This window comes from Alteraurantiacibacter buctensis (genome assembly GCF_009827655.1).
GTDB classification, from domain to species: Bacteria; Pseudomonadota; Alphaproteobacteria; order Sphingomonadales; family Sphingomonadaceae; genus Alteraurantiacibacter; species Alteraurantiacibacter buctensis.
Map to the genome: position 1 here is coordinate 398,486 of NZ_WTYV01000002.1, position 53,057 is coordinate 451,542.

Annotated in this window: 61 protein-coding genes (2 of these 61 running past the window's edge); 40 read left to right on the forward strand and 21 right to left on the reverse strand. The window is 67.6% G+C overall.

Features of this window, described 5'->3' with window-relative positions; all coding sequences use genetic code 11:
• The 7 genes from argH to GRI99_RS06405 all read left to right on the forward strand — a co-directional run.
• Window positions 1-429: the 3' end of an argininosuccinate lyase gene (gene argH / locus GRI99_RS06375; protein WP_160771663.1), read on the forward strand. The gene continues 948 nt to the left of window position 1, outside the view; the window shows 429 of its 1,377 coding nt (coding positions 949-1,377); its start codon lies off the left edge, out of view; it ends in the stop codon at window positions 427-429.
• Window positions 426-665 carry a hypothetical protein gene (locus GRI99_RS06380; RefSeq protein ID WP_160771198.1) on the forward strand — a complete coding sequence of 80 codons (240 nt, stop codon included), beginning with the start codon at window positions 426-428 and terminating at the stop codon, window positions 663-665. The genes argH and GRI99_RS06380 overlap by 4 nt, the downstream gene beginning before the upstream one ends.
• A gap of 3 nt (window positions 666-668) precedes the next feature.
• Entirely contained in the window at window positions 669-1,934 is a 1,266-nt protein-coding gene (gene lysA, locus GRI99_RS06385) for a diaminopimelate decarboxylase (RefSeq protein WP_160771199.1), read from the forward strand.
• A 2-nt stretch (window positions 1,935-1,936) separates the two neighbouring features.
• Window positions 1,937-2,722 (forward strand): precorrin-2 dehydrogenase/sirohydrochlorin ferrochelatase family protein, encoded by a 786-nt coding sequence (locus tag GRI99_RS06390; RefSeq protein WP_202392967.1) that lies wholly within the window; start codon window positions 1,937-1,939, stop codon window positions 2,720-2,722.
• Window positions 2,723-2,826: 104 nt separating this feature from the next.
• A complete protein-coding gene (locus GRI99_RS06395; protein ID WP_160771200.1) occupies window positions 2,827-2,988 on the forward strand; it encodes a hypothetical protein in 162 nt (53 codons plus the stop codon).
• Window positions 2,989-3,027: 39 nt separating this feature from the next.
• Window positions 3,028-3,969 carry a hypothetical protein gene (locus GRI99_RS06400; RefSeq protein ID WP_160771201.1) on the forward strand — a complete coding sequence of 314 codons (942 nt, stop codon included), beginning with the start codon at window positions 3,028-3,030 and terminating at the stop codon, window positions 3,967-3,969.
• Entirely contained in the window at window positions 3,957-4,853 is an 897-nt protein-coding gene (locus GRI99_RS06405) for a transposase (protein ID WP_202392968.1), read from the forward strand. The genes GRI99_RS06400 and GRI99_RS06405 overlap by 13 nt, the downstream gene beginning before the upstream one ends.
• A 150-nt stretch (window positions 4,854-5,003) precedes the next feature.
• On the opposite strand, the gene ruvX is transcribed toward GRI99_RS06405, so the two are convergent.
• From ruvX to pyrE, 7 genes are read right to left on the reverse strand one after another with little or no spacing between them, the layout of a single operon-like run.
• Complete coding sequence (gene ruvX, locus GRI99_RS06410; RefSeq protein ID WP_160771202.1) at window positions 5,004-5,471, reverse strand: Holliday junction resolvase RuvX; 468 nt, start codon at window positions 5,469-5,471, stop codon at window positions 5,004-5,006.
• Window positions 5,468-6,604 carry a DUF3089 domain-containing protein gene (locus GRI99_RS06415; protein ID WP_160771203.1) on the reverse strand — a complete coding sequence of 379 codons (1,137 nt, stop codon included), beginning with the start codon at window positions 6,602-6,604 and terminating at the stop codon, window positions 5,468-5,470. The genes ruvX and GRI99_RS06415 overlap by 4 nt, the downstream gene beginning before the upstream one ends.
• Window positions 6,597-7,736 (reverse strand): AI-2E family transporter, encoded by a 1,140-nt coding sequence (locus tag GRI99_RS06420; protein WP_160771204.1) that lies wholly within the window; start codon window positions 7,734-7,736, stop codon window positions 6,597-6,599. The genes GRI99_RS06415 and GRI99_RS06420 overlap by 8 nt, the downstream gene beginning before the upstream one ends.
• Window positions 7,729-8,670, reverse strand: a complete 942-nt coding sequence (lepB, locus tag GRI99_RS06425; RefSeq protein WP_160771205.1) for a signal peptidase I — start codon at window positions 8,668-8,670, stop codon at window positions 7,729-7,731. The genes GRI99_RS06420 and lepB overlap by 8 nt, the downstream gene beginning before the upstream one ends.
• On the reverse strand, window positions 8,667-9,083 hold the full coding sequence (gene acpS / locus GRI99_RS06430) for a holo-ACP synthase (RefSeq protein WP_160771206.1): 417 nt from the start codon (window positions 9,081-9,083) through the stop codon (window positions 8,667-8,669). The genes lepB and acpS overlap by 4 nt, the downstream gene beginning before the upstream one ends.
• A 10-nt stretch (window positions 9,084-9,093) precedes the next feature.
• Complete coding sequence (locus tag GRI99_RS06435; RefSeq protein WP_160771207.1) at window positions 9,094-9,849, reverse strand: pyridoxine 5'-phosphate synthase; 756 nt, start codon at window positions 9,847-9,849, stop codon at window positions 9,094-9,096.
• A 1-nt stretch (window position 9,850) separates the two neighbouring features.
• Window positions 9,851-10,438, reverse strand: a complete 588-nt coding sequence (gene pyrE, locus GRI99_RS06440; protein ID WP_160771208.1) for an orotate phosphoribosyltransferase — start codon at window positions 10,436-10,438, stop codon at window positions 9,851-9,853.
• A gap of 190 nt (window positions 10,439-10,628) precedes the next feature.
• On the opposite strand from pyrE, the gene coxB reads away from it, so the two are divergent.
• The 11 genes from coxB to GRI99_RS06490 all read left to right on the forward strand — a co-directional run bounded on the left by coxB (window position 10,629) and on the right by GRI99_RS06490 (window position 20,769).
• Window positions 10,629-11,693 carry a cytochrome c oxidase subunit II gene (coxB, locus tag GRI99_RS06445; protein ID WP_160771209.1) on the forward strand — a complete coding sequence of 355 codons (1,065 nt, stop codon included), beginning with the start codon at window positions 10,629-10,631 and terminating at the stop codon, window positions 11,691-11,693.
• Window positions 11,694-11,730: 37 nt separating this feature from the next.
• The gene (gene ctaD, locus GRI99_RS06450) at window positions 11,731-13,419 is read left to right on the forward strand and encodes a cytochrome c oxidase subunit I (protein ID WP_160771210.1); all 1,689 of its coding nucleotides are present in this window, start codon (window positions 11,731-11,733) and stop codon (window positions 13,417-13,419) included.
• Between the two features lie 99 nt (window positions 13,420-13,518).
• Window positions 13,519-14,427, forward strand: coding sequence for a heme o synthase (locus tag GRI99_RS06455; RefSeq protein ID WP_160771211.1), 909 nt, complete (start codon window positions 13,519-13,521; stop codon window positions 14,425-14,427).
• The gene (locus tag GRI99_RS18850; protein WP_272917388.1) at window positions 14,424-14,546 is read left to right on the forward strand and encodes a cytochrome c oxidase system small membrane protein; all 123 of its coding nucleotides are present in this window, start codon (window positions 14,424-14,426) and stop codon (window positions 14,544-14,546) included. The genes GRI99_RS06455 and GRI99_RS18850 overlap by 4 nt, the downstream gene beginning before the upstream one ends.
• Entirely contained in the window at window positions 14,546-15,115 is a 570-nt protein-coding gene (locus tag GRI99_RS06460; RefSeq protein ID WP_160771212.1) for a cytochrome c oxidase assembly protein, read from the forward strand. The genes GRI99_RS18850 and GRI99_RS06460 overlap by 1 nt, the downstream gene beginning before the upstream one ends.
• 65 nt (window positions 15,116-15,180) lie before the next feature.
• The gene (locus tag GRI99_RS06465) at window positions 15,181-16,047 is read left to right on the forward strand and encodes a cytochrome c oxidase subunit 3 (protein WP_160771213.1); all 867 of its coding nucleotides are present in this window, start codon (window positions 15,181-15,183) and stop codon (window positions 16,045-16,047) included.
• A 9-nt stretch (window positions 16,048-16,056) separates the two neighbouring features.
• Window positions 16,057-16,452 carry a DUF983 domain-containing protein gene (locus tag GRI99_RS06470; protein WP_160771214.1) on the forward strand — a complete coding sequence of 132 codons (396 nt, stop codon included), beginning with the start codon at window positions 16,057-16,059 and terminating at the stop codon, window positions 16,450-16,452.
• The gene (locus tag GRI99_RS06475) at window positions 16,452-17,057 is read left to right on the forward strand and encodes an SURF1 family cytochrome oxidase biogenesis protein (RefSeq protein WP_160771215.1); all 606 of its coding nucleotides are present in this window, start codon (window positions 16,452-16,454) and stop codon (window positions 17,055-17,057) included. Before GRI99_RS06470 ends, GRI99_RS06475 begins: the two co-directional genes overlap by 1 nt.
• A 47-nt stretch (window positions 17,058-17,104) precedes the next feature.
• Entirely contained in the window at window positions 17,105-18,505 is a 1,401-nt protein-coding gene (gene thrC / locus GRI99_RS06480) for a threonine synthase (RefSeq protein ID WP_160771216.1), read from the forward strand.
• Window positions 18,505-19,407 (forward strand): class I SAM-dependent methyltransferase, encoded by a 903-nt coding sequence (locus GRI99_RS06485; protein WP_160771217.1) that lies wholly within the window; start codon window positions 18,505-18,507, stop codon window positions 19,405-19,407. The genes thrC and GRI99_RS06485 overlap by 1 nt, the downstream gene beginning before the upstream one ends.
• A gap of 126 nt (window positions 19,408-19,533) precedes the next feature.
• A complete protein-coding gene (locus GRI99_RS06490) occupies window positions 19,534-20,769 on the forward strand; it encodes a hypothetical protein (protein ID WP_160771218.1) in 1,236 nt (411 codons plus the stop codon).
• Window positions 20,770-20,882: 113 nt separating this feature from the next.
• Here the strand turns inward: GRI99_RS06490 and GRI99_RS06495 are convergent, their stop codons facing one another.
• Window positions 20,883-21,692, reverse strand: coding sequence for a DUF1499 domain-containing protein (locus GRI99_RS06495; RefSeq protein WP_160771219.1), 810 nt, complete (start codon window positions 21,690-21,692; stop codon window positions 20,883-20,885).
• A 117-nt stretch (window positions 21,693-21,809) separates the two neighbouring features.
• On the opposite strand from GRI99_RS06495, the gene GRI99_RS06500 reads away from it, so the two are divergent.
• From GRI99_RS06500 to GRI99_RS06525, 6 genes are all read left to right on the forward strand, one after another.
• Complete coding sequence (locus GRI99_RS06500) at window positions 21,810-22,178, forward strand: dihydroneopterin aldolase (protein ID WP_160771220.1); 369 nt, start codon at window positions 21,810-21,812, stop codon at window positions 22,176-22,178.
• Window positions 22,179-22,198: 20 nt separating this feature from the next.
• On the forward strand, window positions 22,199-22,504 hold the full coding sequence (locus GRI99_RS06505; RefSeq protein WP_337192884.1) for a Rossmann fold domain-containing protein: 306 nt from the start codon (window positions 22,199-22,201) through the stop codon (window positions 22,502-22,504).
• A 4-nt stretch (window positions 22,505-22,508) separates the two neighbouring features.
• A complete protein-coding gene (gene moaA, locus GRI99_RS06510) occupies window positions 22,509-23,510 on the forward strand; it encodes a GTP 3',8-cyclase MoaA (RefSeq protein ID WP_160771222.1) in 1,002 nt (333 codons plus the stop codon).
• Between the two features lies 1 nt (window position 23,511).
• Complete coding sequence (locus GRI99_RS06515) at window positions 23,512-23,754, forward strand: MoaD/ThiS family protein (RefSeq protein ID WP_160771223.1); 243 nt, start codon at window positions 23,512-23,514, stop codon at window positions 23,752-23,754.
• Between the two features lies 1 nt (window position 23,755).
• Entirely contained in the window at window positions 23,756-24,202 is a 447-nt protein-coding gene (locus GRI99_RS06520) for a molybdenum cofactor biosynthesis protein MoaE (RefSeq protein ID WP_160771224.1), read from the forward strand.
• Between the two features lie 92 nt (window positions 24,203-24,294).
• Entirely contained in the window at window positions 24,295-24,729 is a 435-nt protein-coding gene (locus GRI99_RS06525; RefSeq protein WP_160771225.1) for a hypothetical protein, read from the forward strand.
• 98 nt (window positions 24,730-24,827) lie between these two features.
• Here GRI99_RS06525 and GRI99_RS06530 read toward each other — a convergent pair whose 3' ends face one another.
• Window positions 24,828-25,334, reverse strand: a complete 507-nt coding sequence (locus GRI99_RS06530; protein WP_160771226.1) for a hypothetical protein — start codon at window positions 25,332-25,334, stop codon at window positions 24,828-24,830.
• A gap of 247 nt (window positions 25,335-25,581) precedes the next feature.
• On the opposite strand from GRI99_RS06530, the gene rplU reads away from it, so the two are divergent.
• The 3 genes from rplU to GRI99_RS06545 all read left to right on the forward strand — a co-directional run bounded on the left by rplU (window position 25,582) and on the right by GRI99_RS06545 (window position 27,075).
• Window positions 25,582-26,001 (forward strand): 50S ribosomal protein L21, encoded by a 420-nt coding sequence (gene rplU, locus GRI99_RS06535; protein WP_160771227.1) that lies wholly within the window; start codon window positions 25,582-25,584, stop codon window positions 25,999-26,001.
• Window positions 26,002-26,057: 56 nt separating this feature from the next.
• Window positions 26,058-26,327 (forward strand): 50S ribosomal protein L27, encoded by a 270-nt coding sequence (gene rpmA / locus GRI99_RS06540; protein WP_160771228.1) that lies wholly within the window; start codon window positions 26,058-26,060, stop codon window positions 26,325-26,327.
• 178 nt (window positions 26,328-26,505) lie between these two features.
• The gene (locus GRI99_RS06545) at window positions 26,506-27,075 is read left to right on the forward strand and encodes a GNAT family N-acetyltransferase (protein ID WP_160771229.1); all 570 of its coding nucleotides are present in this window, start codon (window positions 26,506-26,508) and stop codon (window positions 27,073-27,075) included.
• A gap of 6 nt (window positions 27,076-27,081) precedes the next feature.
• Here GRI99_RS06545 and GRI99_RS06550 read toward each other — a convergent pair whose 3' ends face one another.
• Window positions 27,082-27,921 carry a metal-dependent hydrolase gene (locus tag GRI99_RS06550; RefSeq protein WP_160771230.1) on the reverse strand — a complete coding sequence of 280 codons (840 nt, stop codon included), beginning with the start codon at window positions 27,919-27,921 and terminating at the stop codon, window positions 27,082-27,084.
• 28 nt (window positions 27,922-27,949) lie between these two features.
• Here GRI99_RS06550 and GRI99_RS06555 point away from each other — a divergent pair, with 28 nt between their 5' ends.
• Window positions 27,950-28,546 carry a TetR/AcrR family transcriptional regulator gene (locus GRI99_RS06555; RefSeq protein ID WP_160771231.1) on the forward strand — a complete coding sequence of 199 codons (597 nt, stop codon included), beginning with the start codon at window positions 27,950-27,952 and terminating at the stop codon, window positions 28,544-28,546.
• Here GRI99_RS06555 and ygfZ read toward each other — a convergent pair.
• Window positions 28,543-29,310 carry a CAF17-like 4Fe-4S cluster assembly/insertion protein YgfZ gene (gene ygfZ, locus GRI99_RS06560; RefSeq protein WP_160771232.1) on the reverse strand — a complete coding sequence of 256 codons (768 nt, stop codon included), beginning with the start codon at window positions 29,308-29,310 and terminating at the stop codon, window positions 28,543-28,545. The genes GRI99_RS06555 and ygfZ overlap by 4 nt on opposite strands.
• A gap of 97 nt (window positions 29,311-29,407) precedes the next feature.
• Here ygfZ and pyrC point away from each other — a divergent pair, with 97 nt between their 5' ends.
• Window positions 29,408-30,442, forward strand: coding sequence for a dihydroorotase (gene pyrC / locus GRI99_RS06565; RefSeq protein WP_160771233.1), 1,035 nt, complete (start codon window positions 29,408-29,410; stop codon window positions 30,440-30,442).
• Between the two features lie 282 nt (window positions 30,443-30,724).
• Here the strand turns inward: pyrC and rarD are convergent, their stop codons facing one another.
• A complete protein-coding gene (rarD, locus tag GRI99_RS06570) occupies window positions 30,725-31,660 on the reverse strand; it encodes an EamA family transporter RarD (protein ID WP_160771234.1) in 936 nt (311 codons plus the stop codon).
• Window positions 31,661-31,752: 92 nt separating this feature from the next.
• On the opposite strand from rarD, the gene GRI99_RS06575 reads away from it, so the two are divergent.
• Window positions 31,753-32,409, forward strand: coding sequence for a hypothetical protein (locus GRI99_RS06575; protein ID WP_160771235.1), 657 nt, complete (start codon window positions 31,753-31,755; stop codon window positions 32,407-32,409).
• Between the two features lie 3 nt (window positions 32,410-32,412).
• On the opposite strand, the gene astD is transcribed toward GRI99_RS06575, so the two are convergent.
• Both astD and GRI99_RS06585 read right to left on the reverse strand, forming a co-directional pair.
• Window positions 32,413-33,825, reverse strand: a complete 1,413-nt coding sequence (astD, locus tag GRI99_RS06580) for a succinylglutamate-semialdehyde dehydrogenase (protein ID WP_237438174.1) — start codon at window positions 33,823-33,825, stop codon at window positions 32,413-32,415.
• 104 nt (window positions 33,826-33,929) lie between these two features.
• Window positions 33,930-35,279 carry a protein adenylyltransferase SelO family protein gene (locus tag GRI99_RS06585; protein WP_160771237.1) on the reverse strand — a complete coding sequence of 450 codons (1,350 nt, stop codon included), beginning with the start codon at window positions 35,277-35,279 and terminating at the stop codon, window positions 33,930-33,932.
• Between the two features lie 69 nt (window positions 35,280-35,348).
• Here GRI99_RS06585 and GRI99_RS06590 point away from each other — a divergent pair, with 69 nt between their 5' ends.
• The 5 genes from GRI99_RS06590 to GRI99_RS06610 all read left to right on the forward strand — a co-directional run bounded on the left by GRI99_RS06590 (window position 35,349) and on the right by GRI99_RS06610 (window position 41,095).
• Complete coding sequence (locus GRI99_RS06590; protein ID WP_160771238.1) at window positions 35,349-36,221, forward strand: alpha/beta fold hydrolase; 873 nt, start codon at window positions 35,349-35,351, stop codon at window positions 36,219-36,221.
• Window positions 36,218-37,369: a glycosyltransferase gene (locus GRI99_RS06595; RefSeq protein ID WP_160771239.1), complete on the forward strand. Its 1,152-nt coding sequence runs from the start codon at window positions 36,218-36,220 to the stop codon at window positions 37,367-37,369. The genes GRI99_RS06590 and GRI99_RS06595 overlap by 4 nt, the downstream gene beginning before the upstream one ends.
• 115 nt (window positions 37,370-37,484) lie before the next feature.
• Window positions 37,485-38,303, forward strand: coding sequence for a tetratricopeptide repeat protein (locus GRI99_RS06600; RefSeq protein ID WP_160771240.1), 819 nt, complete (start codon window positions 37,485-37,487; stop codon window positions 38,301-38,303).
• A 15-nt stretch (window positions 38,304-38,318) separates the two neighbouring features.
• Window positions 38,319-39,677 (forward strand): PQQ-binding-like beta-propeller repeat protein, encoded by a 1,359-nt coding sequence (locus GRI99_RS06605; protein WP_439098426.1) that lies wholly within the window; start codon window positions 38,319-38,321, stop codon window positions 39,675-39,677.
• A 56-nt stretch (window positions 39,678-39,733) separates the two neighbouring features.
• Window positions 39,734-41,095, forward strand: a complete 1,362-nt coding sequence (locus GRI99_RS06610) for a methyltransferase family protein (protein ID WP_160771241.1) — start codon at window positions 39,734-39,736, stop codon at window positions 41,093-41,095.
• A 3-nt stretch (window positions 41,096-41,098) separates the two neighbouring features.
• Here GRI99_RS06610 and ubiA read toward each other — a convergent pair whose 3' ends face one another.
• Complete coding sequence (gene ubiA, locus GRI99_RS06615; protein WP_160771242.1) at window positions 41,099-42,004, reverse strand: 4-hydroxybenzoate octaprenyltransferase; 906 nt, start codon at window positions 42,002-42,004, stop codon at window positions 41,099-41,101.
• Window positions 42,005-42,122: 118 nt separating this feature from the next.
• Here ubiA and GRI99_RS06620 point away from each other — a divergent pair, with 118 nt between their 5' ends.
• Together GRI99_RS06620 and GRI99_RS06625 are read left to right on the forward strand one after the other, a co-directional pair.
• Window positions 42,123-42,869, forward strand: coding sequence for a 16S rRNA (uracil(1498)-N(3))-methyltransferase (locus GRI99_RS06620; RefSeq protein ID WP_160771243.1), 747 nt, complete (start codon window positions 42,123-42,125; stop codon window positions 42,867-42,869).
• A gap of 99 nt (window positions 42,870-42,968) precedes the next feature.
• The gene (locus GRI99_RS06625) at window positions 42,969-44,339 is read left to right on the forward strand and encodes a glutamate--cysteine ligase (protein ID WP_160771244.1); all 1,371 of its coding nucleotides are present in this window, start codon (window positions 42,969-42,971) and stop codon (window positions 44,337-44,339) included.
• Here GRI99_RS06625 and GRI99_RS06630 read toward each other — a convergent pair.
• Window positions 44,321-44,713 (reverse strand): VOC family protein, encoded by a 393-nt coding sequence (locus tag GRI99_RS06630; RefSeq protein ID WP_160771245.1) that lies wholly within the window; start codon window positions 44,711-44,713, stop codon window positions 44,321-44,323. The genes GRI99_RS06625 and GRI99_RS06630 overlap by 19 nt on opposite strands.
• 132 nt (window positions 44,714-44,845) lie before the next feature.
• Between GRI99_RS06630 and soxR the strand changes: the two genes are divergently transcribed.
• Window positions 44,846-45,286: a redox-sensitive transcriptional activator SoxR gene (gene soxR / locus GRI99_RS06635; protein ID WP_160771246.1), complete on the forward strand. Its 441-nt coding sequence runs from the start codon at window positions 44,846-44,848 to the stop codon at window positions 45,284-45,286.
• Window positions 45,287-45,318: 32 nt separating this feature from the next.
• Entirely contained in the window at window positions 45,319-45,987 is a 669-nt protein-coding gene (locus GRI99_RS06640) for a spermidine synthase (RefSeq protein ID WP_160771247.1), read from the forward strand.
• Here the strand turns inward: GRI99_RS06640 and GRI99_RS06645 are convergent.
• The 5 genes from GRI99_RS06645 to GRI99_RS06665 all read right to left on the reverse strand — a co-directional run bounded on the left by GRI99_RS06645 (window position 45,984) and on the right by GRI99_RS06665 (window position 52,025).
• Complete coding sequence (locus GRI99_RS06645) at window positions 45,984-46,334, reverse strand: DUF3592 domain-containing protein (protein ID WP_160771248.1); 351 nt, start codon at window positions 46,332-46,334, stop codon at window positions 45,984-45,986. The genes GRI99_RS06640 and GRI99_RS06645 overlap by 4 nt on opposite strands.
• Before the next feature lie 99 nt (window positions 46,335-46,433).
• Window positions 46,434-49,856 carry a chromosome segregation protein SMC gene (gene smc / locus GRI99_RS06650; RefSeq protein WP_160771249.1) on the reverse strand — a complete coding sequence of 1,141 codons (3,423 nt, stop codon included), beginning with the start codon at window positions 49,854-49,856 and terminating at the stop codon, window positions 46,434-46,436.
• Between the two features lie 27 nt (window positions 49,857-49,883).
• Window positions 49,884-50,654 (reverse strand): thioredoxin domain-containing protein, encoded by a 771-nt coding sequence (locus GRI99_RS06655; protein ID WP_160771250.1) that lies wholly within the window; start codon window positions 50,652-50,654, stop codon window positions 49,884-49,886.
• A gap of 115 nt (window positions 50,655-50,769) precedes the next feature.
• Entirely contained in the window at window positions 50,770-51,483 is a 714-nt protein-coding gene (locus GRI99_RS06660; RefSeq protein ID WP_160771251.1) for a thioredoxin domain-containing protein, read from the reverse strand.
• A complete protein-coding gene (locus GRI99_RS06665; protein ID WP_160771252.1) occupies window positions 51,480-52,025 on the reverse strand; it encodes a DUF721 domain-containing protein in 546 nt (181 codons plus the stop codon). Before GRI99_RS06665 ends, GRI99_RS06660 begins: the two co-directional genes overlap by 4 nt.
• 29 nt (window positions 52,026-52,054) lie before the next feature.
• Here GRI99_RS06665 and GRI99_RS06670 point away from each other — a divergent pair, with 29 nt between their 5' ends.
• Window positions 52,055-53,057, forward strand: the 5' portion of a protein-coding gene (locus tag GRI99_RS06670) for an A/G-specific adenine glycosylase (protein WP_160771253.1). The gene runs 35 nt beyond the window's last position; only the first 1,003 of its 1,038 coding nucleotides appear in the window; the start codon lies at window positions 52,055-52,057; its stop codon lies beyond the right edge, outside the window.

Sequence of the window (53,057 nt, forward strand, 5' to 3'; positions counted from 1 at the left end):
GACATGCAGGACGACAAGCCGCCGGTGTTCGAGGCGGCCAACCTGCTCGGCTTGTCCATCGCCGCGATGACCGGGATGGTGGCTGACAGCACCTTTCGGACCGACCGGATGCGGCAAGCGGCCGAACTGGGCTATGCCACGGCCACCGACCTGGCCGACTGGCTGGTGCGGCAGGCCAATATCCCCTTCCGCGAGGCGCACCATATCACCGGCGCGGCCGTGAAGCTGGCTGAGAGCCGGGGCATTGCGCTGGATGAACTGTCGCTTGAGGACCTCCAGGCCTTCGACACGCGGATCGACCAGCGTGTCTATGCGGCCCTTTCGGTGGAGGCATCGGTGGCCGCGCGGGCCAGCTATGGCGGCACCGCGCCCGATCAGGTGCGGGCCCGGGTTGCGGAAGCCATGCAGGAACTGGAGCAGGGCCGATGAAACGACTGCTGGTCATCGGCCTGTTGCTGAGCCTTGCTGCCTGCGCGCGCACGGCAGACCTTGAGCCTGCTCCCGGCCGCACCCTGCCGCCCGCGCCTTATGGTGCCAGCGAGCCTCCCAGTGCCGAAACCCTGCTGGAAAGCGAACCGCAGGCCGTGCCCGAACGCAGCGTGGAACTGCGCTCAGGATCCGAAGAACGCGAGGACGATCCCTTCGATCTCCCGCCCGAAGGCTGACCAATGGACTATTTCCAGATCAAGAACGGCGAACTCCACGCCGAAGACGTGCCCCTGTCGCGCATTGCCGAGGAATTCGGCACGCCGGTCTACATCTACTCGCGCGCCACGCTGGAACGCCACACACGCGTGTTCCGCGAAGGGCTGGCGGGCCTGGAGAAGAAACCGCACCTGGCCTTTGCGGTCAAATCCAATCCCAACCTGGCCGTGTTGCGGGTGATGGCGCGCGAAGGCTTCGGTGCCGACGTGGTCTCGGGCGGCGAGCTGGCGCGGGCCCTGGCTGCGGGCATGAAGCCGGAGGACATCGTCTTTTCCGGCGTCGGCAAGACCTGGGCAGAGCTGGAGCTGGGCCTGGAAAAGGGCATCGGCCAGTTCAACATCGAGAGCGAGGAAGAAGGCCTCGAACTGGCCGAACTGGCGGCAGAACGCGGCCAGACGGCTCGCTGCGCGCTGCGGGTGAACCCCGACATCGACGCCGGGACGCACGAGAAGATCAGCACCGGCAAGGCCGACAACAAGTTCGGCGTACCGATCGACATGGCCGTGGCCATGTACCTGCGGCTGGCCAAGCTGCCCGGGCTGGAGATGCGCGGCCTAGCCGTTCATATCGGCAGCCAGCTTTCCGACCTGCGCCCGCTGGAGCTGGCCTTCGAGAAGATCGGCGCGCTGGTGCAGCAGATTCGCGGCGCTGGCGGTTCGGTCACCCACGTCGACCTCGGCGGCGGCCTGGGCGTGCCCTACCGCGCGGGCGAGGTAATGCCCAGCCCGGCGGACTATGGTTCCATGGTCGCCCGCGTCACCCGCGGCTGGGACGTGACCCTGATGTTCGAGCCGGGCCGCGTGATCGCGGGCAATGCCGGCGTCCTGCTGACCCGCGTGGTGCGGGTGAAGCGTAACGGCAACCGCGTGCCATTCGTGATCGTCGATGCGGCGATGAATGACCTGGCGCGTCCGGCGCTCTACGGTTCGTGGCACGATTTCGATGCCGTGCGGCCCAGTGGCCAGCGCATGGTGGCCAACATCGTCGGGCCGATCTGCGAAACGGGTGATACCTTCGCCATGGACCGGGCCACCGATGCCCTGGAACGGGGTGACCTGGCGGTCTTCCGTACCGCCGGGGCCTATGGCGCGACCATGGCCAGCAGCTACAACTCGCGCGGTTTTGTGGCCGAGGTGATGGTGGACGGGGACAAGGTGGCCAGCGTGGCCGACCGCATCCTGCCGGCCGAGATCACCGCTGCCGAGCGGGTCCCTGACTGGCTGGACTGACCATGCGCAGCCTCCCCCTGTTTCACCGCATTGCCGGCCAGCCGGTGGTGGTGCTGGGCGAAGGGGACATGGCCGAGCCCAAGCGGCGGCTGGTCGAGCGGGCTGGCGGCGAGGTCATCGCAGACCTGGCCGAAGGCATTGATCGCGGTGCACGGCTGGCCTTCATCGCCCACAACGACCCCGCAATGTGCGAGGCGGATGCGATCCGCGCACGCTGCGCCGGGTTGCTGGTCAACGTCGTCGATCAGCCCGCGCTGTGCGATTTCACTACGCCCAGCATCCTGGATCGCGATCCGGTGCTGTTGGCAATCGGCACTTCGGGTGCCTCGGCAGGCCTCGCCAAGCAGCTGCGCCTTCGCCTGGAGGCGCTGCTGCCTGCGGACCTGGGGCTGCTGGCCAGCAAGCTGGAGGCGCTGCGGGTGCGGCTGCGGCAAGTCTACCCGACCGGCGCAGAGCGACGGCAGGCGCTTGATGCGGCGCTCACCGCCGGCGGCCCGCTCGATCCGCTGGCCAGCGGCGCGCATGAGAGGGCCGAGGCCTGGCTCGATGGCGCGTTCCGGCAGGATGCCGGACAACGCGTGGAAATACGCCTGGCGAGCAACGATCCGGAGGATCTGACACTGCGCACTGCGCGGCTGCTGGGCAGTGCCGATGTGGTCCTGCACGATGCAGCGGTACCTCTTGCGATCCTGGCCCGGGCACGGGCCGATGCGAAGCGGTTGGTCTTGCCGGCCGAAGTGCCCGAAGGAGCTGGCCTAGTGGTTGTCCTTCTGTCCGCAATTCCTTGATCTAAAACACATTACAGTCTTTTAACTTCAATCCTGTCTGCCCGCTCGGCACTTCTATGCCGGCGAGGCGATCCCCGTTTCGCGGACAACAGGAGACTGATGGGATGAAGTTGCCCAAGATCGATCTGGCGAGCCTGCCCGATCTCCACACCCTTACCGGCATGTTCGGCTCTCTGGCGGAGCGCCGGCCGGGCCACGACGATACCCTCATCGTGCTGATGACCATCGTCTACGAATCGCAGCCCCCGGGCGGCGGGATCATCTGAGCCGGGGCGCGGACCTTGCGTGTTCACCCCCAGATAGCGATGCTGCGGGGCGACAGGGCTCCGCAGCGTCACGCCCAGACGGCCATGCACGCTGCCATCGAGGCCTGGCGGGCGGAAGAGGGCGTGGCGGCCATGCTGGCCGACTTCCGCCGTTTCGGCGAAGGGGCGGCGCTCGAAGCCTGCCCGGCGCTGGAGGCCATCTTCACCCGTGCCGATACGGCCGAGGCCCTGGCGGCTTCGCTGACAGGCCACTTCTGCCGCGCCATCGCCGCCAATCCGCTGGGCCATCCGCCGTTCCGCAACGCCTTCAACGAAGGTTCCTCTACCATGCTGCTGGGCAAGGCAGGCCGCGCGCAACTGGTTCTCCAGGCGCGCGAGCCGGGAGCCTACACCGATTCGGCGGTCACTTTTGCCGACCTGCTGCGCTATGATGCGGTGCTGGCCGGCCGGTCACAGGCGCGGATCGTGCGCATCCACGGGCCCGATGACCAGGTGGGCATGAGCGAGGAGCCGATTGTCCTGCAGCGCGGAGTGAGGCTGGGCTTCGACTGCAACCGCGAGACGCTGATGACCGAGGTGGTGGAGACCCGCCTGGTCACCCTGCGCCTGCTGCAAAGCGCGGAGCATCCCATGCCGAGCCGCGAATACAGCCGTCAGACCGGCAGGCTGCTGCACCAGGCCGCCGGTTCGCTCGCCAGCAGCAGGCGCGAGATGATGGCGGCGCTGCTCGGTCGCATGGGCCGGGTGGAGGCTGCCCCGGCTCTGGCCGACATGGCGCTGGCCGAGCACGAACAGTCGCTGCGCTGGCAGGCCCTGCGCGAGTGCCTGGCGCTGGATGCCGCAACGGGCTTCGCGGCCCTGTGCGCCATCGCCCGCAATCCGGCCGACCCGCTGGGGCACCCCGCTGGTGCCCTGCGCAGCCAGTTGCTGGAAACCTACCCCGAACTCGCCAGCCTGGAGGATGACCGATGCCCCGCGTGATTTCCCCTGCCGACTATCACGCCTGCACCCTGGGCGATTGCCTGGCGGCGCTGGACGCCAGCGGCTTCGATCCGCGCGACGAGGAAAGCCTGCTCCACGCCGCCGGCTGGCTGGGGCGGCTGAACGCCAACCGCGACTTCCTGGCCGAGGCCATGCTGGCCGAACTCAAGGATTCCAGCGGCAGCCAGGAGGAAGCCAGCGCCTATGGCGCGCAGGTGGTGATGCTGAGCCCGCTGGGCGGCGAATACTTCATGCGGGCCAATTTCTGGCCCAGCCGCGACGAGCACAGCTTCCGCGCATCGGGCCAGAACGCCTTCAGCTACGAACTGCCGCACGACCACAACTTCGACTTCCTCACCGTGGGCTATTTCGGGCCGGGCTATGCGTCGGACTACTACGAGTTCGACTATGACAGCGTCGAAGGGATAGTGGGCGAGAAGGCCAACCTGCGCTTCGTCGAACGCTCCACGCTGGAGCCTGGCAAGCTGATGCATTACCGCGCGCACCGCGATGTCCACTCGCAACTGCCGCCCGAAAGCCTGTCGGTCAGCGTCAACATCATGCACGCAGGTGGGGCCCAGGGCTGGCTGGACCAGTACCGGTTCGACGTGGAACGTGACACGATCAGCGGCGTGATCAGCGCCGGGGGCAGCGAGATCTTCCTGCGCGTGGCCGTGGGGCTGGACCACCCCGAAGCGCACGACCTGGCTGACCATTTCGCCCGCCACCACGTGAGCGACCGGATGCGGCTGGTGGCGCTGGAGGCGCAGGCCGGGGTGCTGGACCTGGCGGCGCGGGACGACTTGTGGCGGCGCGCGGAGGGCAACGGCAGCCGGCTGATCGCGGGCGAGGCCACGCGGCGGCGGGCGCAACTGGCGGCCTGATCGTCCGCGCTAGTTGATGAAGTACATACCGGGACAGGGCTTGTACAAGCCAAAGGGCGCGCGGGCGGCGCGAGGCATCGGGGGAAGGCTGGACGGGTCAAAGAGCCGGAAGGTGCTGGCACGTTCCGGCCGCTGTAGGAAAGCCCCGAATTACAGGATGCCACCCGCCAGACGGTCGATCGCGCCCTGCAGGATCACGGCGGCGGCGTGGCTGTCGATCTTCTCGGCCCGCTTGGCCCGGCTCATGTCCTGGTCGATCATCGCCCGCTCGGCGCTGGTAGTGGACCAGCGCTCGTCCCACAGCAGCACGGGCAGGCCCAGCACCCCCAGGTTGCGGGCAAAGGCGCGGCTGGCCTGGGCGCGCGGGCCGGAACTGCCATCCATGTTGAGCGGCAGCCCGATCACCAGCCCCTTCACCTGGCGGGCCGCGACCAGTTCCTCGATCAGGGCCTTGTCGCGGGTGAACTTGCCGCGCGAGAGGGTCTTGCCGGGCGTGGCGAAGGACCAGCGCGCATCGCAGGTGGCGATGCCGATGGTCTTGGTGCCCAGGTCCATGCCCAGCAGCGCCCCGCCATCGGGCAGGGCGGCGCGGAATTCGCCCGCGTTCTCGGTAATCATGGGCGGGCGGCCTGCCAGGCGTTCACCCGCCGCGCCACGTCGGCCCGCAGGTTGGCCCAGAACAGCGGGATATCGTACACGTGATAGTTGTTGCCCGGCAGCACATAGCTGCCCATTTCGGGCGGGTCGCCGATCAGCAGCAGGCCCTGGCGGTCGCAGACGGCAGGAACCGCACCCGGCACCAGGTCGCCCGAGGTCAGCTCGGCATTGGGCACCAGCGTGCCCAGGTTTGCCGCCATGTCCGCCTGCCCGTTGGCCGATCCGGTGAGCGGGTTGACGCACAGGATCGGGCTGTCACCCCGCAGCACGCCATCAAGCCCGGGCGAGGCGCGGTACTGTTCCAACATCATGCCGGGTTCGGCTTCCTTGGCGAAGCTGGCCCAGGAGACGAGGCAGGCGGGCTGGTCAGGCGCGGCGCAGGCGGGCAGTGGCAGGCGCGGCAGGTCATGCTCCACGCTGATCGGCCAACCGACGGGATAGACGGCGGCGAGGCGGCCCTGCAGCGGGGTGCCGGCCACCTTCTCGCGCAGCAGGCGCAGCACGTGGGCCGCCCCCTGGCTGTGCCCGGCCAGCACGATCGGCCGGTCCTGCGCCACGGTGGCCACGAAGTAGTCGAAGGCCAGCGCCACATCGGCATAAGCCGCATCGAGCGACTGGCCCGCAGCCGGTTCCTCGGCCAGGAACGAGCCGAAGGTTGCCTGCCGGTAGCGCGGCGCCCAGATTTCCGCCGCCCGGTTGAACGGGCTGGCCATGCCGGCCACGAATGTCTCGGCAATCCGGCGGCTGTCCGCATCGTCCAGCGGCGCGTTCCACGCGGCGCGCGAATAGAAGCTGGTGGGGTGGACGAAGAACACCGCGAAGGGAGGGGTTACCGGCGGCTGGGGCGGGGCGGTGAAGCCTTCGCGCACCTGCGGTTCCCACAGGGCGGGATCGTTGCCAGCGCCCATGCCGGGGCGGCTGATCCACATGGCGGGATCGGCATAGGCGTTGTGGGCCAGAGCCTGCGGTCCGGTAAACTCGGCCGAGGGGACCATGGCCAGCCGGGTCAGCTCCTCGCCGTAAAGCCGCAAGGCCAGCAGCACGCCCAGCGCCAGCAGGATGCCGAAGACGATGAAATAGAGAAACTTACGCATGGACCTGCCCCGGCGGCGGGTCCACCCGGTCCGGCGCGCGGCCCTCGTGCGGCGGGTGCCCGCCCTGTCCGGCGGTGCGCGCGGCGCGGTGTTCCAGCGCCACCTTGATCATTGCCAGCAGCGGATCTGCCAGGAACAGGCCGATGATGCCGAACAGGATGCCCATGATGAGCTGGAAGGCCAGCACCAGCGCGGGGGCCAGGTCCACCGTCTTCTTGGCGATCAGCGGGATGATCACATAGCCGTCGAAGGTCTGCACCACGAAGTAGACGAGGATGGTGTAAAGCCCCATCTCGTAGCCGCCGGAAAAGCCCACCAGCACCATCAGGATGCCGGAGATGAAGGCCCCGATATTGGGGATGAAGGCGAGCAGGCCGGTCAGGATCGAAAGCAGCGCCGCCATCGGCACGCCGTAGATGGCCAGCATGGCATAGGTCAGGATGCCTTCGAAGACCATGCCCACCAGGCGGCCGAACATCAGGCGACGCATGGTGAAGGCCATGTCGCTCATCAGATCGTGGAATTCGGCGCGCTTCTTCTGCGGCAGCATCCAGGCCATGCCGCGTTCGTAGAGGCGCGGCTCCATAGCCACGTAGAGGCCCATGATAAGCACCAGCACAACGGTGGTCAGCGCCCCCAGGATGCCACCAAGCGCACGCGTAACCGTGCCGACTCCGCTGGCTGCCTGGCCCAGGAAACCCTGCAGGTCGGCAATTTCCATCGCGAAGCCCTGCGACGATGCCCAGTCAGCCGCGCGGCGGGCCTGTGCCTCGATCAACATGGGCAGTTGCGCGGCTTCGCGGCTGATCTGGTTGCCGGCAAACATCGTCAGCCAGACCATGAAGGCGATCGAGGCCAGCACCACGATGGCGATGCGCCAGCCGCGTCCGACCGGCAGCACGCGGCCCAGCAGGCGCGCGCCGCCGTCAATCATTGCGGCGAAAACCATGGCGCCGAAGATCACCAGCAGGCTTTGCGAGATGTAGACCGCCAGCACGGCCAGCCCCACCATGGCGATCCACACCCCGGCGCGGGTGATTTCGTGCCGCACGGCGGGGTTGGTGAAGGTGGCGGGGCTGGCGCCCAGCGGCTTGGCCTCGTCCTGCGGGCGGCTGCCAGTCTCGTCACTCATTCCCGGCACTCCCTTGCGTTAGCGGATTCGGCCCTTGCACAGAAGGATTCAGGGGTGGTCGCAGGCTGGTCCAGGCGCGATCCGGGCGCAAGGCCGGCAACCAGGTAAGCGGGTTATAGCTGGACTGGCCGTCAAGGCTGAAGGTGATGAACTCGGCCCGCCCGCCGATGTCGCTGATCGGCACTGCGCCGCCCAGGCCGTTGCCGAATGGCGGGCCGGGGGCGCGGCTGTCGGCCGAATGGTCGCGGTTGTCGCCCATCAGGAACACGTAGCCTTCGGGAATGGTCATCTCGCCAAAGGTGTCGAGCGGCTGGTTGACGTGGTCGATCACCAGGTAGGTCGCCCCGTTGGGCAGGGTTTCCTGCCAGGTCTGCGGCTCATAGACCTGCTCGCCGCTTTCCAGCCGGCGCAGGCTGCCGGCGAACACGTCAAGGCACGGGCGGCCGTCGCACTGGTTCTGGTTGGCGGCAGGCAGGCGCACCGGGGGCACCAGCTCGCGCTTGATTGGCTGGCCGTTGAGCACGATGCGCCCTTCCACCACGGCGATCCGGTCTCCCGGCAGGGCCACCACGCGCTTGATGTATTCGGTGAGGGGGTAGGAACCCTCGGGCGGCATGGTGACCACGATATCACCGTATTCGGGCATGGCCGGGGCAATCCGCCAGGTATCGCGGCGCATGGGGTGGAAGGACAGCGACGACCAGTTCCAGCCATAGGGATACTTGCTCACCACCAGCCGGTCGCCCACCAGCAGGGTGGGGATCATGCTGCCGCTGGGGATGTAGAACGGCTTGGCCACGAAGCTGTGGAAGGCAAGCACGCCCAGCAGCATCAGCACCAGGCCGCGCAGTTCGGCCAGCCAGTTGACCTTGGCCCGGGGCTTGTCGGCGGGGACCGCAGCAGGGGCGGGAGTGGCGATATCGGCCTCGCTCATTGCGGCCCCGACGATTTTGGCAGGGCCTCGATGATGACGAAGGCCTGGGCCCAGGGATGATCGTCGGTCATGGTAAGGTGAACGGCCACGTCATGCCCCGGCGGTGTCAGTTCGGCCAGCCGCGCTGCCGCGCCGCCAGTGAGGTGGAGGGTGGGCGCGCCCGAGGGGGCATTGACCACGCCGATGTCCTTCATGAACACGCCGCGCTTGAACCCGGTTCCCACCGCCTTGGAATAGGCCTCCTTGGCGGCGAAGCGCTTGGCGTAGGTGCCCGCCCGCGTGTGCGGCCGGCGCGCGGCCTTGGCGTTCTCCACATCGGTGAACACGCGCTGGGTGAACCGCTCGCCATAACGGTCGAGCGAGTTCTGGATCCGCTCGATATTGCACAGGTCGGAGCCGAGGCCGATGATCATGGCTTGGCGGTCACCGCGCCGCGTCCATCATTTCGCGCATCCGGCGGACGGCGCTCTCCAGCCCCACGAACACCGCCTCGCCAACCAGGTAGTGGCCGATGTTCAGTTCGGCCAGCTGCGGGATGGCGGCGATCGGCTGGACGTTGTCATAGGTGAGGCCATGCCCCGCGTGCGGCTCGATGCCGTTGCGGGCGGCCAGCGCGGCCATGTCGGACACGCGCTTCAGTTCGCGGGCGACCTTCTCGCGGTCGCCATCCAGCCAGGCGTGGGCATATTCGCCGGTGTGGAATTCCACCACCGGGGCCTGCAACCGCATGGCCGCCTCAAGCTGGCGCTCCGAAGCTTCGATGAACAGCGAAACGCGAATCCCCGCATCGGCCAGCCGGGCGCAGATCGGGGCAAGCTGGTTGTGCAGGCCCGCCGCGTCCAGCCCGCCCTCGGTGGTCCGCTCCTCGCGCTTTTCGGGCACGATGCAGGCGGCGTGGGGCTTGTGGGCCAGCGCAATGGCCAGCATTTCCTCGGTCGCGGCCATTTCCAGGTTCAGCGGCAGGTCGGTCGCCGCCTGGATGCGCTTCAGGTCATCATCGCGGATATGGCGGCGGTCTTCGCGCAGGTGCGCGGTAATGCCATCGCCGCCCACCGCCGCGACGATTTCCGCCGCACGCACCGGATCGGGATGGTCCCCGCCGCGCGCGTTGCGGATCGTGGCCACGTGGTCGATATTGACGCCCAGGCGCAGGCGGCCGGGGGTGAGGACGCTGTTCATGTCACTTCTTCTCGGCGCGGCTGCCCGGCTTGGTTACCGGCACGGCGGCCAGTTCGGCGGGAATCTCGGCCTCGGCATAAGTCGGGAAGTTGAGCGCCACCAGCGGGTAGAAGGGCACCCCCAGGTCCACCGTGCCGGCGCTGCGGTCGACCAGCGCGGCCTCGGCCACGATCTCGCCGCCCAGCGCGCGCACACAGTCCATCGCCTCGCGACTCGACAGGCCGGTGGTGACCACGTCCTCCACCATCAGCACCTGGGCGCCGGGCTGGATCTCGAAGCCGCGCCGCAGCTCGAACGTGCCGGTGGGCCGTTCCACGAAGATCGCATCCTTGCCCAGCGCGCGGCCCATCTCGTGGCCGATGATCAGGCCGCCCATCGCGGGGCTGACCACCAGGTCAATCTTGCCCCGCAGGTCACGCGGCAACTTGTGCGCCATCGCCAGCGCCAGGCGGCTGGCGCGTTCGGGATTCATCAGCACCCGGGCGCATTGCAGGTAATGGGCCGAATGGCGGCCGGAGGAGAGCTTGAAATGCCCTTCCAGCAGGGCGTGGCAGGAACGGAATTCGGCCAGAACCTCGTCGTCGGTCATGGGTGCGCAACAAGCCTTTCGGTGGATTGCGGCGGGGCCGGACCAAAGCCCGCCTCGCCAATCTGTAAAAATCTCCCTAGAAGCGCTTGAGGCACGGGGCAAGCGGGCGTATAGGCGCGCCCGAAATGCCCTGATAAAGGGTCAATGGGGCCGTTCGAGCGCCCGTAACAAAACGGAAAGCGTTGCACAGATGATCTTCGGCGAATTCGCCCGCAAGCGGCTGCAAATCCTCACTCTCGTTGCTGCTGCTCTGACCATGTTCGCCGCTCCGGCCGCTTCGCTGGCGCAGGAATCGGCTGCCGCACCGCAACCGAGCGCGCAGGCCGAGGCACCCGTTGCCGCTACCGATGCCGCCCCCGCCACGGAAGCTCCCGCGGCCGAGGCTCCCGCTTTCCAGCACTATGGTGCTGACATGATCAAGGGCCAGCCGACCGATGGCGCGCTGGGCTTCCAGGACCAGTACTCGCCGATCGGTGAGGAAGGCCTGTGGATGCACGATGCCATCCTGATGCCGATCATCACCGTCATCAGCCTGTTCGTCCTGGCCCTGCTGCTGTGGGTGATCGTGCGCTTCAACAAGCGCGCCAACCCGGTGGCTTCGAAGACCAGCCACAACACCGTGATCGAGGTGATCTGGACGGTTATCCCCGTGCTGATCCTGCTGGTGATCGCGGTTCCGTCGATCCGCCTGCTGGCCGCCCAGTATGAAGCGCCGCCGGAAGATGCCATCACCATCAAGGCCACCGGGTACCAGTGGTACTGGGGTTACACCTACGTCGACAACGGCGGGTTCGAGGTGATCTCGAACATGATGAGCGAGGCCGATGCCGCTGCCGGTGGCTTCCCGCACCAGCTTGAGGTGGACAACCGCATGGTCGTGCCCGTGGGCGTGCCGCTGCGCATCCAGACCTTTGGCGCGGACGTGATCCACTCGTTCGGCATTCCCAGCCTGTGGTTCAAGATCGACGCCGTTCCCGGCCGCATCAACGAGCGCATGCTGACCATCACCGAGCCGGGCATCTACTACGGCCAGTGCATGGAACTGTGCGGTGCGCGCCACGGCTATATGCCGATCGCCATCGAGGCGCGCCCGCTGGACGAATACAACGCCTGGGTGCTGTCGAAGGGCGGCTCCATCGCCGGGGCCGAGGAAGCCGCGCCGGCTGCTGCGGCTCCCGCCGCTGCGGCGCCCGCTGCCGAAGCCTCCGCCGCGCCCGCGCCGGAAGCTTCCGCCAGCGCCGCCCCCGCCGCCTGATTGATACAGAATAGCTAGAGCAAGGTCCGCAAACACCATGGCTACCACCACCGCCGAAGGGTTCGATGCCCACCACGACGATCACGCGCATGACGCGGATCACAAGCCGGGCTTCTTCGCCCGCTGGTTCATGTCGACCAACCACAAGGACATCGGCACCCTCTACCTGATCTTCTCGATCATCGCGGGGATCGTGGGCGGTGCCCTTTCGGGCGGCATGCGCCTGGAACTGGCCGAGCCGGGCCTGCAGTGGCTGGGCATGTTCGTGGACATGATGGGCGGTGACGGCACCAGCTTTGACCAGCAGGGCCACATGTGGAACGTGATGATCACGGCTCACGGCCTGATCATGGTGTTCTTCATGGTCATGCCGGCCATGATCGGCGGCTTCGGCAACTGGTTCGTGCCGCTGATGATCGGCGCGCCGGACATGGCTTTCCCGCGCATGAACAACATCAGCTTCTGGCTGACCGTGGCAGGCTTCCTGTCGCTGTGCTTCAGCCTGTTCGTGCCCGGCGGCACGGGCATGGGTGCGGGCGTGGGCTGGACGGTCTATGCCCCGCTGTCGACCAGCGGCTCGGTCGGTCCGGCGGTGGACTTCGCGATCTTCTCGCTGCACCTTGCCGGTGCCGGCTCGATCCTGGGCGCGACCAACTTCATCACCACCATCTTCAACATGCGCGCGCCGGGCATGACCCTGCACAAGATGCCGCTGTTCGTGTGGTCGGTGCTGGTCACCGCCTTCCTGCTGCTGCTGGCGCTGCCAGTGCTGGCCGCGGCCATCACCATGCTGATCACCGACCGCAACTTCGGCACGACCTTCTTCGATCCGGCCGGCGGTGGCGACCCGATCCTGTACCAGCACCTGTTCTGGTTCTTCGGCCACCCCGAGGTGTACATCATGATCCTGCCGGGCTTCGGCATGATCAGCCAGATCATCTCCACCTTCTCCAAGAAGCCGGTGTTCGGTTACCTGGGCATGGCCTACGCGATGGTCGCCATCGGCGTGGTCGGGTTCATCGTGTGGGCGCACCACATGTATACCGTGGGCCTGGACGTGAACACCAAGATGTACTTCACCGCCGCCACCATGGTCATCGCGGTGCCCACCGGCATCAAGATCTTCAGCTGGATCGCCACGATGTGGGGCGGCAGCCTGGAGTTCAAGAGCCCGATGGTGTGGGCGATGGGCTTCATCTTCCTGTTCACCGTCGGCGGCGTGACCGGCGTGGTGCTGGCCAACGGCGGCATCGACGACAACATGCACGACACCTACTATGTGGTGGCCCACTTCCACTACGTGCTGTCGCTGGGTGCGGTCACCTCGATGTTCGCGGGCTGGTACTACTGGTTCCCGAAGATGAGCGGCCGCATGCACAGCGAGTTCCTAGCCCACGTCCACTTCTGGATCTTCTTCGTCGGCGTGAACGTGATCTTCTTCCCGATGCACTTCCTGGGCCTACAGGGCATGGCCCGCCGCTATCCTGACTACACCCCGGCCTTCTCTTACTGGAACGAGGTTGCCTCGATCGGCTACCTGATCATGGCGGCATCGCTGGTGGTGTTCTTCCTGAACATCCTCTATGCCTTCACCGTGGGCAAGAAGGCCGCCGCCAACTACTGGGGCGAAGGTGCGACCACGCTGGAATGGACTCTGTCCAGCCCGCCGCCGTTCCACCAGTTCGAGACGCTGCCGGTGATCGACGACGCCAAGACGGCGCATTGATTGCCGGTCCGTCCCGACGGACCGCAGTAACAGGAGTGGGGGGCGCGCCGGGCACCGGTTGCGCCCCCGCTTGCAAGAGGGATCGATAAAGTCGCTGTCATGGATGCCCCCGCCGCCCCCGCTGTAAGAATGCCTGCCGAGTGGCGCGATTTCTTCGCGCTCACCAAGCCGCGGGTCATCAGCCTGGTGGTCTTCACCGGGCTGTGCGGCCTGCTGGCAGCGCCGGGTTCGATCAACCCGGTTCTCGGCTTCACCGCCATCCTGTGCATCGCGCTGGGCGCGGGCGGGGCAGCGGCGCTCAACCAGTGGTGGGAGGCCGACCTCGACAAGGGCATGAAGCGCACCGCCAGGCGCCCGCTGCCGATGGGCCGGCTGGGCAAGGACGATGCGCGCGATTTCGGCGTGCTGCTGTCCGCAGTGTCCGTCGGCATCATGGGCCTGGCCGTGGGCTGGTTGGCGGCGGCCATCCTGGCGCTGTCGATTTTCTACTACGCGGTGATCTACACCATCTGGCTGAAGCCGCGCACACCGCAGAACATCGTGATCGGCGGCGGGGCAGGGGCCTTTCCGCCGCTGATCGGCTGGGTGGCGGTGACGGGCGATGTCACGCTTATGCCGGTGCTGCTGTTCGCCATCATCTTCATCTGGACCCCGCCGCATTTCTGGGCCCTGGCGCTGTTCGTGCAGACCGATTACGCCAAGGTGGGCATCCCGATGATGCCGGTGGTGGCGGGCGAGAAGAGCACGCGGCGGCAGATCTTCGGCTACTCGATAGCGCTGCTGCTGGTCAGCCTGCTGCCCTGGGCAATCGGCGGCACCGGGACGATCTACGGTATTGCCGCGCTGGCGCTGTCGGGCACATTCGTGGCGCTGGCCGTGCCGGTCGCCACCCGCATGGCGGCAGCCGAGGATGCGATGAAGCCGGAAAAGCGGCTGTTCGCCTATTCGGTATTCTATCTTTTCGCGCTGTTCGCGGCGCTGGTTGCAGATCGGTTGATATTGGCATGACCCCCGAAGAAGAGGCGGAATTCGTCCGCCGCCGCAAGAGCCGCAACGTCGTCCTTGGCCTGGTGCTGGGGGGCTTCGTCGTCCTGTTCTACTTCATTACCATTGCGAAGATGCTGTGATGAACACGATAACCCTGCAAAAGCGCAACCGCCGGACCATGCTGTGGGCCTTTGCCGCAGCCGCCGGGATGCTCGGTCTCGGCTTTGCGGCCGTGCCACTCTATCGTCTGTTCTGCCAGGTGGCCGGCTTTGGCGGCACCACCCAGGTCGCCACCGAGCAGGAGGCTGACCTGGCCGCCCAGATGGCCAACAGCGGCGGCGTGCGCGACATTTCCATCCGTTTCGATGCCAACACCGGCATGGACATGCCGTGGCGGTTCGAGCCGGTGAACGCGACCGACCGCATCGCCATCGGCCAGCGCGACATGGCGATCTACACCGCGCGCAACACCTCCACCGAAACCATCACCGGCACTGCCACCTTCAACGTGGAGCCGGAACAGGCCGGGCGCTACTTCAACAAGATCCAGTGCTTCTGCTTCACCGAGCAGACCCTGCGGCCGGGTCAGGAAGTGCGCATGCCGGTGATCTATTTCGTCGATCCGGCGATGCTGGACGATCCCAACATGGCGGGCGTGCAGCAGATCACGCTGTCCTACACATTCCACCGTGCAAAACAGCCTTCATAGGCTCTGGACCCTCGGCAATTCGCCCTCTAAGGGCATCAGCAAAGCTCTAACCAGGACTTGAGATCATGGCCGGCGCCAAGAACCACGATTATCACATTCTTCCCCCCGATATCTGGCCGCTCGTCGGTGCCATGTCGGGCCTCGTCTTTACCAGCGGCATGGTGCTGCTCATGCACGAGATGGCCAATGCCCACCTGGTGCTGGGCCTGGGCATCGCCGGCCTGATCGCCACTTTCTTCGCCTGGTTCTCGAACATCGTGAAGGAAGCCGAAGCGGGCGATCACACCCCGGTCGTGCAGCTGCACCTGCGCTACGGCATGATCCTGTTCATCGCTTCGGAAGTGATGTTCTTCGTCGGCTGGTTCTGGTCGTGGTTCGATTTCTCGCTGTTCCCTGCCCCGCTGACCTATGACGAGGCGGCCGGCCTGTGGACCAACATTGTGGGCCAGGAAGGGGAGGCCGCCGCGCGCGTGTTTCCCAACGCCGGCATCCACGTGCTCGACCCGTTCGACCTGCCGCTGCTCAACACGCTGATCCTGCTCACCTCGGGCACCACGGTCACCTGGGCGCACCACAGCCTGATCCACGGCGATCGCGATGGCCTGAAGAAGGGCCTGTGGCTGACGGTTGCCCTGGGCGTGCTGTTCACCGCCATCCAGGCCTACGAATACGGCCATGCGCCGTTCGCTTTCGGCGGCGTGGCCTATTCCAGCGCCTTCTACATGGCGACCGGGTTCCACGGCTTCCACGTGCTGGTGGGCACCATCTTCCTGGCGGTGTGCCTGTTCCGCACCTACAAGGGCCACTTCACCCCCAAGCAGCACTTCGGCTTCGAAGCGGCTGCCTGGTACTGGCACTTCGTGGACGTGGTGTGGCTGTTCCTGTTCGTCGCCGTCTACGTGTGGGGCGGCTGGGGCGCTCCGATCCATTAAGGACGGCGGGTGACTGACGCACCTGATACATCGAAGGGGCAGCCCACCACTGGTGCGGCTGCCCTTTTCGGTTGCTGCCCGCGCTGCGGCGCGCGCACCCTGTTTTCCGGGCTGGCGTCGTTTGCCCCGCGCTGCACGGCCTGCGGGCTCGACTTCAGCCGATTCAACGTGGGTGACGGGCCAGCGGCATTCCTGACGCTGGGCGTGGGCGGGCTGGTCACGATCCTGGCGCTGTGGCTGGAGCTGGCGTTGGAGCCGGCGTGGTGGGTCCATGTGATCCTGTGGCTGCCGTTGACTACCGCCCTGGTGCTGGGCGGCCTGCGCGTCAGCAAGGCGGCGCTGCTGATCCGCGAATACCGGGCCGATGCGCGCGAAGTGATCAACAGCGACTTTCGGCAAGACTGATGGGCAAGCAGCGTATTCCGGTTGTTGCCACGCTGGTGGTGCTGGCGGCGGTGGCGGTGATGATCCGCCTTGGTTTCTGGCAGCTCGACCGCATGGCCGAGGAGGAGCGCAAGCTGGCGCAACACGCCGCAGCGGCGGCCGATCCGCAGCCGATCGCCTTTCCCGCGGGTGTCGTTCCCGACAGCGCGCATTACCGGCGCAGCATGATCGCCTGCCAATCCCCCGGCAACTGGCGCGGCACGGCCGGGTCCAGCGCCAGCGGCGAGGCGGGTTATGTCCAGATCGTCGAATGCCGCACGGCCGATGGCGGGACCGTGCAGGTCCAGGCCGGCTGGTCGCGCCGTCTCGATCCGCCACCATGGGCTGGCGGTGACGTGACCGGCATCATCGCCCCGAACCGTGATGGCTCCTCGGTTCTGGTGGCCGATCCGCCGCTTGCCGGGATGGAGGCGAACGCCTTGCCGGCTCCCGACAGCGACCAGCCGGGCAAGAACCTGGCCTACGCCGGCCAGTGGTTCTTCTTCGCCCTTACCGCGCTGCTGATCTACGGGCTGGCCCTGCGCCGCCGGTGGAAGGCGGGGGAAGCTGCGCTGCAGGGCGAATAGCCCGCCATCCTTGCCCTACGCCGCCGCTGGCGCTAGGCGCACGCCTCATGGAATACATCTCCACCAGGGGGAACGCCCCCGCGCTCGATTTTGCCGGGGTTACGCTGGCGGGCCTCGCCAGCGACGGCGGCCTCTATGTGCCGCGCGAGTGGCCGCGCTTCACCACGGACGAGATCCGCGCCATGCGGGGTCTTTCCTATGTGGAATTGGCGGTGAAGGTGATGCTGCCGTTCGTGCAGCCGAGCCTGACCGAGGATGAGCTGCGCGAGCTTTGCAGCGGCGCCTATGGCCGCTTTGCCCACGCCGCCGTTACTCCGCTCAAGCAGTTCGACCAGCAGCAGTGGCTGCTGGAGCTGTTCCACGGCCCCACGCTGGCGTTCAAGGATGTCGCGCTGCAACTGCTGGGCCGCCTGTTCGAGCACTTCCTGGCGCAGAGCGATGCCCACCTCACCATCGTGGGGGCCACCAGCGGCGACACCGGCAGCGCGGCGATCGATGCCGTGGCCGGGCGTGACCGGATCGACATCTTCATGCTGCACCCCAACGGCCGCGTGTCCGATGTGCAGCGCCGGCAGATGACCACGGTGCTCAGCCCCAACGTCCACAACATTGCCATCGAAGGCACCTTCGATGATGCCCAGGCGATGGTGAAGCGCATGTTCAACGATGCGGCGATGACCGATCGCTTCCGCATCACCGCGGTCAACTCGATCAACTGGGCGCGGCTGATGGCGCAGGTGGTCTATTACTTCGCCGCCGCGCTGCAACTGGGCGGGCCTGACCGCAAGGTGGCCTTCAGCGTGCCCACCGGCAATTTCGGCGATGTGTTTGCCGGCTATGTGGCCGCTCAGATGGGCCTGCCGATCGAGCGGCTGATCGTGGCCACCAACGTCAACGATATCCTCCACCGCGCGCTGTCCACGGGTGACTATTCGGCAGGCACCGTAACCCCCACCGCCGCCCCCAGCATGGACATCCAGGTGTCCAGCAACTTTGAGCGCCTGCTGTTCGATGTGGGCGGTCGCGATGGCAAGGCGCTTGCCGAGCAGATGGCCGGGTTCGAAGGCAGCAAGGCCATGCAGCTGACCAACGCCCAGCGCGAAGGCGCGGCGGCGCTGTTCACATCGGTGCGCTGCGATGGCGAGCAGATGAACCGGGCGATGGCCTGGGCCGAGGAGCATTGCGGCGAGATCATCGATCCGCACACCGCCATCGGCCTGCACGCCGCGCAGGTGGCCGGGATCGATCCCGCCGTGCCCGTGGTCACGCTGGCGACGGCGCACCCCGCCAAGTTCCGCGATGCGGTGGAGCGGGCCACCGGCCACCGCCCCGCGCTGCCCGCGCGCATGGGTGACCTGTTCGAGCGGCAGGAAAGCTATGCCGAATTGCCGGGTGACTATGCCGCTGTGGCCGCCTTCGTGGAAAGCCACGGCACGCAGAGCCGCTGATGGTTACGCTTGCCCTGCAACCGCTGGTCATGGCGGGCGAGGGCTGGGCCGACTATGGCCTGGTGGACAGCGGTCATGGCCGCAAGCTGGAACGCTATGGCCCCTACCGGTTCATCCGCCCCGAACCGCAGGCGATGTGGATGCCCCGAATGAACTCAGGGGGGCAGGTTGACTGGCAGGCGCATGGCGAGTTCGTCCCCGGCAGCGACGAGGACGGCGGCGGCAGGTGGCAGTTCGCCAAGCCGGTCCCGCGCGAAGGCTGGCCGCTGGCCTGGAACGAGGCGAAGTTCACTGCCCAGTGCACCCCCTTCCGCCACCTCGGTTTTTTCCCGGACATGGCCCCGGTGTGGGACTGGATGCGCGGGCAACTGGCCGGCAAGCCCGATGCAACCAGCCTCAACCTGTTCGGCTATACCGGCGTCGGCAGCCTGGCGCTCAGCCAGTGCGGCCCGGTCACGCACGTCGATGCCAGCAAGAAATCGGTCGCCCAGGCGCGCGAGAATGCTGCCCTTTCCGGCATGGCCGACCGGCCGATCCGCTGGCTGGTGGACGATGCCGCGAAGTTCACCGCGCGCGAGGTGCGCCGTGGCAGGCGGTATGACGGGATCATCCTCGATCCGCCCAAGTTCGGCCGCGGGCCGGAGGGCGAGATGTGGCGGCTGGAAGAAAGCCTGCCCGGCCTGGTGGCTGACTGCGCGAAACTGCTCGATGGCGACAGCCGCTTCCTGTTCCTGACGGTCTATGCCGTGCGGATGAGCTCGCTGGCGATCGGCGGCCTGCTGGCCGAGGCGCTGGCGGGACTGCCCGGCACAGTCGAACACGGGGATCTTGCCGTGCGCGAGGACGGGCCGGACGGCCGCCTGCTGCCCACCGCCATCTTCGCCCGCTGGCGGCAAGACTGAGGCGCGGCTTGATCGCGGACAATTGCCGCTTCCGGGCGCGCGTCCACAAGCATATGCTGTTAGCACTGGCCGGTTTTCGCTGCCGCTGAGTCGGCACAGGCGTCCGGCACCTTGGGGGACCGACCGATGCTGAAACGCCGCCTTCTTGCAGTCACCGCCCTTGCTGCCGCCGCTACCGTGGCGCTGGTTCCGGCCCTTTCGCAGAACAACAGCCAGACCGTGGCCCGCTATACCATGGATGCCGGGACCCTGTCGGGCATGGCGGCGATGACGGCGGGCGGGGGCGGCGGCCTTGGCGGTATCATGAACATGATGCGCGGCGGTGACCAGGTGGCGCACGAACTGGTGCTGCGCCTGGGTTCCAGCCGCTCGCCCACGGGTAATCCCGCTGCCGATCACTTCATGCCGCAAGGGGCGGGGCTGGGCGCATCGGTGCCGCTGGTTACGCCCACGCCCAGCCCGCGCGGCACGCCGGAACCCGGCACGCCCGGCCAGCAGGAAATGCCGCGCGGCCGGCTGCTGCTGTTCTGGGGCTGTGGCGAACACGCTCCGGCGGGCCAGCCGGTGATCATCGATTTCAGCCGCCTGGCGCGGGGCGAAGTGCCGGCCGGGCTTTATGCCAGCGGGCTGGACCTGCCGGACGACTGGGAGGTGCTGGTCAGCAACAGCACCACTTATGGCGACTGGCCGAACGCCCGCGAATCACGCAGCCTCACATCCTCCAGCTCGCTGCTCGGCGCGCACCGTGTGGCGGGCAACTATTCGCCGGAGATCAGCTTCACCCTGGCGGAAGACTTCATGCCCGCGCTCAACCCCTCGGGCGCGGCCATGCCCAGCGGGGCCGTGCGCCTAACCTGGGCCAACCTGACCAAGGCCACCGGCTATTACGCCTGGGCCGTGGGCGCAGGGGCTAACGGGAATGATCGTGACATGGTGTGGTGGGCCAGCAGCCGCACGCAGGCCTTTGGCGGGCCGATGGCAAGCTGGATCTCGCCCTCTGCCGCCGCGCAATATGTCCGCGCCGGCACGCTGATGGCACCCGGCACCACCGAATGCGTGATCCCGGCAGAGGTGAAGCAGGCCGGGGGCGAGGCGCTGATGACCAGCCTCTATGCCTATGGCCCGCAGCAGGATTTCTCGTATCCGGAGCGCCCGCGCAACGCGCCCGCAAGCTGGCGGCCCGAATGGATCGCCCGCGTCCGCTTCCGCTCGATGGCCATGGTCATCCCCGGAATGGACATGGGGCTGGGTAGCGGTCGGGGAGAGCAGGCCGAGAGTGCCCCCGAGCAGCCGCCCGCCAAGCCGCGCTGCCGAGGTGGCTTGCGCGGGATGGCAGAACGGGCAGCGGGGCTCTGCGAGTAAGGCTCATCCTCCGAGGTGCAGACCACCCGCCGCCCCGCCCGGCCACCAATGATCCCATTAGGCTATGGTGGCCGGGCGGGGCGGCGGGTGGTCTGATAGCCCGAACTGGCTTCCTACTGCGCCTGCAGTTCGCCGAGGAATTCGCGGATGCGCGCGGCGTTATAGCCCAGGTCCGACAGGCCCACGCGGCTGACGCTGCGCATGTCCACCCGGCTTGACCCGTCGACCACGGGCGAGACCTTGATGATCACGTCATCGCGGAAGCGCAGGTAGCCGGCATAGGCGGTCGCCTCGATCTGCAGGTTCTGCTGGTCGACATTGGCGATTTCCCAACCCTTGCTTTCGGCCAGGGCGCGGGCATCGGCCAGCACCTGGCTCGCATTCTTGTTGATCAGCACCGGCTGGATGTCCGGATAACCCTGGCGGTGCGCGGCGCGCCATTCCTCGATGCTGTTGAACGGGATCAGGTTGTCCTCGCGCAACGGCAGGGTGGCGAACTGCGGCGGATTGTCGACATTGGTGGTGATGTCATGCAGCGCCGGGGCGGCCCCTGCCGGGCGGATCACCGCGAAATACATGGCCCCCAGCAAGACCAGCGCCACCAGCAGGCCAAGGCCGGACGTGATGCCGGAAACCTGCTTCCTGCGGGCCACGATCAGCCCCACCAGGGCAATCACCGCGATCACGCCCGCAGGCACCATCATCGACATGAAGGTGATGAAGCCGGTCAGCTTGTCGATCAGGTCGTACCGGGCCAGCGTTAGCGCGCCCACGCCGATCACCACGGCCAGGATTGCCCCGCCCAGCGCGAAGTTGCCGATCCAGCCGGGCCAGCGCGGGGCGGGCCTGGCGGGCTCGGGCGCCAGTTCGGTCATCGGCTCTGCCGGAGCGACCGGCGGCAGGTCTTCGGGGGTGGTGGCCATCAGTGGTGATCCTTCCCTGTTTTCGAGCGTCAAGAAGGTCACAAACGCCGGACAAGGTCAACCGGGTCCTGAGGGCAGGTGCTTGCCAAGCGCCATTCATGCTGCCATCGGGCGCGCATGGCCGACAGCCTCATCCTCGAACTGGCAGATTTCGTGCACCAGGTGCATACCGGCATCTATTCCGAAGAGACCGGCCAGCCGCAGCCCTTGCAGTTCACCGTGCAAGTGCGCCTGGCGGTGGAGGATCATTATGATCCCGACACGCCGCTGGAAGCGTCCAAGAACTACATGGACCTGAAGTTTGCCTGTTCGGATGCGCTGGGCACCACGCACTACAAGCTGATCGAGGCCGTGGCCGATCACGTGGCCGAAACGCTGTTCCTGCAGGATGCCCGGGTTGAGCAGGTCAGCGTGAAGATCGTCAAGCTGGCGCTTAGCGAGGCGGACGAGAAGATCGGCATCACCCTCACACGGAATCGCCGCTGATGGGGCAGGCGGTAGTGAGGGTGGAAAGCCTTCCGGCCGATCCGCAAGCCGCCGCCGCGGCCTTTTACGCCAATCCGCCAACCACGCCGGATGCGGGTGATCTCGTGCTGGTGTTCCCGCCCGCCGGCACTGCGCACAAGGACTGGCGCCTTGCCGCCGTGCGCGACCTGGCCCGCGACGCTGCTCCCGCCGCGCGGGTCAATGCCGTGATCGACGGGGATGCGGCGGCGCTGGCAACCGTGCTTGCCTATCTGGCCGATGCGCCGGGCGTGACCGGGCAGATCTTCGAACTTGATGGCAATAGCGCGCAAGCGTCCCTAGATTAGGCCCATGTCCTGCTCCAAGCCCTTGGTCGATGCCTTCAACCGCCGGGTAACCTACCTGCGCCTGTCGGTGACCGACCGGTGTGACCTGCGCTGCACCTATTGCATGCCTGAGCGGATGGAGTTCCTGCCCAAGAAGGACGTGCTCAGCCTGGAAGAACTGCACAAGCTGGCGCTGGGCATGATCGATCGCGGCATCAGCAAGATCCGTCTGACCGGCGGCGAGCCGCTGGTGCGGCGCGACATGGTGGACCTGATCGCCGCGCTGGGCCGCAAGCTGGGCGACGGGCTGGACGAGTTGACGCTGACCACCAACGGCACCCGGCTGGCTGAATTCGCCGGGCAGATCGCCGCTGCGGGGGTGAAGCGGATCAACGTCAGCCTGGATACGCTGGATGCCGGCCTGTTCCGCGAACTCTCCCGCCGCGACAAGCTGGGCGCTGTGCTGCAGGGCATTGCCGCCGCGAAGGATGCGGGCCTGAAGGTCAAGATCAACACCGTGGCGCTGAAGGGGCTGAACGAGGCGGAAATCCCCTTCCTGGTCGAATGGGCGCATGCCCAGGGCCATGACATGACGCTGATCGAGGTGATGCCGCTGGGCGAGGTGGAGGGGGACCGGGTGGACCACTACCTGCCGCTGCCCGCAGTGCGCGATGTGCTGGAACAGCGCTTTACGCTGGAAGACAGCGACCACCGCACCGGCGGCCCGTCACGCTATGTCCGCGTGGCCGAGACCGGCGGCCTGCTGGGCTTCATCACCCCGCTCACCAGCAATTTCTGCGCCAGTTGCAACCGCGTGCGGGTGACCGCCACGGGCGAGCTCTACGCCTGCCTGGGCGGGGCGGAAAAGGTGGACCTGCGCGCCGCGCTCCGCTCTGATGACCCGGACGGCAACCTGTCCGCCGCGCTCGACGAGGCAATGCGGATCAAGCCGGAACGCCACCATTTCCGCATCGGCGCGGGGGAGGGGCCTGCCCAGCCGCGCCATATGTCGATGACGGGCGGCTGACATGGCGGTCAGGCTGGTCTTCCTCGGCAAGCTGGCCGACCTGGCCGGCGTGGGCGAGCGCGAGGTTTCCGCACCACTTGACTGGGCCGGCCTGCTGGCCGCGCTGCCCGGACCGCTGGGCGAGGCAGCCCGGCAGGATCGCACCCGGATTGCCGTCAACGGCGCGCTGCTGGCTGACAAGACCACGCTGCAGGCAGGCGAGGGTGACGAGGTGGCGCTGTTGCCGCCCGTTTCCGGCGGCTGACATGTCCCGCGATGTGCGCCTGTTGACCACGCCTTTCGATCCGGCAACCGAGATCGCCGCCTTCGGCGCTGCCCATCGCGGGTTCGGCGGCCTGTGCTCGTTCATCGGCGCCGTGCGGCTGGACGGCGACGTGGAGGCGCTGGAGCTGCTCCACTATGAAGCCATGACCCTGCCCGGCATGGAGGCCCTCGCCGACGAGGCGCTGGCACGCTTCGGGGTGGCGGGCCTGCTGATCATCCACCGCGCGGGGATCATGCACCCCGGCGATCCCATCGTTCTGGTCGCCGCCGCTGGCCGGCACCGACGTGAAGCGATCGAGGCGGTCGATTTCGCGATGGATCACCTGAAGTCCGATTCGTGGTTCTGGAAGCGCGAGCTGCGCGGCGTGCACTGGACCTGGATCGAACCGCGCGCACAGGACCATTCCGACCTGTCCCGCTGGGGCTGAAATTCCCCGTCAGCCTTTGATCCAAATCAAGGCGGCTACGCCCGATTCGCCGCATTTCTTCCTTCACGAGTTGGATCGGAAGGAATTGGATCATGGCCCAGAAACTGAACCGCGAAGCCATCGCCGCCCAGGCCGATGTGCATGCGCAGATGCCCGCCACTGCGGCGGCGCACCAGGTTGACCGCACGTTCGAGCTGCCGCCTGCGCTCTATGCCGGCACGGTTGCCTGCTACCTCGCGTTCCTGGGCATCACGGCGGCAGCGTTCGGCAATCCCGGCCTGATCCTGCCGATGGCGATCTTCACCTTCTTCATAATCGCCGGTTTCGGCGTGCCGACGATCTGGGTCAGCATGGACCCGGCAAAGACGGCCAAGGCCAAGAGCAACAGCCGTTTCCAGCGGGACGGCATCAACACCCTTACGGGGCACAACACCGCAGGCGAAGCCACAGTGCAGGTACTGATCCTCCCGGCACTGATCGTCGTCTGGGGTCTGGCGGTTGTGACCATTGCCGCCTTCGTGCGGTAAACCCACGGCACGCGAAGCGGGTTTACCCACATCGTGCCCCGTAAATGCGCGGGATCGGTTTCGGCCGGTCCCGCGCAACACGTTTCCGGAGCCGGGATCTAGTTGGCGAGCGCGCCCAGCAGGCGGTCAATCTCGGCGTTTTCCTGTTCCACCAGCGCGTTGGCCTGCGCCAGTGCCGCTGCGGTGGCGGTAACGTCGGCCCCTTCGATTGCGGCCGAGGCATAGATCCGGTCAAGGTCCGCCAGCGCGATCATCACCTGGCTGCGCTGGGCCTCCAGATTGGCGACGGCAACCTGCGCCACAGACCACGCATCCGTTCCCACGCCAGCGCCCCGCGCGGCGGAGACAGCACGGTTGGCAGCAGGAGCTTGTCCAGTGAAGCGATCATGCCCTTCACGGATGGTGGCCAGCAGGGCTGCCAGATCGGCGGCTGCCGGGGCCGGGGGCGGGGGTGCTGCGGGCGTGGCCGGGGCGGCGATGGTGCCCGACACCCGTTCGGCATCGCGAATCGCCAGGCTGGGATAGTCGCCCGAACTGGAGGCGCAGCCGCCCAGGGCCAGCGCGGCAGGAACAAGGGCGAGGACGGTGGCGAAAAGGCGATTCATCGCCCAGGGCCTTAGCCCTGCGGCAACCGTCTGGCCAGCTTGGCTGCGCCGGAGAGGGCCAGGGCACTGGATTTGGGGCTGGTAATCGGCGGAATGCGGCACAAATTGCCCCTCTCGCCGGTTGACAGGAGGGGCCACCTCACGTATCGGCGCCCCACTTGGCGGTGCCCTTGTGGGCGCCTTTTTTGTCATTGTTGCGGGGTCCGCCCCAAGGCCGTGACACCAGACGAAACGAAAAGAGAGCACCATGTTCGCAGTCGTGCGCACGGGCGGCAAGCAGTATCGCGTTGCCGAAGGAGACAAGATCGCGGTCGAGAAGCTGGCGGGTGAAGCCGGCGATTCGATCACCCTGGGCGATGTCCTGCTGGCCGGCGAAGGCGGCGATCTGGCTGACGTGTCGAAGGTGACCGTCTCGGCCGAGATCATTGCCCAGGCGAAGACCGAGAAGGTCATCGTGTTCAAGAAGCGCCGCCGGCACAACTATCGCCGCAAGAACGGCCACCGCCAGCAGATGACCCTGTTGCGCATCACCGGCGTGGGCGAGGCCAAGAAGGCTGCGCCGAAGAAGGCTGCTGCCGAGGTTGAGGCTGCTCCGGCTGCCGAGAAGGCCCCGGCCAAGAAGCCCGCCGCCAAGAAGCCGGCAGCCAAGAAGGCCGCTGCAGAGTAACAGTTTACCCCGGTGCGCGGCTGATGCCCGCCGGTCAGAATACGGAGTAGTACGTCATGGCACACAAGAAAGCAGGCGGTTCTTCGCGTAACGGTCGTGATTCGGCCGGCCGTCGTCTTGGCGTGAAGAAGTTCGGCGGCCAGGAAGTGATCGGCGGCAACATCCTCGTGCGTCAGCGCGGCACCAAGTTCTACCCGGGCGCCAACGTGGGCATCGGCAAGGATCACACCCTGTTTGCCCTGGTGGCCGGTCGTGTGCGCTTCCACATTGGCAAGCTGGGCCGCCAGTACGTCGCCGTGGACATGCCGGCCGAGGCTGCTGAATAACCGGATGACTCGATGATGGGGTCATCCACCGGGATGGCCCTTTCCGGCTTCGCAAGACCGGAAGCTTTCAGAAGGAGATGGGGCCAGCCCCGTCTCCTTTTTTGATTCTCCTTCGCAACATCAATGTCATCCGGGGTGAGTAGGAGCCGCGCCGGGGGCCTGAGCCAGGAGAAGACCCATGTTCCACCGCACGCAGAGACTGTTCCTGCGCCCCCCGTTCCCGGAGGACTGGCGCGAGGTTTACCGTGGCATCAACGATGCCGGCGTGGTGCGGATGCTGGCCCGTGCTCCGTGGCCCTACATGCCGGAAGACGCGCAGGACTATTGCTCCGCCGCGCGCGATCCGCAGGACCTGCGGCTGGCAATAGCCCTGCCGGGGCATGACGGCGCACCGCTGATCGGGCAGATCGGACTGGACTGCGGGGCGGAGGTGCCGGAAGTCGGCTATTGGATCGCGCGTGGCTATCGCGGGCAGGGCTATGCTACCGAGGCCTTGCACGGGGTGCTGCAGATGGCACGGGCGCTGGGCGTGCGGCGGGTGGAAGCCGGGCATTACCTGGACAATCCCGCCAGCGGCGCGGTGCTGCGCAAGGCCGGTTTCGTGGAGACGGGCGAGGTTCGCCCCACCCATGCCCTGGGCCGGGGCGGGCAACTGGTGCTCGCGCGGCGCTATGCGATCGACCTTGGTGGCGGAGAGCCGGAAGGCGACATGGACGGTTGCCGCGAAGACGTGCGCAAACCGGCGTGAACGGCCCTAGCGCGCCGACTGGATCAGCGCCCGGTCATCCACCTGCCATGGGTGGAACCCGGGCCTGAACCAGGTCGCCCACGCGGGGAAGGTGCGGCGCAGGATGCCGGGCCTGCCCCACAGGTAGGCCGCCAGCCGCCAGCGGGCGCGCCAGCCGGTGATGCCATCCTGCGCCAGCAGTTCCAGCGCGTCGATCCAGCGGTTGCGCAGGAAGCGGCAGGTCACATCGCCCATTACCACCGCGCGCATCAGCCAGCGGCGGAAGGGTGGCAGGCTGCGGGTGGCGTGGACCCAGGTATCGAAGGCCACCGCCTTGTGCTCGATCTCCTCCACCGCATGCCATTGCCACAGGGCCACCGTCTCCTCGTCTGCCGTGCCGAAATGGTCGGGGTGGGCCAGGAACTGGTGCGCGAAGATCGCCGTGAAATGCTCCAGCGCGCAAGTGATGGTCAGTTGTACCAGCGGCGGCAGGCTTTGCGTCATCGCCACCAGCGCGGCCACGCGGGCATCGATGGCGGCCAGGGCATAGCCGGCCTCCACCGCCGCGCGGTTGAAGGCCAGGTGCTCGCGGCTGTGGTTCACTTCCTGGCGGATAAAATCGCGAATCTCCTCCGCCAGCACAGGCGGCACGCCATCACGATGGGCTTTCACCGCATCGATGAACATCGCCTCGCCGCGCGGGAAGCTGGCGGAAAGGGCGGTGAACCAGGCGGTGGCAACAGGATCGCCGTCCAGCCAGTGGCGCTCGGCCCCCTCCCGTCGGAAGCGCCGGTCGCGCACGGTCAGGCCAGATGGCTTGCGGGGACTGGCGGCTGCCCGTAGGTCGGCATGGATGGCTGCTGTCATGTGGTCGATATGGATTTAACTGACATAGATGTCAATAAGGCGCAGACTTAGCCCCGAGGAAAGCCGCGCGGCCGCGCTGGAGGCAGCGCGCCAATTGCTGATGGAGGCGGGGCCGCAGGCGGTTACGCTGAAGGCCGTGGCGGCGCGGATCGGGCGCACCCACGCCAACCTGCTGCACCACTTCGGCTCGGCATCGGGCCTGCAGAAAGCGCTGGCCGCCCACATCGCCGGTACGGTGTGCGATGCCATCGGCGAGGCGGTGCGCGGCGAGCGGACCGGCAAGAGTACCCAGCGCCAGGCGGTGGACCTGGCCTTCGATGCCTTCGACAAGGAAGGTGGCGGCGCGCTGGCAAGCTGGATGCTGCTGTCCGGCAACGAGGACGCGCTGGACCCGATCGTGGAGACGATCCATCAACTGGTGGATGAACTGCACCCGGCCGAAGGCGGCCACAGCGCCGACCGCACGATGCATGAGGCGACCTATACGCTGGTGCTGCTGGCGCTGGGCGATGCCTTGATGGGCGAGCGGCTGGCCGAATCACTAAAGGTGGATCGGGCCACAGGCCGCGAGCGGGCGACCGCGATGGTGCTGGCCTCGCTGGCGAAGATGCAGGGGCGGGGTTAGGCGCTCTCGCCCTCCGCCCCCCGCGTCACCCAGTGCGGCAGCACCCCGGCGGGAATATCCTCCACCCGCAGGTGATCCACCGCCAGCTCGAGGTCGCGATAGATCGCCTTGTTGCGCTCAGGGTTGGAGAACGCCAGCGGCACCACCACCAGCCGCCGGTTCACCTTGCTGCGCCAGTTCATCCGCGCGGTGTTTTCCTGCCCGATATAGCAGCCCTTGGTGAAGCTGACGCCGTTCAGTTCGCCCGCGTTGGTTTCCAGCCACAGCAGGTCACCCATTTCGGCGCGGCCTTCGGGCACGCCCAGCGCCAGCCGGTGGGCGAGGTATTCGTCATCGATGCCTTCGCCGGTTGGGGGCAGGTGCAACAGCGAGCGGAAGCCAAGCTCAGGCAGGCGCGGATCGGTGCCCTTGGCCTCTTCCTCCTCGGTTTCCGGCCGCGCCCAGGAAACGTGGGCATTGGGCTCCACCGCGATCTCCAGCTTGCGGCGCAAGCGATATTTGCTGAGCGTGGCTACCAGTTCATCGGCCAGCTGCGCCTCGCAATCCAGCAGCAGGCCGGGGCCATTGGGCGTTTCCAGCGGCCACACGAACAGGTCGAACAGCGTTTTGCCCTGCGCCGTCAGCAGCCCGGCATAGACGCAGTAACCCGGCTTCAGCGCGGCAACATCGTTGGTTACCAGGCCCTGCAGGAAGGCCACGGCATCTTCGGACGGATCAAGCGGGACGATGCGCACCAGGGCGCGCTTCAGGAGGGGGCGGCTCATGCCTGCCAAGGTGGCAGGTGCGCCCGCCAAATCAAGCGCGGCAAGGCCTTAAATCGGGGACTGTCCCCGACTCGCGGGCTATGCCATGGGAACGCGCATGACGACGAGCATCACCATCCGCCGCCCCGATGACTGGCACGTGCACCTGCGCGATGGCGCCATGCTTGCAGGCGTGGTGGGCCACACGGCGCGCCAGTTTGCCCGCGCCATCGTGATGCCCAACCTGACCCCGCCGGTGACCGATGTGGCCAGCGCGGTCGCCTATCGGGATCGCATCCTCGCCGCCGTGCCTGCGGGCATGACCTTCACCCCGCTGCTGACCGCCTACCTGACCGACCGCAGCGATCCGGCGGAGCTGGTGCGCGGGCACGCGGAAGGCGTGTTCACCGCCGCCAAGCTCTATCCCGCCGGGGCCACGACCAATTCCGACAAGGGCGTGACCGATATCCGCAATATCGATAGCGTGCTGGAAGCGATGGCCGCAGCCGGGATGCCGCTGTGCGTCCACGGCGAGGTGACCCATGCCGATGTCGACGTGTTCGACCGCGAGGCGGTGTTTATCGAGCAGGTGCTGGAGCCGCTGCTGGCGCGCATCCCCGGCCTGAGGGTGATTTTCGAGCATATCACCACGGCCGAAGCGGTGCAGTTCGTGGAAAGCGCCGGGGCCAACGTGGCCGCCACGATCACCCCGCAGCACCTGCACATCAACCGCAATGCGATGCTGGTGGGCGGCATCCGCCCGCACGCCTATTGCCTGCCCGTCGCCAAGCGCGAGACACACCGGCTGGCGCTGAGGAAGGCGGCCGTCAGCGGCAATCCCAAGTTCTTCCTGGGCACCGACAGCGCCCCGCACGCCCGCGAAACCAAGGAAAGCGCCTGCGGCTGCGCGGGCATTTTCAACGCCCCCTATGCGCTGGAAAGCTACCTGGTGGTGTTCGAACAGGAAGGCGCGATCGGCCGCTTCGAGGACTTCGCTTCGCGCTTCGGCCCGGCGTTCTACGGCTTAGCCGTCAACGAGGACACGGTGACGCTGGAGCGGGTGGAGCATGTGGTGCCGGCCTGCATCAGCGCGGGCGGGGCGGAACTGGTGCCGTTCCATGCGGGAGAGACGCTGGGGTGGCGGCTGGTTTGAAGAGCCAGCGCTAGGGAATTTCGATGTTTTGCTCGGTGCCTGGTGGATGCTCTGTCAAGTCCATCGTCCACCCGTCATCGTTCGAAATGAGCTGAATATGAAAGCTAGGGCCCTTTCCGCCGCTATTCATATACCAACAGTGGATGCGATTCCCCTCGACCGCTACAAACTCCACGAAGCTCATATCGACGTATGAGCCGATGTGCTCACTTATAGCTCCAGCTATGTCGAGTGAACTGATGCGTGCCGCAGGGGTCATGCCGCATCCTCACACGCCCAGCTTCAATCGGCAATTGGATTGTCAGGAGTGGGCTGATTGGCCCTCCGCCCCCGCAGCATCGCCCAGGTAAACAGCCCCGCCGCCAGCCAGATCATCACGTAACACGCTGCCTGTGCGGGTTTTAGCGGTTCGCCGAACACGGTCAGGCCCAGAATGAACACCAGCGTGGGACTGAGGAACTGGAGGAAGCCGATCACGGTATAGGGCAGGGCGCGGGCGGCGGTGGCGAACATGATCAGCGGGACGGCAGTCATGATCCCGCTGCCTGCCACGGCCGTAGCCACCAGCGGGCCTTGCTCCAGCGCGCTGCCTTGGGGGCCAGCGGCGTACCAGCCGACCACGGCCAGCGACAGCGGCATCAGGATCAGCGTCTCCAGCGTCAGGCCCACCACCGGGCCGGCCTGCACGGTCTTGCGCAACAGGCCATAGGTGCCGAAAGTCAGCGCCATCGCCAGGCTCAGCCACAGCGTCGTCAGCGCGCCCAGCGCCAGCGCGCCCACGCCCACCCCGGCCAGCAGGACCGCGCCCCATTGCAGGCGGTTCAGCCGCTCACCCAGGAACACCATGCCCAGCAGCATCATCACCAGCGGCAGGATGTAATAGCCCAGGCTGGCGGCATAGACGTGGCCGGTCTGGATCGCCTGCACATAGAGGAACCAGTTGACCCCGATCAGCGCCGCCGTGCCCAGCAAGGTCAGCATCGCCCGCCGGTCGCGCACCACGGCGCGCAGTTCCGCGAAAGTGCCGGTCCACCACAGCGCGATCAGGCACAGCGGCAGGGTGAAGACCAGCCGCCATGCGACGAATTCCAGCGCCGGCACATCGTGCACCAGCAGCAGGTACAGCGGCATCAGCCCCCAGAAGCCGTGGGCGATCAGCGAGTAAACGAGTCCACGTTGCTGCGAGACGGGCGGGGCGGGGGCGGCGGTGCTGCTCATCACACCCCTGCTAGGCGCGTTAAGCGGGCCTTGGCAATTGCCTGCTAGGGCGATGGGCCATGAACCCGCGCCGCGCCTTTCCTTGCTGCCTGATGCCTGCGCTTGCCCTGGTGCTTGCCGGGTGCAGCGGCGGGGCGGAGGAGACGGGCGCGGTGGCAGACCACTCCGATCCCCTGATGGCCGCTGCGCTGGCCGGTCCGATCATGATCGATGCCGACATGGTCGATCGTAACGGCGCCAACCAGCTCGCCAGCTTTGCCGATGCCGACGGCTCGATGCCGCGCCCTGACGTTGGGCCGGAAGCGGCGGCACGGGCGCGGGCTCAGGCGCTGGAACTGGTCGGCGGCAGCGTGGCCTTGCGCCCTGTGCCGGAACCGGCCGATGGTGCCCCTGCTGCCGATCCCGCGCTGGCCCGCTGCGCCGGACAGGCGCGCCCCGGCTTCCGCTGGGCGGCGGTGATGCCGCAGGCCTTCCCCGTCTATCCGCAAGGCGCGGTGCTGGAAGCGGCAGGCAGCGATGCCCCCGGCTGTCGCTTCCGCGCGGTCAGCTTTGCCACGGCTGTTGCAGTGGAGGACGTGCTGGCCTTCTATGCCACCCGAGCCTCGGCTTCGGGATATGGCGTGCAGCACACCAGCCATGACGGGGAAAACGTGCTGGCAGGCGGCGGCTCCGATGGGCGGCTGCAGGTGCGGGTGCGCGCGGGCGAGGGCGGCCTGACCGAGGTGGACCTGGTCACGCTGGAGAGCTGAGACCTATTCCCTGAAGCCCACGCCAACCATGGCGCGCGGCTGCTCCATCTCGCTGCTGGCCACCGGATAGGCGCAATAGTCTGCCGCATAGAAGGCCGCCGGGCGGTGGTTGCCCGAAAAGCCTACCCCGCCGAAGGGGGCATTGCTGCTGGCCCCGTTGGTGGGCCGGTTCCAGTTGACGATCCCGGCGCGGATATTGGCCCAGAAGCGGTTGTACTGGTCCGGCGTGCCGCCCACCAGGCTGGCGGACAGGCCGAAGCGGGTGCGGTTGGCCTCGGCAATCGCCTGGTCGAAATCGTCCACCCTGATCACCTGCAACAGCGGGCCGAACAGTTCAACGTCGGGCCGCTCGGCCATGCCGGTAATATCGACGATGCCGGGGGTCAGGAACGGCAGGCTGTCATGCGGGCGGCGCAGGTGGGTGATCGGACGGCCGCCGTTGGACAGGAAGTAGAGGAAGCTCTCGGTCAACTGGTCGGCGGCCTGGTTGTCGATCACCGGACCCATGAAGGGCTGCGGATCATCGAACGGGCCGCCGATGATCATGCGATCGACCAGCGTTTTCACCTCGCCCATCACGGCATCGTACATGTCTGCCTTGATGACCAGGCGGCGCGCGGCGGTGCAGCGCTGGCCGGCACTGGTAAAGGCGCTCTGCATCACCAAGGCGGCGGCATCCTTGACCAGCGGCGTGTCCCACACCACCAGCGGGTTGTTGCCGCCCATTTCCAGCGCCAGGATCTTGCCCGGATCGGTGGCCAGCCGCTTGTTGATGGCGATGCCGACCTGGGCCGAGCCGGTGAACAGCACCCCGTCCACGTCGGGATGGGCGACCAGCGCCTTGCCTTCCTCCGGCCCGCCAATCAGCAGTTGCACGCAGGCTGCGGGAATGCCGGCGCGATTGAAATACAGCATCAGCCGCTCGCCCACGGCAGGTGTCTTCTCGGATGGCTTCAGGATCACCACGTTGCCGGCGATCAGTGCGGGTACGATGTGGCCGTTGGGCAGGTGCGCGGGGAAGTTGTACGGCCCCAGCACGGCCATCACCCCGTGCGGCTTGTGGCGCACGGCAGCGCTGCCCTGCAGCCCTGCATCCAGCCGCTTCTGTCCGGTCCGCTCGACATAGGCGGAAACGGAGATTTCCACCTTGTTGATCACCGATTCCACCTCGGTGCGGGCTTCCCACAGGGGCTTGCCGGTTTCCCGCGCGATCAGCTGGGCAAAGTCTTCCTGCTCCTTGCGCACTTCGTTGGCGAAGCGGCGGACCAGTTCGATGCGGTTGGCCAGCGGCTTGGCCGCCCATTGCGGCCAGGCGCGGCGCGCGCGGCCCACGGTGGCATCGACATCGCCATACTTGCCGCGCCACAGTTCATCCCCGTTGGCGGGTTCGTAGGACACCAGCTCTGGAGTGGACAAGGGGCGGAGACCTTTACTGGATGTGGCGGAAGTTACAGCGGTAACGGTTTGCATGGCCAGACACCACTAGTTGGCGCTTGCGTCAATATGGTGTGAAAGCTGGGTTAAGAGATACTTTCCATCTGCTGTGGCCACAGGTGGCCTGCCGGGACGGGCGGTTCGCCCAGGTCGCGGCCCAGCGCGTGCAGGCGGGCGACCTTGGCGTGCAGGGGCTCCCAGTCGTCCTGTTCGGCGATGGCGGCCCAGATGGTTTCCACTTCGTCGATCAGCATGGCTTCGGGTTCGCCCGACATGCCCCGCTGGCGGTGGAACCACAGGTCCGGCCCGATGCCCTGTTCGCGCATTTCTACCTCGGCGCTGGCAACCAGGGCGGCGTCAGCCTCCGGCCCCTGGCTGGCGCGGCCCAGCCGCCACAGGAAGCGGCGCATCATGGCTGCCTCGTACAGTGGGCCGAAGCGGTCGAGCGCGGCAATCAGCCCTTCGGCCTCCACCAGCGGGCGCAGGGCAATGGCCAGTTGCCTCAGGTTCCAGCGGATCGCGCCCGGCTGCCGGCCAAAGGCATAGAGGCCGTGATCGTCGAAATAGGCGGCGGTAAACTCCGGCTCCCACCGGGGCAGCCAGCGCCACGGGCCATAGTCGAAACTCTCGCCCGAAATGTTCATGTTGTCGGTGTTGAGCACGCCGTGGACGAAGCCTGCCACCATGTAGCTGGCGGCAAGGTCGGCCATCCGCTCCACCGCCAGGTGCATCAGGCGCACCGCCGGCTGGTCACCATCGGGCGCATCGGCGGGCGGGGGCGGGCCGGGGTATTGCTGCAGGGCATAGTCCACCAGCAGGGCCAGGTGCTCGTTCTGGCCCAGTGCGGCCAGTCGCTGGAAGCTGCCGATGCGGATATGGCCGTGCGACAGGCGGGTGAGCACGGCGGAGCGGGTGGGGCTGGGCTCGTCCCCGCGCACCAGCTCCTCGCCCGTTTCGATCACGGCAAAGGTCTTGCTGGTATAGACGCCCAGCGCTTCGAGCATCTCGGTGGCCAGAATTTCGCGCACTGCGCCCTTCAGCGTCAGCCGCCCGTCCGCCGTGCGGCTGTAAGGGGTGCGGCCCGAACCTTTGGTGCCGAGGTCCAGCAACCGACCGTCACCATCACGCATCTGGGCATAGAGGAACCCGCGTCCGTCCCCCAGATCGGGGTTGTACACGCGGAACTGATGCCCGTGATAGCGCAGCGCCAGCGGCTGCGGCAGGTTGTCGGGAAGCGGATCGAAGGCGCTGAAATGGCGGGTGAAATCGGCATCGGGCAGGCCCGCCAGGCCCACCGCCTTGTCCCACCGGGCATTGCGGAAGCGCAGCGTGGCCTGCGGAAACCGGGCCGGTGGCACGGCATCGCCCAGCCATGGCGCGACAGCCAGAATTTGCGGATCGGGCGCGTAGGGGGCGGCTTGCGGTTCGGCGCGCATCTGGCATTAGTGGGGGCGCAAGCGGCGCGGCGCAAGGCTGGCCGTCAGGAAGGGCGCAAGATTACCCGCATGACCGACCAGCCCTGGCAAGACGGCCACTGGACCAGTGCCGACGGCCTCAAGCTGCATTACCGTGACTATGCCGGCCCGGCAGACCGGCCCGCACTGCTGTGCCTGCCGGGACTGACCCGCAATGCCCGCGATTTCGAGCCGCTGGCGGAACGCTTCGCGGGCGAATGGCGGATCATCGCGGTGGACTTTCGCGGGCGGGGTGACAGTGACTATGCCAAGGACACCGCCACCTATGTCCCGGCAACCTATGTAGCCGACATGCTGGCCTTCATGGAGCAGGTGCAGCCCGGCCCGGTGGTGACGGTGGGGACATCGCTGGGCGGGATCGTCTCTGTGCTGCTGGCCAATGTCGCCCCGCAGCACTTTGCCGGCATGATCATCAACGACATCGGCCCGGTGATCGAACCGGCGGGACTGGACCGGATCCGCGATCACGTGGGGCAGGGGCGCAGCTATCCCACCTGGATGCACGCCGCCCGCGCGCTGAAGGAGATGAGCGGCGAGATCTACCCCGACTATGGCGTGGCCGACTGGCTGCGCTTCGCCAAGCGGCTGATGGTGATCACCAATGGCGGGCGCATCGGCCTGGATTACGACATGCGCATTGCCGAGCCGTTCGCGGCGGCGGCGGACCAGCCGCCGGTGGATCTGTGGCCGATGTTCGGCAACCTGCCGCCCGTGCCCAAGCTTGTGCTGCGTGGTGCCCTGTCCGACCTGCTCTCTGCCGAGACGCTGAAGGCCATGCCCAAGGCGATGGGGCAGACGCAGGTGCTTACGGTGAAGCGCGTGGGCCACGTGCCCACACTGGAAGAACCCGAAGTGCAGGCCGCCATCGCCGACCTGCTCGAAAAGGTGCTGGTCGCACAATGAGCGAGCAGACCCCGCGCATCCTGCACATCCATTCCACCTTCGATCCCGGGGGCAAGGAAGTGCGCACCGTGCGCCTGATCAACATGTGGGGGAAGGCGGCCGAGCACGCCATCGTCTCGGGCGATCTTGACCGGCGCGGCGCGGCGGCGCTGCTCAGCCCTAAGATCAAGGTCCGCTGGCCCAAGTTTCCGCCGTTGAGCGGGGGCCTGTCGCTGGGCCGGCTGAAGGCGATCGGGCAGGCGATGGCCGGGTATGACCTGATCTGCACCTACAACTGGGGCGCGATGGACGCGGTGATGGCCCACACGCTGTTTGCCGACATGTTCAAGCTGCCCCCGCTGGTCCACCACGAGGACGGCTTCAACGAGGACGAGGCGGGCGGCCTCAAGCGGCGGCGCAACTGGTATCGCCGCATCGCCCTGGGCCGCAGCGGGGCGCTGGTGGTGCCAAGCAAGACGCTGGAGCGGATCGCGCTGGAAACCTGGGTGCAGCCGCGCGCCCGTGTGCGCCGCATCGCCAACGGCATCGACACCCGCGCCTTTGCCGCCCCAGTGGCGCGGGACGTGCTGCCGGGCCTCATCAAGCGCAAGGACGAATTCTGGATTGGTTCGCTGGCGGGCCTGCGGGCAGTCAAGAACCTCGATGCCCTGATCCGCGTGATGCCCCGGCTGGAGCCGGACTGGCATCTGGTGATCGCCGGGGAAGGGCCGGAGCGCGCGCACCTGGAACAGCTCGCCATCGAGATGAAGGTGGAGGACCGCGTCCACCTGCCCGGCTTCGTCAGGGATCCGGCCAAGCTGGTGGGCCTGTTCGACCTGTTCGCGCTGTCATCCCACTCCGAACAGTTCCCGATCAGCGTGGTGGAGGCGATGGCCGCGGGCCTGCCGGTGGTGGCCCCCCGCGTGGGTGACATTGCCGACATGGTTGCCAGCGACAACGGCCCGCTGCTCTATACCCCGGGCGACGAGGAGGAGCTGTTCCAGGTGTTGTGGAAGGTCACCGGCCTGCCCAGGGAGATGAAGCGCATCGGCCAGGCCAACCGCGCCAAGGCCCGTGCCGAATTCGACCAGCAGGGGATGAGCGACCGCTATCGGGCACTCTACTGGGGCCTGATGGGCCGCAACCGGCCGGCCACCCCCGGGGCCTGAGGCCACTTCATCGGCGGTTCACCCTTTCGGGGACAGGTTCGATTCATCAATTGAATAACAGCGCGCCAACCCGTAACAGCGCGACGAACCGATTTTCCCTATTTTGCAGACGAACGTGGCAACAACACCCAACGATCCCGCCCAGCCAAGCAAGGCCGAAGAGCAGCGCCTGCGCGAACAGCAGGTGCTGATGCGCGAGGTGGACGAAGCCGTCCGCAACGACGAGGTGGCCAACGCCTGGAAGCAGTACGGCAAGCCGCTGATCGCCGGCGTGGTCCTGGGGCTGGCGGCCTTCGGTGGCTACCTGTTCTGGCAGGGCCGGCAGGAAGCGGCGAAGGAAGAACAGTCCGAAGCGCTGGTCCAGGCGATGGACGAGCTGACTGCCGGCAACTTCGACGTGGCCGATCGCGAGCTGGCCGTGGTGGGTGACGATGACGGCAGCGCGCCCGGCACCCGCGCCTCCGCCCTGATGCTGCGTGCGGCCATCGCGCTGGAGCAGGACCGGGTGAACGATGCCGTCGCCCTCTATGACCGCGTGGTCAACGACGAGGACGCGCCCGCCCCGCTGCGCGATGCCAGCCTGGTGCGGCTGGTTTCGGCCAATTTCGACAACATGGACAAGCAGCAGGTGATCGACCGCCTGCGCCCGCTGGCCACCCCGGGTAACCCCTGGTTCGGCAGCGCGGGCGAACTGGTGGCCCACGCCTACCTCGAGCAGAACAAGCCCGACCAGGCCGGTCCGCTGCTGGTGCAGATTGCCAAGGACGAAGACGTGCCCGAAACCGTGCGTGCCCGGGTTCGCCAGCTTGCCGGTCGCTACGGCTTCGATGCGATCGACGATGTCAACTCGCTGCTGCGCGGCGCGAACCCCGCTGCCGGTGCTGCCGAAGGTGCTGCCCCAAGTGCTGCTCCGGCCGCCGCGCCGGCCGAATAAGACAGGAATTTCCGGATGATGCCGCAGACCCGCCGTTTCCCGCGTATCGTTTCGCTGACGCTGGCCTCCGCCCTGGCGCTGGGTGGCCTGTCGGGCTGCAAGCTGCTGGGCGGCGGCGGCGACGATGCGGCGGTGACCCCCACCGTGGGCAACCGCACGCCGATCCTGTCGCGCATTTCGGCCGAAGTGGCGGTGGACCCCCAGCTTGCGGGCGTGACCGTGGTGGTCCCGCCGGCCGAAAGCAACGCCGACTGGCCGCAGAGCGGGCGCAACGCCGCCAAGGCCACCGGCCATGTCGCCCTGGCCGCCGCCCCCGCACGCGCCTGGACCGCCAGCATTTCCGGCACCACCCCGACCCGCCGTCTGGCCGCAGCGCCCGTGGTTGGCGATGGCCGGGTCTATGCAGTCGACACCGCTGGCGTGGTCCGCGCTTTCGCGGCCGACAGCGGCCGCTCGGTCTGGACCCACACGATCCAGGTTTCGGGTGACCTGCGCGATGCCACCTTCGGCGGCGGCGCGACCTATTTCGACGGCAAGGTCTATGCCACCAGCGGCACGGGTGACGTGGTGGCGCTGGATGCCGCCACCGGCGCCGAGGTGTGGCGCAAGAAGCCCGCTGGCCCGCTGCGCGGCTCGCCCACCGTGGCGTTCAACGCGGTCTATGTGATGACGCAGGACAACCAGATCCACGCGCTCAACCTGACCGATGGCACACCCATCTGGCAGGATGCGGCGGCGATCGGCCAGCAGGGCGTGTTCGGCGTGGCTGCTCCCGGCGCGGGGCAGGGCACCGTGGTGGCCGGCTATTCCTCGGGCGAAGTGGTTGCCTATCGTTACGAGAACGGCCGCGTGCTGTGGTCCGATGCGCTGGCCCGCACCTCGATTTCCACCGAGGTGGGCGCGCTGACCGACGTTGACGCCGATCCCATCGTGGCCAACGGCCAGGTCTTCGCGCTGGGCGTGGCCGGGCGCATGGCAGCCTATGAACTGACCACCGGCCAGCGCATCTGGGAACTGACCGTGGCCGGCATTTCCACCCCGGCGCTTGCCGGCGAGTGGATTTTCGCCCTTACCGACGATGCCCGCTTGCTGGCCATCGCCCGTAACACGGGCCGCGTGCGCTGGATCACCCAGCTTGCCCGTTATCGCAATCCGGAAGACCGCGAAGGCCCGATCTTCTGGACCGGCCCGGTACTGGCCGGCAACCGCCTGTGGATCGCCAGCAGCCGCGGCCAGGTGCAATCGGTGGATGTGACCACCGGCGTCGCCAGCCCGTTTGCCGAACTGTCGGACGGTGTCTCGCTGCCCCCCGTGGTTGCCGGCGGGACGATGTATATTCTGGACGACAACGGGCGCATCACCGCCTGGAGATAATGGGGCAGATCGTCCCGTTACCTGCCGCTTAACCCTTTCCCGCTATGGCCGGGCGCATGAGCGCGTCCCGCCCCACCGTTCCGCCGCCCCCCGCCAGCGACGTGCCCGCGCGCGTCGGGCTGGTGGGCCTGGTTACCCTGCTGGCGTGGATCGCGCTGTGCCGCTCGTGGCCGGATTTGGTCGCCCGCTATGGCCTGCCCGGCCCGCAGGAAGTGATGTCCGGCCCCTATGCCGCGCTGCTGGCCATGGTGCTCAGCGGCACTGCCATGGCCCTGTGGTCCGTGCTGGTGGAGAAGGTCCACCTCAACCCGTCCAACGGCATCGACTGGGGCCTGAAGCGTGCCGTGGGCGAGGTGATCCACGTTTCCGCCACCAAGATCGCCGGGCTGTGGGCCACCTGGGCGGTTATCGGCGGGCTCTATTGCCTGGGCCGCTGGTACTGGGACGGGCAATACCTGTTCGCCATGGAAGTGATCGGCGCGGCGGCCATCCCGGTCTTCGTGCTGAGCGTACCCTACGTCATCTGGCTTGACCGCTACCTGGTCAACCCGCGTGACCATGCTTGGCACTTCGGTGCCCTGCTGCTGGGCCGCGAGGCCTGGGACATGCACGAGGTGAAGAAGCACTGGCGCGCGTGGATCATCAAGGGCTTCTTCAGCGCCTTCATGATCTCGATCCTGCCGCCCGGCTTTGCCAGCGTGGTGGAGACGGACCTGGGCCAGGTGGCGAGCAATCCCGTGGCCGTCGCCGCGCTGCTGCTGGAACTGATGTTCGTGATCGACGTGCAGATCGGCACCGTGGGCTACCTCTGCACCTTCCGCCCGCTGGATGCGCATATCCGGAGCGGCAACCCGTACCTGGCCGGCTGGCTGGCGGCGCTGCTGTGCTATCCGCCATTCGTATTCGGCTTCATGGGCGGCGGCGGGGTGCTGCAGTACGAATACAACACGGCGGGCTGGGCCTACTGGTTTACCGGCTATCCCGCGCTGCTGTGGCTGTGGGCGGCGGTCCTGGTGGCCCTGACGGCGGTTTACGCCTGGGCCACGGTGGCTTTCGGCATCCGCTTCTCCAACCTCACCTATCGCGGGGTGCTGACCAACGGCCCCTACCGCTACACGCGCCATCCGGCCTACCTGTCGAAGAACGCGTTCTGGTGGCTGTCAGTCATGCCGTTCATGGTCACCAGCGGCTCGCTGGTGGACGTGGTCCGCAACACCTTCTTCCTCGGCTGTGTCTCGGCCATCTACTACTGGCGTGCGCGGACCGAGGAGGCGCACCTGCTGGGCGAGGATGCCAAGTACCGCGAATATTATGCCTGGATGGCCCAGCACGGGCTGATCACCAGCCGGCTGGCCAGGCTGCTCCGTCGGGTTAACCCGCGGCCAGTGCCTTCCGCCAGCCTGCAACCGGCGGAGTAGGGCTCAGGCGTTTCCCACCACAAAGCAGGCCGCTGCAACCAGCGCGCCTGCCATGCGGTTGCTGCGGAAACGGGCGAGGGGGTTTGCCCCGTCCGCCGGGTCCAGCGTCAGCACCTGCCACGCGAAATGCGCTGCCACCGGCAGCAGCGCCAGCAGTGCCAGCGGATCGGGCCGCACCTGCCAGAAGGCCAGGGCAAGGCACACCACGCTGGCGGCATAGAACAGGCCCACACCCTGCTTCACCCTGCCGCCCAGCGTCAGCGCGCTGGACCGGATGCCCACTAGCGCATCGTCTTCACGATCTTGCAGGGCGTAGATGGTGTCATAAGCCAGGCACCAGAAGAAGGCCGCGGCATAGAGCGCCAGCATGGCCCCCAGGTAGTCGCCGCGCAGCGCCACCCAGCCAACCGGCACGCCCCAGGTGAACACCAGCCCCAGCCACGCCTGCGGCCAGTTGGTGATCCGCTTCATGAAGGGATAGGCGGCTACCAGCGCCAGGCTGCCCAGCGCCACCAGTTGCGCCTGCCATCGCAGTTGCAGCAGCACGACCAACCCTACGGCGGCCAGCGCCAGCAGCCAGGCCCATGCGGCCTTTACGCTCACCCGCCCGCTGGCGATGGGGCGGCTGGCGGTGCGCGCCACTTGCCGGTCCAGATCGGCATCGACCACATCGTTGTAAACACAGCCCGCCCCGCGCATGGCGATCGAGCCGAGCAGCATCCACAGCACCAGGCCGATCTGCCACCCGGCACCCGCCAGCCACACGCCCCAGGCGCACGGCCAGAACAGCAGCCACCAGCCAATCGGCCGGTCGAACCGCGCCAGCAGGGCATAATCGCGCACGCCCGGCGGCAAGGCACCGACAAGGCCGCGATGCTGGCTGTCCGGGGTGATCTGGTCGGCGGTCATCCTCGCTTCCCTACCTCCCCCGTCATCCCAGCGAAAGCTGGGATCGCCCTCGACCTCGCGCTACGTTGCCAGCGACCCCAGCTTTCGCTGGGGTGACGAATTGTCTAGAGGGATTATTATGCCCGCCACTCCCGCCTGGCCCCCGCGATCTGCGCCCCGCCTGTTCATCAAACAGACGCTGGCTGAGGGCGCAGCGGTTACCATCGATGGCCCGCAGGCCCATTACCTCGCCCGAGTGATGCGGGTGGGCGAGGGCGATATCGTTATCCTGTGCGACGATGTGACCGGCGAATGGGCCGCTCGCGTGGTCGAAGTGGGCAAGCGCACCATTATCCTCGAAGCCGCCGACCAGCTCCGCCCGCGTGAACAGGTGCCGGATTTCTGGCTGTGCCCCGCGCTGCTGAAAAAGGACCGGTTCGACCTGGTGCTGGAAAAGGCCAGCGAACTGGGGGTGGCCCGCGTCGTGCCCTTGCTCACCCGCCGCTGCGTGGCCGACAAGCTTAACCCTGATCGCGCCCGCACAATCCTGACCGAAGCCGCCGAACAGTGCGCCCGCACCGCCTTGCCCGAACTGGTCGAGGTGACGAAACTCGACGCCTTGCTGCGCGACTGGCCGGAAGGCCGCGCGCTGTTCTTTGCCGACGAGCAGGGCGGGCAGCCGGCCGCCGCTGCCTTTGCCGCCCACACCGGCCCTGCCGCCCTTGTCACCGGCCCCGAAGGTGGCTTCGACGAGGCCGAACGCGCCGCCATCCGCGCCCATCCGGCGGCGCGCGCCATCAGCCTTGGCCCGCGCATCCTGCGCGGTGAAACTGCCGCCCTGGCCGCCACGGCGCTGTGGATGGGGGTGGCCGGGGACTGGCCCTGAGGGGCCGTCCGTGCGTTCCCTACTCTTTGGTAGATAATTCTCGTCCGATTGCATTTTGCTACTGGCGCGCCGCCTGCGAACCCACTAACGGCGCTCCCCATGAGCACGCGCAAGGCGTCTGACGGGGAGGAGCGGCCGATCGCGAGCCGCGAGGAGCTGGTCCTGCCGATGCAGGCGGGCGAGAAGCCGCGCGAGCGCTGGAAGATCGGCACCGAGCACGAAAAGCTGGTCTTCCGCCATGCCGATCACCGCGCCCCCAGCTATGACGAGCCCGGCGGCATCCGCGACATCCTGCTGGCCATGCAGCGCTTCGGCTGGGAGCCGGTGGAAGAGGGTGGCAAGGTCATTGCCATGTCCGGCGCTGACGGCACCATCAGCCTGGAACCCGCCGGCCAGCTTGAACTGAGCGGCGCACCGCTGGGCAACCTGCACCAGACCTGCGCCGAAACCGGCCGGCACCTGAAGCAGTGCCGCGAAGTGGGCGACGAACTGGGCGTGGGCTTCCTGGGCCTGGGCATGTGGCCCGACAAGACCCGCGCCGAACTGCCGATCATGCCCAAGGGCCGCTATGACATCATGCTGCGGCACATGCCGCGCGTGGGCAGCATGGGGCTGGACATGATGCTGCGGACCTGCACCATCCAGGTGAACCTGGACTATGCCAGCGAGGCGGACATGGTGGCCATGTTCCGCACCAGCCTGGCGCTGCAGCCGCTGGCCACGGCCCTTTTTGCCAATTCACCGTTCACCGAAGGCAAGCCCAACGGCAAGCTCAGCTATCGCAGCCATATCTGGAGCGATACCGATCCGCAGCGCACCGGCATGCTGCCTTTCGTGTTCGAGGACGGCTTCGGCTACGAACGCTATGTCGACTACATGCTCGACGTACCGATGTATTTCGTGTTCCGCGACGGGCGCTACATTGATGCCGCCGGGCAGAGCTTTCGCGATTTCCTGAAGGGCGAACTGCCCGCGCTGCCGGGCGAACTGCCGGGGCCGAGCGACTGGGAGGACCACCTCTCCACCGCTTTCCCCGAAGTGCGCCTGAAAAGCTTCCTGGAAATGCGCGGCGCCGATGGCGGCCCGTGGAACCGCATCTGCGCGCTGCCCGCCTTCTGGGTCGGCCTGCTCTACGATACGCCGGCGCGCGATGCCGCCTGGGACCTGGTCAAGGGCTGGTCGATGGACCAGCGCGAGGCCCTGCGCAATGCCGTGCCCGCCCAGGCCCTGCATGCGCCCATTCCGGGCGGTGGCAAGCTGCAGGACCTGGCGCGCGAAGTGCTGGAAATTGCCCATCGCGGTCTCGCCAGCCGCCAGCGCCTGAACGGCGCGGGCGATGACGAGACCGGTTATCTCGATCCGCTGCGCGAGATCGTGGCCAGCGGCAAGAGCCCGGCGGAAGTCCTGCTCGACAAGTTCCACGGGGCCTGGGGCGGCGACATCTCGCGGGTTTACGACGAGGCCTTCTGAGGCGGCGCATAGCTGACCACCTCGAACTCGATCCCGTCCCAGTCGAAGAAGTAGAACCGCCGGCCCGGCTGATAATCGTCATGGCCGAACGGCAGCAAGCCGTGGGCGTAGACCACCTCTTCCGCCGCATCGAGATCAGCCACCAGCAAACCGACATGGTTCAGCGGCCGGCCCTTGCGCTGCCCGGAGTGGTTGCGGCCATCGCTGTAGACTGCCAGATAAGCGGCGTCCGATCCCACATGGATCGTTTCGCCACCCATCTGCGACGGCCCCCGCCAGCGGACGCGCCACCCGCACAGCGACTCGAGCAGCCGGGCCGATCTCTCGATGTCGGTAACGGTCAGATTGACGTGTTCGATCAAGGCTTCGGTCATATGGCAAAATCCTGTCATAAATATCTGATATAGCGTCTCTATCTCGACGGAGAATGGTCCAGCCCCGACTCGCGATTTGCCAATTGTGCAATCTCAAGCTAAGTCGAGGTCAAGGGTCTGGGGATAAAAATTGTGACGGTCGGGAACTTCATCACCATCGGGCAACTTTCCGCACGCACCGGCGTGGCGGTGTCCGCGCTGCGCTTCTACGAGGAGCGGGGGCTGCTTCAGTCGCTGCGCACCAGCGGCAACCAGCGGCGTTTCATGCGTAGCGATATCCGCCGCGTCAGCTTCATCCTGATCGCGCAGAAGCTGGGCCTGGCCCTCTCGGAGATCGAGGAACAACTGAAGGCGCTGCCCAACGAGCGCACGCCCAACCTGAGTGACTGGCAGCGCATCAGCCGGTCAATGCGCGCGGCGATCGACGAGAAGATGACCCTGCTGACCCGCACCCGCAACCAGCTTGACCAGTGCATCGGCTGCGGCTGTCTCAGCCTCGACAAGTGCCGCCTTTACAACAAGGATGACCGGATGGGCCTGAAGGGGCCGGGTCCGCGCGCCATTCTCGGTTAGCTTTTGCCGTGCTTGCGGTGCATAGGCCGCGCATGATCCCGCTCGAACATCTCGCCTCTGCCCAGGTCCCCGGCGGCGAGGAACTGCGCCTGATGCGGCGCGGGGCCGATTTCATGATCGTGCTCGACCGTAACGAGCTGATGAACAGCCGGATGAGCGGATCGGAAGAAGCGCTGGCCGAGATGACGGCGGAGCGGCTGGAGGGCCGGGCAAAACAGCACTGGCTGATCGGCGGCTATGGCATGGGCTTCACGCTGAGGAAGGCGCTGGCCGTTGCCCCGCCCGATGCGCGGCTGACCGTGGCCGAACTGGTGCCGGAGATTGTAGAATGGGCCAGGGGGCCGATGGCCGAACTGACGGCCGGATGCCTGGATGACCGGCGGGTAGACCTGCAACACAAGGACGTGGCGCTGGCCATTGCCGGAGCGAGGGGCACCTATGATGCCATCCTGCTCGATGTCGACAACGGCCCCGACGGGCTGGTGCGCGCCGACAACAACCGCCTCTACACTCGCGAGGGGCTGGCCGCCGCCCGCGCCGCGCTGAAACCCGGCGGGGTGCTGGCGGTGTGGTCCGCCGGGCCGGACCCGGCCTTTGCCTCGCGGATCAGGAAGGCGGGCTTCGTGGTGGATGAGGTGGTGGTGCGGGCGCGCAGCAACGGCAAGGGCCCGCGCCACGTGATCTGGTTCGGGGTGCGTTAACCCCCTGCGGCAGGGCACTGACCGCCCAGTTGCAGGGCCAGGCGGGTCTGGCTCGGGTCTTCCGGGTTGTAGCACAGCGGATATTGCTGGCCGGCCGTGAACTGCGCGGTCTGGTTATCGTCGAGGATCGAGAATTCCTCCCACTGCTGCCCGTTCGCCGCAAAGCTGTAATAGACATGGGTGGACTCGCTGTCGTCGTCCCCGGCACCAGTTATGAGTTCTGTTCGCGTAATCGTTGCTGTTGTCTGCCCGGTCAGCGCGGCTTCGTAATCCATGTCCTGCTTTATGAGGATTCCGATACCTGCAACGACGACGAGGGCCAGCACGGCCCACACCCACTTGTTCATCCTTGATCCCCCTGCTTCATTATCTTGTGACAGGGACTATCGACATGATTCCAGCAGGATCAAGCGTTTAGCGACCAACCGAGTGTCACCATTGCGGCCCTACTCCGCCGCCAGCTTCTCCGCCTCGCCCAGGTCCACACTGACCAGCCGGGATATCCCGCGTTCCACCATGGTCACGCCGAACAGGCGGTGCATCCGGCTCATGGTCACGGCGTTGTGGGTGACGATCAGGTAGCGGGTCTTCGTTTCCTGCACCATCGAGTCGAGCAGGTCGCAGAAGCGGTCGATGTTGGCATCGTCCAGCGGGGCATCCACTTCGTCCAGCACGCAGATCGGGGCGGGGTTGGTCAGGAACAGCGCGAAGATCAGCGCCGTGGCGGTCAGCGCCTGTTCGCCGCCGGACAGCAGGCTGAGCGATTGCAGCCGCTTGCCGGGCGGCTGGGCGTAGATTTCCAGGCCCGCCTCCAGCGGATCGTCGCTGTCGACCAGCGCCAGGTGCGCCGCGCCGCCTTCGAAAAGGCGGGTGAACAGGCGCTTGAAGTGCTCGTTGACCGCCTCGAAGGCGGCGCGCAGGCGCTCGCGGCCTTCGCGGTTGAGGTTGCCGATGGAGCCGCGCAGGCGGTTGACCGCTTCCTTCAACTCCTCCTGCTCGGCAGCACCGGCACCGTATTCGCCTTCGATCCGCGCCAGTTCGTCGGCGGCGACCAGGTTGACCGGGCCGATCCGCTCGCGGCTCGCTACCAGCTTGTCCATCTCCTCGCTCTCGGGGCCGGAGTGGCCCACGGTGCCTTCGTCGAAGCCGAAACGCTCGGCCAGCAGGGGCGGGGGGCACTGGAAGCGTTCACCGGACAGGCGCGCCATCTCCTCGCGGCGCTGCTCCTCGTTCTCGGCGCGGGTGGCCAAGGTGGCGCGCAGCTCGCGCGCGGTGGAGAGCACCTCGGTAGCGGTGGCCAGCGCGGCATCGGCCTTACGCGCTTCCTCGGTGGCTTCGGCCACGGCGGTTTCGGCAGCGCGCAGGTCTTCGGTCAGGCGGGCGCGCAAGGCCTCGCCACCCTCGATCTCGCGCATCAGCCCGGCGGGCTTGGCGGCGGTGACGGCCCGTTCCTGCGCGATTTCCTCGAAGCGCGCGGCCATGCCCGCAAGCCGCTGGGCGGCTTCGCCCGCGCGGGCTTCCCAGTTGGCCTTGTCGCTGCGCTGGGCCGACACCCGCTCGCGCGCCACGGCCAAGCCCTGATCGTGTGCCGCGAGGGCGGCGATGGCGGCCTGCAGCGTTTCGCGCGCTGCTTCGTGCTTGGCCTGCGCCGCTTCCAGGGCCAGGCGGCCGGCGGCGGGATCGGGCAGGAGGGCGCGGCGATCCTCTGCCGCGCGGACCTCGCCCTCTGCCTGCTTGCGCTGGTTGGCCTGATCGGCTGCGGCGGCATCAAGCTCGGCCAGACGCGTGGCCAGCCGCTCCCGCCGCGCTTCGGCCTGGTCGAGCGCGCGCAGGGCCTGGCGTTCGGCCTCGGCCGCCTCGTTGACGGCGCGTTCCTGGGCGATCAGGGCGCGCGCCAGCTCGCCCGCCTCGGCGGCCAGCGCCTCGTGCGTGGCCAGCGCCGTCGCAGCCGCTTCGCGCAAGGCGGGCAGGCGCGTTTCGAGGTCGGCCAGCCGGTTGTCGGCTTCCAGCCGCGCCGCTTCCGCCGCACCTTCGCCGCGCGCGACGAAGCCGTCCCACCGGCGCAGCAGGCCATCGCGGGTGACCAGCCATTCGCCAGGGCCGAGCGGGCGAGCGTCATCCGCATCGACCACGTGGACCAGCGCAATGCGGGCCTTCAGCTCGTCCGGGCACACGCGGACGTGATCGGCCAGGCTGTCCGCCACCTTGGCGGGAAGGGGCGCTCCGGTCCAGAAGCGGCCTTCCGCCGCCCGGTCCGGCATGCCCAGCGGGGCCTTGGCATCGCGGCCCAGCACGGCGGCAAGGGCGCGTTCATAGCCCGGTTCCGCCGCCAGCCTGTCCAGCGCCACGGGCAGGCCGTGTTTGCCGCTGGCCTGTTTGGCGCGGGCCTGCCGGTCACGGTCGAGCGCCTGCCATTCACGCTCCACCCCGGAAAGGTCGGCGCGGGCGGCGGAAAGGGCGCTGGCGGCATCATCGCGCGCCTGGGTGAGTTCGTCCTTGCGGGCGCGGGTGGTTTCCAGCGCGGCGCGCAATTCCTCGCGCCGGGCGGCGGCGGCATCGGCGGCCTGGCGCGTGGCATCGACTGCAAGGGCCGGATCGCCCTCGGCGGCAAGGGCGGCGCGCTGGTCGGCCAGGCGACGCTCGTCAGCTCCCAGCCGGTCAAGTCGCGCGCGCGCCTGTGCCAGTTCCGCCTCGGCCACGCGCCATTCGGCTTCCACGCCCGCGTGGTCCGCCGTGGCACGGGCAAGGGCCAGTTCGGCAGCGCGCCCTGCGGCCTCGGCCTGTTCGGTGCGATGGGCGAAGCCGGGGCGGGCGGCCTCCGCCTCCGCCAGCGCGGCAATATTGGCAGTGAGCGCGCTGTCGAGATCCTTCAGCGCCTGCGCGGCATCGCGGGTGAGGCGGTCGGCCTCGAACCGGTCTTCCTCCAGCCGCGCCTGCTGCCGGTCGAGATCGGCCAGCCGCTGCTGGGCAGCTTCAAGCTGGCTGGCGAGCGAAGCCATGCGGTGGCCGTGGGCGCTGGCATCGTCGCGCCGGTCGGCCAGTTCATCGCGCAATTCCACCAGCTTCTCGGCCAGTGCGTGCTGCGCCTTCTGCGCCGCCTGGGCCGCCGCCTGGGCAGCGGCCACGGTGCCATCGGCCTCGCGCGCCTGCTGGCGGGCGGCTTCGGCAGCAGCGGCGGCATCGCGCCAGCGGGCAAAGACCAGACGCGCTTCGGCCAGGCGGATCTGATCGGACAGGGCGGTGTAGCGTTCAGCCTGGCGGGCCTGCCGCCGCAGGCTGGCGATCTGGCTGTCGAGGCCAGCCATCAGGTCTTCCAGCCGGGCCAGGTTCTTCTCGGTGGCGCGTAGCTTGGTTTCGGCATCGCGGCGGCGCACGTGGAGGCCGGCAATGCCCGCCGCTTCCTCCAGCATCATGCGCCGTTCGTCCGGCCTGGCGGCGATCACCTGGGCGATCTTGCCCTGGCTGACGAGGGCGGGGGAGTGCGCGCCGGTGGCGGCATCAGCAAACACCAGCGCCACGTCCTTGGCCCGCACATCGCGCCCGTTGACGCGGTAGGCGCTGCCTGCACCGCGCTCGATCCGGCGGGTGACGGACAGTTCCTCGCCCTCGGCATCGGCGGCGTGGAGGATTACTTCGGCAAAATCGCGCGGCGGGCGGGTGGCCGTGCCGGCGAAGATCACGTCCTCCATGCCGCCCGATCGCATGGACTTGGGGCTGTTCTCGCCCATCACCCAGCGGATGGCTTCCAAGAGGTTGCTCTTGCCGCAGCCGTTGGGGCCGACCACGCCGGTCAGCCCCGGCTCGATACGCAAGGTCGCGGGTTCGACGAAGCTCTTGAAGCCCGACAGTTTGAGCTGCCTGATCTCCATCGCTGCTCCGGCCCCCCTTCGATCCCGCTATTCGGTGCGGGCGCCGGCGCGCTGCAATGCGCCTTCCACCTCGGCCCAGCGGGTGGAATCGAGCTTGGTGCCGTTGAGGAAGAAGGTGGGCGTGCCGGTCACGCCGTCCTGGGTGGACATGTCCTGGCTCTTGGTGGCGAGTGCGGTGGCGGCGGCGCTGTCGGCCAGGCAGGCCTGGGTCTGCTCGGTGCTGATGCCCCGCGCGGCGAAGAACTGGTCAAGCTGGCCGACCTGCGCCATCGCCGCGAAGCGCTGGTTTTCCGGCAGGGCAATCGCCTGCTCCAGCGCGGCCTGGTTCTGCTGGAACGGGCCGGTCACCTGATCGAGGTTGGCCCACACCTGGTCAGCCAGCGGCACGGCGGTTTCCACCGGGGCGCATTCCAGCACGCGGCTGAGCAGCAGGTCGACCACGCCGTGGATCAGCACGGTGCGGAACTCATAGGACACGCGGCCGGTGTCGATGTATTCCTCATGCAGCTTGGCGGAGCCCTCGGTGGAGAACAGCGCGCAGGCCGGGCAGGTCAGCGATCCGTATTCCACCAGCTTGATCGGCGCATCGGGGTTGCCGACCAGCCAGCCGCCTTCCGGCGTGCGCGTGGCGGTTTCCGACCAGGTGGTGCCGGCGGGCGGGGCCACGTTTTCGACCGGATCGCCCGAAGTGCCGGTGCCATCGGCGGACCCGGAATTGCACGCGGCCAGGCCCAGCGCCAGCGGGGCGGCAAGGGCAGCCAGGGTCAGCGAATGGAAACGGCGGCTAAGGGTGGTCATGGCTTGGATCCTGTCAGGTATTGGAGGGAAGGCTAATGCAGATGGGGGACCGTGCAATCGGGTGCCGGGCGATAGGCGCTGTTTTGCACAGGATATGCCCCGTAATCGTTCCTGTTCAGCGGGTGGCGGCATCCAGCAGCGGGCGCAGGGCGGCCCAGTCGTAGACATTCGCCTGCAACCGGTCGTTGATCAGCAGGGCGGGGGTGCCGGGGATGTTGAAGCGCGTGCCATCGGCCTGCGAGCGGGCTGAGAGGGCGCGCGCGGCGGCCTCGTCATTCAGGCAGCGGTCCAGGTCGGCGCGGGAATACCCGCGCGGGGCGAGCAGTTCGTACCAGCCCATGTCGCCCGCCACGGCGCGCAGGCGCTGGCCCACCGGGCCGGTGCTCCAGCGCTGTTGCTGGGCCTGGGTGGCACCCGTGGCGCGCTGCATCCAGGCGTCCTGCCCGCGCAGCATGGCGCGGTGGTTGCCCCAGAAGCGGCTTTCCGGCCCGCATTCCACCGCCAGCGTGGCGGCCAGGTCCAGCACGTTGCGCAGGAAGGGGCGCACTTCCAGGCTGACCCTGCCGGGCTGGATGTAGGCGGCCCGCAAGGGCCCATCGGATTCGGCTTCGAATGAAGCGCAGTGCGGGCAGGTATAAGAGATGAACACCGTCAGCTTCGTGGCTGCCTGCGGATTGCCCAGCAGGTGGCCGCCGGTGGTTTCGGTCATGGTTGTCAGCCAGTTGCGGCGCGGCTGGCTCTGCGCGGCGGCGGGGCTGGCGGCAACTGCGGCAAGGGCCAGTGCGGCCAGGGCCAGCATGAGGGTGGAGAGGGCGGTTTTCAGCTTCACGTTTGGTCGTCTTTCTTGGCCAGCGACTGGGCCAGTGATTCGAGCACGGCCCTTAGTTCCGGGTCGCCGATATCGCGCAAACTGTCGCCCAGTTCCATGGGGATGGGCTTAAGGCTGGGCGGGGCGGCGCGCGGTGCTTCAGCAGGGCTGGCCTGAACCGCGCCTTGCCGCAGCTTAACCTTGGCCACCGCGCCGTAGCCGAAGAAGCGGTTCACCCGTTCGATAATCTCGGGGATCACGTGCTGGATCAGCGGGGCGTGGGCAGGCAGGACCACCAGTTGCAGGATGCCGCCGGCCTTCTCTCCCGGGGGGAAGCGGATCGCTTCCGGCTGGCAGACGCGGGCATGGGTGGGCCCCACGATCTCCACCCAGCGGCTGACCACGCTGCTCTGGATAAAGCCATAGCGGCGGAAGGCGGCGCGGCCGATCTGCGGCACCAGGTCGCTCACCGCGCGCGCCTCGCCCCCACGCGGGCGTTCGTAAGGTCGCCACGCTGGCTTGGAGCCTGGCTTCTTGCCGGATTTGTCGCTGCCGCTTTTCATCAGGCCAGTGCCTATGCCAAGGCGGAGCAATGGACAACAGCGCAAGGGGCCAGGTGGCCCCGCTCCTGCTCGATTGGTACCGCAAGCAAGCGCGGCGGCTGCCGTGGCGGGTGGCGCCGGGTGGAGGAACCGCGGATCCCTACCGCGTGTGGCTGTCGGAAGTCATGCTGCAACAGACCACCACGGCGGCCGTTGCCCCCTATTTCGCGCGCTTCACCGCGCGCTGGCCCACGGTGCAGACGCTGGCCGCCGCACCCGAGGCTGACGTGATGGCCGAGTGGGCGGGGCTGGGCTACTATTCCCGCGCCCGCAACCTGGTGGCGGCGGCCCGGGCCGTGGCGGAACTTGGCGGTTTCCCGGATACCGAGGAAGGCTTGCGCGCCCTGCCTGGGCTGGGGGCCTATACCGCTGCCGCCGTGGCCGCGATCGCCTTTGGCCGCCGCGCGGTGGTGGTGGATTCCAATGTGGAGCGGGTGGTGGCCCGGCTGTTCGCCATCGAGGAACCGCTGCCAGGCGCGCGCAAGGCCATCCGCGCGGCCGCCGATGCGATCACGCCGGATGAACACGCAGGCGACTTTGCGCAAGGTTTGATGGACCTGGGGGCCACGATCTGCACCGCGCGCGATGCCCGCTGCCTGCTCTGCCCCCTGCAGGCGCTGTGCACGGGGCGGGCGCAGGGCGATCCGGTGCGGCTGCCGGTGAAGGCGGCGAAGAAGCCCCGGCCCGCCCGCCGGGGCACGGCTTTCTGGATCGAGCGGGATGATGCCGTGTGGCTGGTCACCCGCCCCGGCAAGGGGATGCTGGGCGGGATGCGCGCCCTGCCGGACGATGGCTGGTCGGCGCGCGGCGACGGGTCGGGGGAAGGGCCGGTGACTGGTGCCTGGGAGCCGGGCGGCGTGGTGCGCCACGGGTTCACCCACTTCGACCTCGAACTGGCCGTGGCGGTCTATGCCGGATCAGCCACGCCTGCGGGCGAAGGCGAGTGGTGGCCGGTGGAGCGGATCGCGGAGGCGGGCCTGCCCACCCTGTTCG

Coding starts and splice junctions, on each gene's coding strand:
- GRI99_RS06380 (WP_160771198.1), top strand. CDS start 426: ATGAAACGACTGCTGGTCATCGGCCTGTTGCTGAGCCTTGCTGCCTGC.
- lysA (WP_160771199.1), top strand. CDS start 669: ATGGACTATTTCCAGATCAAGAACGGCGAACTCCACGCCGAAGACGTG.
- GRI99_RS06390 (WP_202392967.1), top strand. CDS start 1,937: ATGCGCAGCCTCCCCCTGTTTCACCGCATTGCCGGCCAGCCGGTGGTG.
- GRI99_RS06395 (WP_160771200.1), top strand. CDS start 2,827: ATGAAGTTGCCCAAGATCGATCTGGCGAGCCTGCCCGATCTCCACACC.
- GRI99_RS06400 (WP_160771201.1), top strand. CDS start 3,028: ATGCTGCGGGGCGACAGGGCTCCGCAGCGTCACGCCCAGACGGCCATG.
- GRI99_RS06405 (WP_202392968.1), top strand. CDS start 3,957: ATGCCCCGCGTGATTTCCCCTGCCGACTATCACGCCTGCACCCTGGGC.
- ruvX (WP_160771202.1), bottom strand. CDS start 5,471: ATGATTACCGAGAACGCGGGCGAATTCCGCGCCGCCCTGCCCGATGGC.
- GRI99_RS06415 (WP_160771203.1), bottom strand. CDS start 6,604: ATGCGTAAGTTTCTCTATTTCATCGTCTTCGGCATCCTGCTGGCGCTG.
- GRI99_RS06420 (WP_160771204.1), bottom strand. CDS start 7,736: ATGAGTGACGAGACTGGCAGCCGCCCGCAGGACGAGGCCAAGCCGCTG.
- lepB (WP_160771205.1), bottom strand. CDS start 8,670: ATGAGCGAGGCCGATATCGCCACTCCCGCCCCTGCTGCGGTCCCCGCC.
- acpS (WP_160771206.1), bottom strand. CDS start 9,083: ATGATCATCGGCCTCGGCTCCGACCTGTGCAATATCGAGCGGATCCAG.
- GRI99_RS06435 (WP_160771207.1), bottom strand. CDS start 9,849: ATGAACAGCGTCCTCACCCCCGGCCGCCTGCGCCTGGGCGTCAATATC.
- pyrE (WP_160771208.1), bottom strand. CDS start 10,438: ATGACCGACGACGAGGTTCTGGCCGAATTCCGTTCCTGCCACGCCCTG.
- coxB (WP_160771209.1), top strand. CDS start 10,629: ATGATCTTCGGCGAATTCGCCCGCAAGCGGCTGCAAATCCTCACTCTC.
- ctaD (WP_160771210.1), top strand. CDS start 11,731: ATGGCTACCACCACCGCCGAAGGGTTCGATGCCCACCACGACGATCAC.
- GRI99_RS06455 (WP_160771211.1), top strand. CDS start 13,519: ATGGATGCCCCCGCCGCCCCCGCTGTAAGAATGCCTGCCGAGTGGCGC.
- GRI99_RS18850 (WP_272917388.1), top strand. CDS start 14,424: ATGACCCCCGAAGAAGAGGCGGAATTCGTCCGCCGCCGCAAGAGCCGC.
- GRI99_RS06460 (WP_160771212.1), top strand. CDS start 14,546: ATGAACACGATAACCCTGCAAAAGCGCAACCGCCGGACCATGCTGTGG.
- GRI99_RS06465 (WP_160771213.1), top strand. CDS start 15,181: ATGGCCGGCGCCAAGAACCACGATTATCACATTCTTCCCCCCGATATC.
- GRI99_RS06475 (WP_160771215.1), top strand. CDS start 16,452: ATGGGCAAGCAGCGTATTCCGGTTGTTGCCACGCTGGTGGTGCTGGCG.
- thrC (WP_160771216.1), top strand. CDS start 17,105: ATGGAATACATCTCCACCAGGGGGAACGCCCCCGCGCTCGATTTTGCC.
- GRI99_RS06485 (WP_160771217.1), top strand. CDS start 18,505: ATGGTTACGCTTGCCCTGCAACCGCTGGTCATGGCGGGCGAGGGCTGG.
- GRI99_RS06490 (WP_160771218.1), top strand. CDS start 19,534: ATGCTGAAACGCCGCCTTCTTGCAGTCACCGCCCTTGCTGCCGCCGCT.
- GRI99_RS06495 (WP_160771219.1), bottom strand. CDS start 21,692: ATGGCCACCACCCCCGAAGACCTGCCGCCGGTCGCTCCGGCAGAGCCG.
- GRI99_RS06500 (WP_160771220.1), top strand. CDS start 21,810: ATGGCCGACAGCCTCATCCTCGAACTGGCAGATTTCGTGCACCAGGTG.
- moaA (WP_160771222.1), top strand. CDS start 22,509: ATGTCCTGCTCCAAGCCCTTGGTCGATGCCTTCAACCGCCGGGTAACC.
- GRI99_RS06515 (WP_160771223.1), top strand. CDS start 23,512: ATGGCGGTCAGGCTGGTCTTCCTCGGCAAGCTGGCCGACCTGGCCGGC.
- GRI99_RS06520 (WP_160771224.1), top strand. CDS start 23,756: ATGTCCCGCGATGTGCGCCTGTTGACCACGCCTTTCGATCCGGCAACC.
- GRI99_RS06525 (WP_160771225.1), top strand. CDS start 24,295: ATGGCCCAGAAACTGAACCGCGAAGCCATCGCCGCCCAGGCCGATGTG.
- GRI99_RS06530 (WP_160771226.1), bottom strand. CDS start 25,334: ATGAATCGCCTTTTCGCCACCGTCCTCGCCCTTGTTCCTGCCGCGCTG.
- rplU (WP_160771227.1), top strand. CDS start 25,582: ATGTTCGCAGTCGTGCGCACGGGCGGCAAGCAGTATCGCGTTGCCGAA.
- rpmA (WP_160771228.1), top strand. CDS start 26,058: ATGGCACACAAGAAAGCAGGCGGTTCTTCGCGTAACGGTCGTGATTCG.
- GRI99_RS06545 (WP_160771229.1), top strand. CDS start 26,506: ATGTTCCACCGCACGCAGAGACTGTTCCTGCGCCCCCCGTTCCCGGAG.
- GRI99_RS06550 (WP_160771230.1), bottom strand. CDS start 27,921: ATGACAGCAGCCATCCATGCCGACCTACGGGCAGCCGCCAGTCCCCGC.
- GRI99_RS06555 (WP_160771231.1), top strand. CDS start 27,950: ATGTCAATAAGGCGCAGACTTAGCCCCGAGGAAAGCCGCGCGGCCGCG.
- ygfZ (WP_160771232.1), bottom strand. CDS start 29,310: ATGAGCCGCCCCCTCCTGAAGCGCGCCCTGGTGCGCATCGTCCCGCTT.
- pyrC (WP_160771233.1), top strand. CDS start 29,408: ATGACGACGAGCATCACCATCCGCCGCCCCGATGACTGGCACGTGCAC.
- rarD (WP_160771234.1), bottom strand. CDS start 31,660: ATGAGCAGCACCGCCGCCCCCGCCCCGCCCGTCTCGCAGCAACGTGGA.
- GRI99_RS06575 (WP_160771235.1), top strand. CDS start 31,753: ATGCCTGCGCTTGCCCTGGTGCTTGCCGGGTGCAGCGGCGGGGCGGAG.
- GRI99_RS06585 (WP_160771237.1), bottom strand. CDS start 35,279: ATGCGCGCCGAACCGCAAGCCGCCCCCTACGCGCCCGATCCGCAAATT.
- GRI99_RS06590 (WP_160771238.1), top strand. CDS start 35,349: ATGACCGACCAGCCCTGGCAAGACGGCCACTGGACCAGTGCCGACGGC.
- GRI99_RS06595 (WP_160771239.1), top strand. CDS start 36,218: ATGAGCGAGCAGACCCCGCGCATCCTGCACATCCATTCCACCTTCGAT.
- GRI99_RS06605 (WP_439098426.1), top strand. CDS start 38,319: ATGATGCCGCAGACCCGCCGTTTCCCGCGTATCGTTTCGCTGACGCTG.
- GRI99_RS06610 (WP_160771241.1), top strand. CDS start 39,734: ATGAGCGCGTCCCGCCCCACCGTTCCGCCGCCCCCCGCCAGCGACGTG.
- ubiA (WP_160771242.1), bottom strand. CDS start 42,004: ATGACCGCCGACCAGATCACCCCGGACAGCCAGCATCGCGGCCTTGTC.
- GRI99_RS06620 (WP_160771243.1), top strand. CDS start 42,123: ATGCCCGCCACTCCCGCCTGGCCCCCGCGATCTGCGCCCCGCCTGTTC.
- GRI99_RS06625 (WP_160771244.1), top strand. CDS start 42,969: ATGAGCACGCGCAAGGCGTCTGACGGGGAGGAGCGGCCGATCGCGAGC.
- GRI99_RS06630 (WP_160771245.1), bottom strand. CDS start 44,713: ATGACCGAAGCCTTGATCGAACACGTCAATCTGACCGTTACCGACATC.
- GRI99_RS06640 (WP_160771247.1), top strand. CDS start 45,319: ATGATCCCGCTCGAACATCTCGCCTCTGCCCAGGTCCCCGGCGGCGAG.
- GRI99_RS06645 (WP_160771248.1), bottom strand. CDS start 46,334: ATGAACAAGTGGGTGTGGGCCGTGCTGGCCCTCGTCGTCGTTGCAGGT.
- smc (WP_160771249.1), bottom strand. CDS start 49,856: ATGGAGATCAGGCAGCTCAAACTGTCGGGCTTCAAGAGCTTCGTCGAA.
- GRI99_RS06655 (WP_160771250.1), bottom strand. CDS start 50,654: ATGACCACCCTTAGCCGCCGTTTCCATTCGCTGACCCTGGCTGCCCTT.
- GRI99_RS06665 (WP_160771252.1), bottom strand. CDS start 52,025: ATGAAAAGCGGCAGCGACAAATCCGGCAAGAAGCCAGGCTCCAAGCCA.